Source organism: Gordonia liuliyuniae, assembly GCF_021739025.1.
Lineage (GTDB): Bacteria > Actinomycetota > Actinomycetes > Mycobacteriales > Mycobacteriaceae > Gordonia > Gordonia liuliyuniae.
Genome location: NZ_JAKKOT010000009.1, coordinates 1 through 56,958, shown reverse-complemented (window position 1 = coordinate 56,958; position 56,958 = coordinate 1). Strand labels below are relative to the sequence as shown.

At 66.9% G+C, this 56,958-nt stretch carries 56 protein-coding genes and 1 tRNA gene (1 of these 57 only partly in view); 32 read left to right on the top strand and 25 right to left on the bottom strand.

What is annotated here, in order from left to right:
- A protein-coding gene (locus tag L5G28_RS18715) for a cation:proton antiporter (RefSeq protein WP_237002842.1) crosses the window boundary here: on the top strand, positions 1–744 show its final stretch. It extends 990 nt beyond the left edge of the window; only the last 744 of its 1,734 coding nucleotides appear in the window; its start codon lies off the left edge, out of view; its stop codon occupies positions 742–744.
- A 27-nt stretch (positions 745–771) separates the two neighbouring features.
- Here the strand turns inward: L5G28_RS18715 and L5G28_RS18710 are convergent, their stop codons facing one another.
- The gene (locus L5G28_RS18710) at positions 772–1,068 is read right to left on the bottom strand and encodes a hypothetical protein (protein ID WP_236999097.1); all 297 of its coding nucleotides are present in this window, start codon (positions 1,066–1,068) and stop codon (positions 772–774) included.
- Between the two features lie 165 nt (positions 1,069–1,233).
- On the opposite strand from L5G28_RS18710, the gene L5G28_RS18705 reads away from it, so the two are divergent.
- Both L5G28_RS18705 and L5G28_RS18700 read left to right on the top strand, forming a co-directional pair.
- Positions 1,234–2,100, top strand: coding sequence for a universal stress protein (locus tag L5G28_RS18705; RefSeq protein ID WP_236999098.1), 867 nt, complete (start codon positions 1,234–1,236; stop codon positions 2,098–2,100).
- A gap of 121 nt (positions 2,101–2,221) precedes the next feature.
- A complete protein-coding gene (locus L5G28_RS18700) occupies positions 2,222–3,454 on the top strand; it encodes an MFS transporter (RefSeq protein WP_237002841.1) in 1,233 nt (410 codons plus the stop codon).
- Here the strand turns inward: L5G28_RS18700 and L5G28_RS18695 are convergent.
- Complete coding sequence (locus tag L5G28_RS18695; protein ID WP_372477258.1) at positions 3,402–4,979, bottom strand: dolichyl-phosphate-mannose--protein mannosyltransferase; 1,578 nt, start codon at positions 4,977–4,979, stop codon at positions 3,402–3,404. The two genes, L5G28_RS18700 and L5G28_RS18695, sit on opposite strands and share 53 nt — an antisense overlap.
- 188 nt (positions 4,980–5,167) lie before the next feature.
- Here L5G28_RS18695 and L5G28_RS18690 point away from each other — a divergent pair, with 188 nt between their 5' ends.
- From L5G28_RS18690 to L5G28_RS18680, 3 genes are all read left to right on the top strand, one after another.
- A complete protein-coding gene (locus tag L5G28_RS18690; protein WP_236999100.1) occupies positions 5,168–5,779 on the top strand; it encodes a TetR/AcrR family transcriptional regulator in 612 nt (203 codons plus the stop codon).
- A gap of 153 nt (positions 5,780–5,932) precedes the next feature.
- Positions 5,933–6,736: a 16S rRNA (cytidine(1402)-2'-O)-methyltransferase gene (gene rsmI / locus L5G28_RS18685; protein ID WP_237002890.1), complete on the top strand. Its 804-nt coding sequence runs from the start codon at positions 5,933–5,935 to the stop codon at positions 6,734–6,736.
- 53 nt (positions 6,737–6,789) lie between these two features.
- On the top strand, positions 6,790–7,812 hold the full coding sequence (locus tag L5G28_RS18680; RefSeq protein ID WP_237002840.1) for a tellurite resistance/C4-dicarboxylate transporter family protein: 1,023 nt from the start codon (positions 6,790–6,792) through the stop codon (positions 7,810–7,812).
- Here the strand turns inward: L5G28_RS18680 and L5G28_RS18675 are convergent.
- The 4 genes from L5G28_RS18675 to L5G28_RS18660 form a co-directional block, all read right to left on the bottom strand.
- Positions 7,792–8,967: an aminodeoxychorismate synthase component I gene (locus L5G28_RS18675; protein WP_237002839.1), complete on the bottom strand. Its 1,176-nt coding sequence runs from the start codon at positions 8,965–8,967 to the stop codon at positions 7,792–7,794. The genes L5G28_RS18680 and L5G28_RS18675 overlap by 21 nt on opposite strands.
- A 16-nt stretch (positions 8,968–8,983) precedes the next feature.
- Complete coding sequence (gene metG, locus L5G28_RS18670; protein ID WP_237002838.1) at positions 8,984–10,549, bottom strand: methionine--tRNA ligase; 1,566 nt, start codon at positions 10,547–10,549, stop codon at positions 8,984–8,986.
- 16 nt (positions 10,550–10,565) lie between these two features.
- Complete coding sequence (locus L5G28_RS18665; protein ID WP_237002889.1) at positions 10,566–12,938, bottom strand: glycoside hydrolase family 65 protein; 2,373 nt, start codon at positions 12,936–12,938, stop codon at positions 10,566–10,568.
- Between the two features lie 88 nt (positions 12,939–13,026).
- Positions 13,027–13,731, bottom strand: coding sequence for an HAD family hydrolase (locus L5G28_RS18660; RefSeq protein WP_237002837.1), 705 nt, complete (start codon positions 13,729–13,731; stop codon positions 13,027–13,029).
- A 123-nt stretch (positions 13,732–13,854) separates the two neighbouring features.
- Here L5G28_RS18660 and L5G28_RS18655 point away from each other — a divergent pair, with 123 nt between their 5' ends.
- The 6 genes from L5G28_RS18655 (at position 13,855) to L5G28_RS18630 (ending at position 20,619) form a co-directional block, all read left to right on the top strand.
- The gene (locus L5G28_RS18655; RefSeq protein ID WP_372477257.1) at positions 13,855–14,706 is read left to right on the top strand and encodes a TatD family hydrolase; all 852 of its coding nucleotides are present in this window, start codon (positions 13,855–13,857) and stop codon (positions 14,704–14,706) included.
- 92 nt (positions 14,707–14,798) lie between these two features.
- Positions 14,799–15,875, top strand: coding sequence for a resuscitation-promoting factor (locus tag L5G28_RS18650; RefSeq protein ID WP_237002835.1), 1,077 nt, complete (start codon positions 14,799–14,801; stop codon positions 15,873–15,875).
- Positions 15,876–15,892: 17 nt separating this feature from the next.
- Complete coding sequence (rsmA, locus tag L5G28_RS18645; RefSeq protein ID WP_237002834.1) at positions 15,893–16,759, top strand: 16S rRNA (adenine(1518)-N(6)/adenine(1519)-N(6))-dimethyltransferase RsmA; 867 nt, start codon at positions 15,893–15,895, stop codon at positions 16,757–16,759.
- Entirely contained in the window at positions 16,756–17,679 is a 924-nt protein-coding gene (locus L5G28_RS18640; RefSeq protein WP_237002833.1) for a 4-(cytidine 5'-diphospho)-2-C-methyl-D-erythritol kinase, read from the top strand. The genes rsmA and L5G28_RS18640 overlap by 4 nt, the downstream gene beginning before the upstream one ends.
- A 75-nt stretch (positions 17,680–17,754) precedes the next feature.
- Positions 17,755–19,602 carry an ABC-F family ATP-binding cassette domain-containing protein gene (locus L5G28_RS18635; protein WP_237002832.1) on the top strand — a complete coding sequence of 616 codons (1,848 nt, stop codon included), beginning with the start codon at positions 17,755–17,757 and terminating at the stop codon, positions 19,600–19,602.
- Positions 19,603–19,617: 15 nt separating this feature from the next.
- The gene (locus tag L5G28_RS18630) at positions 19,618–20,619 is read left to right on the top strand and encodes an enoyl-CoA hydratase/isomerase family protein (RefSeq protein WP_237002831.1); all 1,002 of its coding nucleotides are present in this window, start codon (positions 19,618–19,620) and stop codon (positions 20,617–20,619) included.
- A gap of 38 nt (positions 20,620–20,657) precedes the next feature.
- On the opposite strand, the gene L5G28_RS18625 is transcribed toward L5G28_RS18630, so the two are convergent.
- From L5G28_RS18625 to L5G28_RS18615, 3 genes are all read right to left on the bottom strand, one after another.
- Entirely contained in the window at positions 20,658–21,317 is a 660-nt protein-coding gene (locus L5G28_RS18625; RefSeq protein WP_237002830.1) for a hypothetical protein, read from the bottom strand.
- Position 21,318: 1 nt separating this feature from the next.
- Positions 21,319–22,926, bottom strand: coding sequence for a peptide chain release factor 3 (locus L5G28_RS18620; protein WP_237002829.1), 1,608 nt, complete (start codon positions 22,924–22,926; stop codon positions 21,319–21,321).
- 79 nt (positions 22,927–23,005) lie between these two features.
- The gene (locus L5G28_RS18615) at positions 23,006–24,049 is read right to left on the bottom strand and encodes a beta-ketoacyl-ACP synthase III (RefSeq protein ID WP_237002828.1); all 1,044 of its coding nucleotides are present in this window, start codon (positions 24,047–24,049) and stop codon (positions 23,006–23,008) included.
- Between the two features lie 86 nt (positions 24,050–24,135).
- On the opposite strand from L5G28_RS18615, the gene L5G28_RS18610 reads away from it, so the two are divergent.
- The 3 genes from L5G28_RS18610 (at position 24,136) to L5G28_RS18600 (ending at position 26,645) form a co-directional block, all read left to right on the top strand.
- Positions 24,136–24,765, top strand: coding sequence for a PadR family transcriptional regulator (locus tag L5G28_RS18610; protein ID WP_237002827.1), 630 nt, complete (start codon positions 24,136–24,138; stop codon positions 24,763–24,765).
- Between the two features lie 105 nt (positions 24,766–24,870).
- Entirely contained in the window at positions 24,871–25,884 is a 1,014-nt protein-coding gene (locus L5G28_RS18605; RefSeq protein WP_237002826.1) for an ATP-binding cassette domain-containing protein, read from the top strand.
- On the top strand, positions 25,884–26,645 hold the full coding sequence (locus L5G28_RS18600; RefSeq protein WP_237002825.1) for an ABC transporter permease: 762 nt from the start codon (positions 25,884–25,886) through the stop codon (positions 26,643–26,645). Before L5G28_RS18605 ends, L5G28_RS18600 begins: the two co-directional genes overlap by 1 nt.
- Positions 26,646–26,685: 40 nt before the next feature.
- Here the strand turns inward: L5G28_RS18600 and L5G28_RS18595 are convergent, their stop codons facing one another.
- From L5G28_RS18595 to L5G28_RS18575, 5 genes are all read right to left on the bottom strand, one after another.
- Positions 26,686–27,756, bottom strand: a complete 1,071-nt coding sequence (locus L5G28_RS18595) for a beta-ketoacyl-ACP synthase 3 (RefSeq protein WP_237002888.1) — start codon at positions 27,754–27,756, stop codon at positions 26,686–26,688.
- 122 nt (positions 27,757–27,878) lie between these two features.
- Positions 27,879–29,129: an MFS transporter gene (locus L5G28_RS18590; protein ID WP_237002824.1), complete on the bottom strand. Its 1,251-nt coding sequence runs from the start codon at positions 29,127–29,129 to the stop codon at positions 27,879–27,881.
- The gene (locus tag L5G28_RS18585; RefSeq protein ID WP_237002823.1) at positions 29,126–30,463 is read right to left on the bottom strand and encodes a GH1 family beta-glucosidase; all 1,338 of its coding nucleotides are present in this window, start codon (positions 30,461–30,463) and stop codon (positions 29,126–29,128) included. Before L5G28_RS18585 ends, L5G28_RS18590 begins: the two co-directional genes overlap by 4 nt.
- A gap of 109 nt (positions 30,464–30,572) precedes the next feature.
- A complete protein-coding gene (gene pth / locus L5G28_RS18580) occupies positions 30,573–31,139 on the bottom strand; it encodes an aminoacyl-tRNA hydrolase (protein ID WP_237002822.1) in 567 nt (188 codons plus the stop codon).
- The gene (locus L5G28_RS18575; protein ID WP_237002821.1) at positions 31,140–31,751 is read right to left on the bottom strand and encodes a 50S ribosomal protein L25/general stress protein Ctc; all 612 of its coding nucleotides are present in this window, start codon (positions 31,749–31,751) and stop codon (positions 31,140–31,142) included. It abuts the gene before it with no gap.
- Positions 31,752–31,914: 163 nt separating this feature from the next.
- Here L5G28_RS18575 and L5G28_RS18570 point away from each other — a divergent pair, with 163 nt between their 5' ends.
- Positions 31,915–32,352, top strand: coding sequence for a limonene-1,2-epoxide hydrolase family protein (locus L5G28_RS18570; RefSeq protein WP_237002820.1), 438 nt, complete (start codon positions 31,915–31,917; stop codon positions 32,350–32,352).
- Positions 32,353–32,355: 3 nt separating this feature from the next.
- On the opposite strand, the gene arsC is transcribed toward L5G28_RS18570, so the two are convergent.
- Complete coding sequence (gene arsC, locus L5G28_RS18565; RefSeq protein WP_237002819.1) at positions 32,356–32,697, bottom strand: arsenate reductase (glutaredoxin); 342 nt, start codon at positions 32,695–32,697, stop codon at positions 32,356–32,358.
- A gap of 43 nt (positions 32,698–32,740) precedes the next feature.
- On the opposite strand from arsC, the gene L5G28_RS18560 reads away from it, so the two are divergent.
- Positions 32,741–33,358: a hypothetical protein gene (locus L5G28_RS18560; protein ID WP_237002818.1), complete on the top strand. Its 618-nt coding sequence runs from the start codon at positions 32,741–32,743 to the stop codon at positions 33,356–33,358.
- Positions 33,359–33,378: 20 nt separating this feature from the next.
- Here L5G28_RS18560 and L5G28_RS18555 read toward each other — a convergent pair whose 3' ends face one another.
- From L5G28_RS18555 to L5G28_RS18545, 3 genes are all read right to left on the bottom strand, one after another.
- Positions 33,379–34,356, bottom strand: coding sequence for a ribose-phosphate diphosphokinase (locus tag L5G28_RS18555; RefSeq protein ID WP_236999124.1), 978 nt, complete (start codon positions 34,354–34,356; stop codon positions 33,379–33,381).
- A 3-nt stretch (positions 34,357–34,359) separates the two neighbouring features.
- Positions 34,360–35,832 carry a bifunctional UDP-N-acetylglucosamine diphosphorylase/glucosamine-1-phosphate N-acetyltransferase GlmU gene (gene glmU / locus L5G28_RS18550; protein WP_237002817.1) on the bottom strand — a complete coding sequence of 491 codons (1,473 nt, stop codon included), beginning with the start codon at positions 35,830–35,832 and terminating at the stop codon, positions 34,360–34,362.
- A gap of 126 nt (positions 35,833–35,958) precedes the next feature.
- On the bottom strand, positions 35,959–36,630 hold the full coding sequence (locus tag L5G28_RS18545; protein WP_237002816.1) for a GntR family transcriptional regulator: 672 nt from the start codon (positions 36,628–36,630) through the stop codon (positions 35,959–35,961).
- 289 nt (positions 36,631–36,919) lie between these two features.
- Here L5G28_RS18545 and L5G28_RS18540 point away from each other — a divergent pair, with 289 nt between their 5' ends.
- Both L5G28_RS18540 and L5G28_RS18535 read left to right on the top strand, forming a co-directional pair.
- Entirely contained in the window at positions 36,920–37,195 is a 276-nt protein-coding gene (locus tag L5G28_RS18540; RefSeq protein WP_236999127.1) for a hypothetical protein, read from the top strand.
- Between the two features lie 82 nt (positions 37,196–37,277).
- Positions 37,278–37,349 (top strand) — tRNA-Gln (locus tag L5G28_RS18535).
- A 507-nt stretch (positions 37,350–37,856) separates the two neighbouring features.
- Here L5G28_RS18535 and L5G28_RS18530 read toward each other — a convergent pair.
- The 5 genes from L5G28_RS18530 to L5G28_RS18510 all read right to left on the bottom strand — a co-directional run bounded on the left by L5G28_RS18530 (position 37,857) and on the right by L5G28_RS18510 (position 41,537).
- Positions 37,857–38,435, bottom strand: a complete 579-nt coding sequence (locus tag L5G28_RS18530; RefSeq protein WP_237002815.1) for a PIN domain-containing protein — start codon at positions 38,433–38,435, stop codon at positions 37,857–37,859.
- A complete protein-coding gene (locus tag L5G28_RS18525; RefSeq protein ID WP_237002814.1) occupies positions 38,435–38,965 on the bottom strand; it encodes a helix-turn-helix domain-containing protein in 531 nt (176 codons plus the stop codon). Before L5G28_RS18525 ends, L5G28_RS18530 begins: the two co-directional genes overlap by 1 nt.
- Positions 38,966–39,256: 291 nt before the next feature.
- A complete protein-coding gene (locus L5G28_RS18520; RefSeq protein WP_237002813.1) occupies positions 39,257–39,931 on the bottom strand; it encodes a hypothetical protein in 675 nt (224 codons plus the stop codon).
- Between the two features lie 44 nt (positions 39,932–39,975).
- Positions 39,976–40,896 (bottom strand): homoserine O-acetyltransferase MetA, encoded by a 921-nt coding sequence (metA, locus tag L5G28_RS18515; protein WP_237002812.1) that lies wholly within the window; start codon positions 40,894–40,896, stop codon positions 39,976–39,978.
- A 68-nt stretch (positions 40,897–40,964) separates the two neighbouring features.
- Entirely contained in the window at positions 40,965–41,537 is a 573-nt protein-coding gene (locus L5G28_RS18510) for an acetate uptake transporter family protein (RefSeq protein WP_236999137.1), read from the bottom strand.
- A gap of 187 nt (positions 41,538–41,724) precedes the next feature.
- Between L5G28_RS18510 and L5G28_RS18505 the strand changes: the two genes are divergently transcribed.
- From L5G28_RS18505 to L5G28_RS18450, 12 genes are all read left to right on the top strand, one after another.
- Complete coding sequence (locus L5G28_RS18505; protein WP_237002811.1) at positions 41,725–42,642, top strand: PaaX family transcriptional regulator; 918 nt, start codon at positions 41,725–41,727, stop codon at positions 42,640–42,642.
- 244 nt (positions 42,643–42,886) lie between these two features.
- Positions 42,887–44,437 carry a phenylacetic acid degradation bifunctional protein PaaZ gene (gene paaZ / locus L5G28_RS18500; protein ID WP_237002810.1) on the top strand — a complete coding sequence of 517 codons (1,551 nt, stop codon included), beginning with the start codon at positions 42,887–42,889 and terminating at the stop codon, positions 44,435–44,437.
- Positions 44,438–44,495: 58 nt separating this feature from the next.
- On the top strand, positions 44,496–45,989 hold the full coding sequence (boxB, locus tag L5G28_RS18495) for a benzoyl-CoA 2,3-epoxidase subunit BoxB (protein WP_237002809.1): 1,494 nt from the start codon (positions 44,496–44,498) through the stop codon (positions 45,987–45,989).
- 46 nt (positions 45,990–46,035) lie between these two features.
- A complete protein-coding gene (gene boxC / locus L5G28_RS18490) occupies positions 46,036–47,736 on the top strand; it encodes a 2,3-epoxybenzoyl-CoA dihydrolase (protein ID WP_237002808.1) in 1,701 nt (566 codons plus the stop codon).
- Between the two features lie 2 nt (positions 47,737–47,738).
- Positions 47,739–49,328, top strand: coding sequence for a benzoate-CoA ligase family protein (locus L5G28_RS18485; RefSeq protein ID WP_237002807.1), 1,590 nt, complete (start codon positions 47,739–47,741; stop codon positions 49,326–49,328).
- Positions 49,325–50,362: an NAD(P)/FAD-dependent oxidoreductase gene (locus tag L5G28_RS18480; RefSeq protein WP_372477256.1), complete on the top strand. Its 1,038-nt coding sequence runs from the start codon at positions 49,325–49,327 to the stop codon at positions 50,360–50,362. The genes L5G28_RS18485 and L5G28_RS18480 overlap by 4 nt, the downstream gene beginning before the upstream one ends.
- 8 nt (positions 50,363–50,370) lie before the next feature.
- Complete coding sequence (gene fdxA / locus L5G28_RS18475; RefSeq protein ID WP_236999145.1) at positions 50,371–50,700, top strand: ferredoxin; 330 nt, start codon at positions 50,371–50,373, stop codon at positions 50,698–50,700.
- An 11-nt stretch (positions 50,701–50,711) separates the two neighbouring features.
- Positions 50,712–51,593 carry an amidohydrolase family protein gene (locus L5G28_RS18470; RefSeq protein WP_237002806.1) on the top strand — a complete coding sequence of 294 codons (882 nt, stop codon included), beginning with the start codon at positions 50,712–50,714 and terminating at the stop codon, positions 51,591–51,593.
- Positions 51,590–52,150, top strand: coding sequence for a gamma carbonic anhydrase family protein (locus L5G28_RS18465; protein ID WP_237002805.1), 561 nt, complete (start codon positions 51,590–51,592; stop codon positions 52,148–52,150). Before L5G28_RS18470 ends, L5G28_RS18465 begins: the two co-directional genes overlap by 4 nt.
- A 55-nt stretch (positions 52,151–52,205) precedes the next feature.
- Entirely contained in the window at positions 52,206–52,754 is a 549-nt protein-coding gene (locus tag L5G28_RS18460; protein WP_237002804.1) for a DUF6158 family protein, read from the top strand.
- The gene (locus L5G28_RS18455; protein ID WP_308191996.1) at positions 52,751–53,629 is read left to right on the top strand and encodes a 3-hydroxyacyl-CoA dehydrogenase family protein; all 879 of its coding nucleotides are present in this window, start codon (positions 52,751–52,753) and stop codon (positions 53,627–53,629) included. Before L5G28_RS18460 ends, L5G28_RS18455 begins: the two co-directional genes overlap by 4 nt.
- The gene (locus L5G28_RS18450; protein ID WP_237002803.1) at positions 53,629–54,423 is read left to right on the top strand and encodes an enoyl-CoA hydratase/isomerase family protein; all 795 of its coding nucleotides are present in this window, start codon (positions 53,629–53,631) and stop codon (positions 54,421–54,423) included. Before L5G28_RS18455 ends, L5G28_RS18450 begins: the two co-directional genes overlap by 1 nt.
- Positions 54,424–54,475: 52 nt before the next feature.
- Here the strand turns inward: L5G28_RS18450 and L5G28_RS18445 are convergent, their stop codons facing one another.
- Positions 54,476–55,708 (bottom strand): oxygenase MpaB family protein, encoded by a 1,233-nt coding sequence (locus L5G28_RS18445; RefSeq protein ID WP_237002802.1) that lies wholly within the window; start codon positions 55,706–55,708, stop codon positions 54,476–54,478.
- Positions 55,709–55,821: 113 nt separating this feature from the next.
- Between L5G28_RS18445 and L5G28_RS18440 the strand changes: the two genes are divergently transcribed.
- Positions 55,822–56,487, top strand: a complete 666-nt coding sequence (locus tag L5G28_RS18440; protein ID WP_236999151.1) for a TetR/AcrR family transcriptional regulator — start codon at positions 55,822–55,824, stop codon at positions 56,485–56,487.
- Between the two features lie 174 nt (positions 56,488–56,661).
- Here the strand turns inward: L5G28_RS18440 and L5G28_RS18435 are convergent.
- On the bottom strand, positions 56,662–56,958 hold a 297-nt coding region (locus L5G28_RS18435; protein ID WP_237002801.1), incomplete at its 5' end, for a hypothetical protein.

Genomic DNA, 56,958 nt, shown 5'->3' with positions numbered 1-56,958 from the left:
CAGCGGGTGATCGGACGTGAGGAGCGACTCGAGAAGCTGCAGACCGACTTGGCCGACGCCGATCATCTGGACACGGGCCGACTGCGGGTGGTGCAGAGTCGGATCGACCGTCGGCTCGCCGACATCGCCTACTACCGCGCCGAGTCGATCGGTACGCGGGAGGGGTTCGTCGTGGTGTGGGCCGGGATGCGCGGAGTCGTGACGCTCGCGGCGGCGCAGACGCTGCCCGCCGACACGCCGTACCGTTCGATGCTCGTCCTGCTCGCATTCTTCGTCGCTGTCGGATCACTGCTGATCCAGGGCAGTACGCTCGGCGCATTCGTCAAGTGGATGCGGCTGCCCGACCACGACGCGCAGGAGATGGCGCAGCGTCGCGCGATCGGCCGCGAGTTGGCTGCGGTGACCGATCGTGTCATGAGGGCGCCCGACGCGTGCGGAGCCGACTCCGAGCTCGCGAGCACCATCGAGACTGTTCGACGCCTCGAGGCAGTCGACAGGGATGAAGAACTCGGGGATGAAGAACGCGGGGCCGAAGACCGGCTCGACGAGATCATGATCGACAGACGCCTGGAGACCGCGAAACAGATGAGGCGTGTCCGCAGGCTCATCGTCTCCGAACAGCGGCGGCGGCTTCTGGAGCTCCGCGAGACCGGCGCCTACAGTTCCAGCGCGTTGACCGTCTCTCTCGACCGGCTCGACGCGGAGGAACTGAGTCTCGACGCCCAGGCGCCCGTCAAAGACTGACGCGACAACCGAGTGGGGCGTGCGAGTTTAGGTGACGAGGGCGGGGACCGCGCCGAACACCCAGGTGACGGTGAGTGCCATGAGGAACCATGACGCGCCCTGCCACACCTGCCACCCCACGTTGGCGCGCCAGGCGAGAGCGGTGCGGATCATGGCGGAGACGGTGCCCAGTCCGATGGCGACCGGGCCTGCGACGATGAACGCGTCGTGCACCCCGTCGGACGTGTTGAGCGCGACGATCAGCAGCACGATGCCCACTCCGAATGTAATGAGTACGTGCAATGCGGCGTCGCGGGCGGGGCCGGAGCGGAGCGGGGAGGTCATCGAACGTTCCTGGTGATCGAATCGGACAGTGCCGCCAGCCTACCTGGGGACTTTGGACCTACCCGGGTCCATGCATTTCGGGAGTGATTGCGACAGAATGGAAACGAGGCCGAGGGACGCCGAATCCGCGGTAGTCCGGCCCTGCTGAGAAGGAGTGCATTCGCGATGAGCTTGATCCTGGTCGGTGTGGACGGTTCGGATGCGTCGACGGACGCCGTCAAATGGGCTGCAAGTGCTGCAGCGTCCGAACGCCTCCCATTGAAGATCGTTGCCGCTTACACGTCGACGACCAGCGATTACGCGCCTGGCCTCGTGATCCCGCAGGACGTGATCGACGCGATCCGCGCTGAGGCCACCGCAGCAGTGCAGAAGGCGGCCGAAGTGGCTCGCGCCGAGGTCGCCGACATCGAGGTGTCCGGCTCGATCGTCGAAGGCGACGCCGCCCGCGTCATGCTCGAGATCGGTGAGCACGCCCACATGATCGTGCTCGGCACCCGTGGCTTGGGCAGCGTCAAGGGCTTGTTCCTCGGATCGGTCAGCACCAGCGTCGCAGCCCACGCGAAGGGACGCGTCGTGATCGTGCCCGCGGGCTCGCTCGGCGGCGACGGCCCGATCGTCGTCGGCATCGACGACTCGGCGGTCAGCGACCCCGCCGTCGCCGAAGCGTACCGACTGGCAGGCGTCCGCAACCGGACGCTGACCGCCGTCCACACGTGGACGCCGCTCGACGCCGACGCTCTCCACGGCTTCGGGCTCGACCAGGCGGAGATCGACGAGATGTCCCGTCAGGCCGTCGAAGCGGTGTCGGAGCGGATCGCGGGCTACTCCCAGGATTATCCGGACGTCGAAGTCAACCGGGTCGTCATCCCCGAGGAGCCTGCCAAGGCGATCCTCGAGGCGGCGGGCGACGACGCGTCGCTCATCGTCATGGGCAGCCGCGGTCGAGGTGGATTCACCGGTCTGCTCCTGGGTTCGCGCAGTCAGAAGGTGCTCCACCACGCGCACGTTCCGGTGATGATCGTCCGCAAGTGACGCGGTGACAGTGGCGGGCACCGACTCTTCAGCCGGTGCCCGCCGCTACTGTCTACAGCGTGTCTGATGAACTCCGCCGCACCATGCGACGGTCGGTGACGGCGTCGTCCGAAGTCGAGGAATGAAACAACTCCCACGCGGACTATGGGTCCTGCTGGCGGCCAATGTCGTCATCGCGCTCGGCTACGGGCTCATCGCGCCAGCCCTTCCGATCTTCGCCAGCGACTTCGGCGTCGGCATCACCGCCGCGACCCTCGTCGTATCCGCGTTCGCGATGATGCGGTTGGCGTTCGCGCCCGCCACCGGCCGCCTCGTCACCAAGCTGGGGGAGCGGCGGATCTACCTGACCGGCCTCATGGTCGTGGCGCTGAGCACTCTGGCGTGCGCGTTCGCGCAGACCTACTGGCAGCTGCTGGTGTTCCGCGCCGCTGGCGGCATCGGGTCGACGATGTTCTCGGTGTCGGCGATGGCACTGCTCATCCGCCTCGCGCCACAGGCGATTCGCGGCCGGGCCTCGGGCTACTACTCGGCTGGCTTCCTCGTCGGCAACCTCGCCGGACCGCTCGTCGGAGCGGCCCTCGTCGACTTCGGGCTCCGCATGCCGTTCGTCGTCTATGCGATCGCGCTGCTCATCGCGGCAGCGGTCGTCGCGACCGCGATGCCGCCCGCACCCGAACCGCGGACCGAACCGGGCGCGCACGCTCCGCTGCCCGCCGCGGGCTTCGTCGAGGCGCTGCGGTGGGCCGAGTACCGGGCGATCCTCGCATCCAACTTCGCCCAGGGCTGGGCGTCCATGGGTGTTCGAGTGGCAGTGGTCCCGCTGTTCGTCGAACAGGGGCTCGGCGAATCCGCAGGCTGGGCGGGCATCGTCCTGGCCTGTTACGCCGCGGGAAACATCGTCGCGATCATCGTCTCCGGTCGACTGTCGGACCGGTTCGGGCGACGCCCCGTCATGATCCCCGGGCTGATCATCGCCGCCGCGTCCACGATCGTGCTCGGCTGGTCACCCAACATCTGGGTCGTGCTCGCGTTGACCGCCGTGTCCGGAATCGGATCGGGTCTGTTCGCGCCGACACATCAAGCGGCACTCGGCGATCTTCTCGCCAAACGCGAACGGGGCGGATCGGCGTTGGCGGCCTACGGGATGGCATCCGATCTGGGCGCGGTCAGCGGCCCGCTCATCGCCGGTCTGATCGCCGACCGGTGGGGCTACGGTCCGGCGTTCGCGGTGACCGGCGGCATCGTGGTCGTCGCGCTCGTCCTGTGGCTCGTGGCGGGCGACGCCGCTCGCGACCTGCCCGTCAGGACCAACTCGGCAACCACATCTGACGACCCCACTCGACGTTCGAGATAGGCGCGCCGGTCAAGATCGGCCACAGCCACACGAAGTTCGCGATCACCAGAGCGGCGAAGACCGCGACCGACAGGACGGCGATCGTCTTCCGGTCCGACCGTCTGCTCCGCGCGCCCCACGCGAGAACGTCCCCGCAGCACAGAGCCAGCCCCATCACCAGGAACGGGGCCATCACTGTCGCGTAGAAGAAGTACATCTGACGGTCGAGGTCGCCGAACCACGGCACGATCGCGGCCGCGTAGCCGACGAGCACTGCGGCGTACCGCCAGTCCCGACGAGACACGATCCGCCAGATCGCCCACGCGATCATCGGGAACGCCAACCACCACAGGGCGGGCGTGCCGATGAGCATCTGCGCCCGTACGCAGTCGCCGCCGCCGCACTGGTCCGGCCCGTAGTCGATCGCGTACAGCATCGGCCGCAGACTCATCGGCCACGTCCACGGTTTCGATTCCCACGGATGGTGGTTGCCAGCCGAATTCGTCAGCCCCGCATGGAACTCGAGGATGCCCGACTCGTAATACCAGAGTGAACGGAACACCGCGGGCACCCACGCGAAGGTCCCGCCGGTGCCGACCTCGGAGCCGACCACATAGCGGTAGACCGACGTCTCCGACGCGAACCACGTCGCGAAGCTCGCGAGGTAGATGGCGATCGGCATCAGTGCCAGCGAGACGCCCGACGGAATCAGATCGCGACGCAGCACCCCGACCCACGGTCGCTTCACGTGGTAGGCCCGGCGTGCCGCGACGTCGAATCCGAGCGACAGGAGCGTGAAGAAGACGACGAAGTAGAGGCCCGACCATTTGGTGCCGCACGCCAGGCCGAGCATCACTCCCGCCGTGAACCGGTACCAGCGGAAACCCAGACGTGGGCCGAACGGGGAATCGTCGATCCGGCCCTGCGACCACACCCGGTGCATGCGGGCCCGCATCTGGTCGCGGTCGGCGATGATCGCGGCGAACGCGAGCACCACGAACAACGCTTGGAAGATGTCGAGCATGCCCATCCGGGACTGCACGAACAGGACGCCGTCGCAGATCGCGAACACGCCGGCGAGTGCGCCGACCAGTGTGGAACGCGCCAGCCGTCGCACGGTCAGGTACACGGCGAGGACGATGACGATGCCCGACACCGCCGACATGACCCGCCAGCCCATCGGTCCGTACCCGAACATCCACTCGCCGACCGCAAGCATCCACTTGCCGACCGGCGGGTGCACCACCAGACCGTATCCGGGGTTGTCTTCGATCCAGTCGCCGCCGGTCAAGACCTGCCAACCCTGAGGGACGTAGTGCTTCTCGTCGAAGACCGGTGTCCCGCCATCCGTCGGATGGGTGAGATCCCACAATCGGGTGGCGACGGCGATCAGGGTGATGACGACTCCGACGATCGTGCCGCGCAGGCGATCGGACGCGCCGAAGATCGGCGTGGGGACCGCACGACCGGGGCTGGTACCCAGATCCTCGGTGTGCGGCCGGACGTCCGAGCTCTCGGGGTCGGCAGCAGGGGCGGCAGTCGTCACACACACATGCTAGGGCATGTCAGTTCGACCCATTATCGGCTGAATCTCATTGCGACGCAGAGCCGTGCCGTTCGGTATAGAACTCGATTCGGCGTCGGCGGCACACCGTACGCTTAGATGACTTGCACACCGGTCCCGGCCGGTGCGAACGCATCGTGGAGACGACGACGAGATTAGAGGTAGCCCGAATGGCACGGCTCAGCCTGGAAGAGCGACGCGAAGCGGCGATCGCCGCAACACTGCGCGTGATTGCCGCGGACGGCGTCGAAGCGGCGACGACGCGCCGCATCGCAACCGAGGCGAACATGGGGCAGTCGAGCATCTTCTACGCATTCGCCTCGCGGGACGAACTGTTGGCCGCAGTCGTCGAGCACGGGGTCGCCCAGGAACTCGACTCCATGAACGAATGGTTGGAGACGCTGGCCGACGCTCCGGTCGGCGACACACCGATGGAAGACCTCGTGCGTGCAGGCCTGCTCGCGTTCGCCGAGAACGCCATCACCGAGCCCGCCCGCCAACAGGTGCTGATCGGTCTCGCGTTGTACGCCCGGCGCACCCCCGGACTCGAGTATCTCGCCGAGCGGCTCTACGACGGCTACTACGACGTCGCGGCGCGAGTGCTCGACGAGTCGGCGCGGATCGGCGGTCGCTCGTGGAGTCAGCCGACAGCCGAACTCGCGCCGACGGTGATCGCGTTGTCGGACGGCATCACCCTGTGCTGGCTCGGCACCGGATCTCGCGAACGGGTGAACGCAGTCGTCGAGAGCGCAGTGACGTTGATCCTCGGCTATCTGCGATGACCTGCCGCCGGAGGTGACCCCCTGCCGTCGGAGACAAACCCCTGCCGTCGGAGACAAGCCCCTGCCGTCGGAGACAAGCCCCTGCCGTCGAGCCGTAGCCTGGACGTCGTGAGCGACGACGGTGCGGGCGTGTTGATTCTGGCGGGTACTCCGATGGGGCGGCCCGACGATGCGTCGACGCGGCTGCGGGATGCCCTCGCGACCGCCGACATCGTGGCCGCCGAGGACACGCGTCGCACCAAGGCGCTCGCGTCGTCGCTCGGCGTCCAGATCAGCGGCCGCGTCGTCAGCTATTACGACCAGGTCGAAGCGGTGCGCGCACCGAAGCTCGTCGACGAGATCGAGGCCGGGGCCACCGTGTTGCTGGTGACTGACGCGGGCATGCCGTCGGTGAGCGATCCCGGCTACCGCGTCGTGGTGGCGTGCGCCGACGCCGGGCTGCGCATCACCTGCCTCCCGGGGCCGTCCGCGGTGACCACCGCGCTAGCCCTGTCGGCGATGCCATCCGAACGGTTCGCGTTCGACGGTTTCGCCCCGCGCAAGTCCGGCGCCCGACACGCCTGGTTGGCGACCCTGCGCGCCGATCAGCGAACCGTCGTGTTCTTCGAGTCGCCGCACCGGCTGGCGCAGACGCTCGGCGATGCCGCGCACGTGCTGGGCGCGGACCGTCGCGCCGCGGTGTGCCGGGAACTGACCAAGACGTACGAGGAGGTTCGACGCGGCGGACTCGGCGAGCTCGCCGAGTGGGCTGCCGACGGGGTGAAGGGGGAGATCACCGTCGTCGTCGCGGGCGCCGCAGCCGTCGACGAGTCGGCGACGATCGACGACCTCGTCGCGCGGGCGCGTGCCCTTGTCGACGGCGGGGCCCGGTTGAAGAATGCCTGCGCCGACGTGTCGGCGGGAACCGGATTCTCCAAGCGCGACGTGTACGAGGCTGTGGTGGCCGCACGCGAGTGACGAGTAATCCGAATAAACCGTGCATACCGTCGATGACACGGTAATCATTGACCATGCTGGAGAAGATGATCCGCGGGTTGAACCCCGCCTGTTTCGCGATGGTGATGGCGACCGGGATCGTCTCGATCGCGATGAACGTGCAGGGTTGGGACCTGGTGTCGGCCGCGCTCCTGTGGATCGGCGTCGTCGCGTACGCGGTCTTGGTCGTCGCGAGCCTGGTCCGGTTCGCGCGGTACCGGGACGCGGTCGCCACCGATCTGCGGTCGCCGACGCGCACGTTCGGATTCTTCACATTCGTCGCGGGCACCGGAGTGATCGGGACCAGGCTCCTCTTGGATGGTCGCCTCGGCGTCGCCGAGGTCGCGCTCGGTATCACCGCGGTGAGTTGGTTCGTGCTCGGTTACGCGCTCCCGGCCATCGCGTTCGCCGCGCGCGGCGACGAGGCTCCGATGCGCCGTGCCGACGGCAGTTGGTTCGTCTGGGTGGTCGCGACCCAGGCCGTCGCGATCCTCGCGGCCAGCCTGCAGCCGAAGGTCGGCCTCCGGACCGAGTTCGCGCTGCTCGCGGTCTCGTGCTGGTCGATCGGGGTGGTCCTGTACATCGCGGTGGCCGTCCTGGTCGCCGCCCGGCTTCTGATCGCACGCCCGTCTCCCGCGGACGTGTCCGGCGCGTACTGGGTGGCGATGGGGGCGACAGCGATCTCGGTGGTCGCCGGGACACACGTCGAGAAGATGACGAAAGTCCCGCTCGTCGACGTCGTCGGCACCACCGTGAGTGCGTCCACGTTCATCCTCTGGGCGTTCGGCACCTGGCTGGTGCCCGCACTCCTCGTTGCAGGTTACTGGCGACATGTCGTCCACCGCGTCCCCCTGCGCTACGAGGTGAGCCTGTGGACCATCATCTTCCCGCTCGGTATGTACGGGGTGGCCAGCCGCGCCCTCGGCACGGCGCACGACCTGCCGATCGTCAACGGCATCGGTCACGTCGAAATCTGGATCGCGTCCATTGCGTGGGGCGTCACCTTCGTCGCGATGGTCTGGACGCAGGGACGGCTGCTAGTGCGGGGTGACCGGTAGCGCGTCGACGATCGACGCCGCCTTGTCCAGGCACTCCTGCCATTCCGCGTCCGGATCGGAGTCTGCGGTGATGCCGCCGCCGACACCGAGCGTCAGCGCGCCGTCCGGCCCGACGGCGACAGTCCGGATGGCCACCGACAGGTCGAGCAGGCCGTCGGGGCCTGCGACGCCGATGCCGCCGCAGTAGACGCCGCGCTCGTGTTCCTCCCAGTCGGCCAACAGTTCGGCGGCTCGGATCTTCGGCGTCCCGGTCACCGACGCGGGAGGCCACGTCGCCGCCAGCAGTGCGTCGTTGCCGATCGCGGGCGCGAGTGTGGCGCGCACCGTCGACACCAGATGCCAGAGGCCTGGAGCGGGGACCACCGACAGTAGGTCGGGCACCCGCACTGATCCCGTCCTCGCGACGCGGCCCAGGTCGTTGCGGACGAGGTCGACGATCATCACGTTCTCTGCGGTGTCCTTCGCCGACACGGACAGCACCGACGGGTCGACGTGTGCGGGCACCGTCCCTTTGATCGGCGATGACGAGACCTCGCCGTCCCGCCGGTCCAGAAACTGTTCGGGGGAGAAGCTCGCGATCGACCCCCACGCGCCGGATAGCCACGCGGCTTTCGCAGGCCGGCTCGACGCCGCGACGTCGCAGAAGAATGCGAGCGGGTCGCCGTCGAGCACGCCGGTGAACCGGGTACAGACGCATGCCTGATAGACCTCGCCGTCGGCGATCGCGTCGAGACACCGGGCGACGGCATCCACGTGCGGTCTCTTGTCGGGCGGCGACCACGTCGCCGACCACGACCCGGACCGACGGGGAAGCGGGGAGAGGTCCGACAGGGTCTGGAGCACCCACGGCGGGCACGCCGACCCGTCGACTGACTCCCACGCCCACGCGTCGTCGCGCAACACGAGGAGACCGCTGCAGAGCCCGCCGACCACGTCGGGGGTCTGCCCGGGCGGTGCATACGAGATCGCACCCAGCCAGAAGCGGTCGGGCAGATCCGGCGGTGCGACGCCCGGCCGTACATCGATCGACGGTGCGATCACCGCGTCCGCGTCGAGCCACCGGCCGACGAGAGCGGCGGGCGGTGGCAGGTGTTCACGCACGGCGCGTGCGTGCAGGGCCTGCACGAGCTCGACGGGGGTCGGAACGGTCGCCACGATCGCCAAGCGCCGTCTACACCTCGTGGCGGGGGAACACCGGGCTCGGCTTCGGCAGGGCGGTGCCCGGGGTCAACCGATCAGCGACGGCGGCGAAGGTGCGCGCGTCGGCGTCGACGGCGAGGAAGTCGAGCAGGGTCGCGGTGGACGACGGCATGGCGGGCTGCGTCAGCAGCGTCACGATGCGGACTACCTCGGCGCACACGTAGAGGACGGTCCCGGTGCGGTCGAGGTCGGTCTTGGCGAGTTTCCACGGCTCCTGCGCCGAGATGTAGCGGTTCGCGTCAGCCAACACCGACCACAGGGCTTCGAGGCCGAGGTGGATCGCCTGCACGTCGAATTGTGCGCGGACGCGGTCGAGCAGTCCGTCGGCGGCGTCGAGCAGAGCCTGGTCGTCGGCGGTGAGGTCGCCCGGCTGCGGGATCGTCGACTCGAAGTACTTGCCGACCATCGACAGGGTGCGCTGCGCGAGGTTGCCGTACTCGTTCGCGAGGTCGGCGTTCTTGCGCGAGACGATCGCGTCGGCCGAGTACGAGCCGTCCTGCCCGTAGGAGACCTCGCGGAGGAAGAAGTAGCGGACCGGATCGAGCCCGAACTCGTCGATGAGCGTGTGCGGGTCGACGACGTTGCCGATCGACTTGCTCATCTTCTCGCCTTTGTTGTTCAAGAAGCCGTGCGCGAACACCCGCTTGGGCACCGGGATGTCGGCGCTCATCAGGAACGCAGGCCAGTACACGCAGTGGAACCGGATGATGTCCTTGCCGATGATGTGCAGGTCGGCGGGCCAATAGCGCTCCAGCGTCGCCGGATCGTCCGGAAAGCCGACCCCGGTCAAGTAGTTCGTCAACGCGTCAACCCACACGTACATGACGTGGTCGGGATTGCCCGGCACCTTGACGCCCCAGTCGAACGTGGTGCGTGAGATCGACAGATCGTTGAGCCCGCCCTCGACGAATCGGGTGACCTCGTTGCGCCGCGAGTCCGGCCCGATGAAACCGGGGTTGTCGCGGTACAACTCGAGCAGCGGCTCGCTGTACTTGGACAGCCGGAAGAAGTAGGTCTGTTCTTCGGTCCACGTCAGCTTGTGGCCGTTCTCGGTGGCGATCCGATCGCCGTCGGCGTCGACGCTCGTCTCGTCCGCGGTGAAGAACGCCTCGTCGCGTACGTCATACCAGCCGGCGTACGAGTCGAGGTAGATGTCGCCCGCCGCCTCCATCCGCTTCCAGATCTCCTCCGATGCACGATGGTGATCGGTGTCGGTGGTGCGGATGAACCGACTCAGATCGGTGCCGAGCGCGGCGTGCAGCGACTCGAAGCGGTCGGAGTTGCGGCGCGCGAGGTCCGCTGTCGACACGCCTTCGGCCTGCGCTGTCTGCTGCATCTTCTGGCCGTGCTCGTCGGTGCCCGACTGGAACCGCACGTCGTAGCCGTCGAGGGCCTTGAACCGGGCGAGCACGTCCGCCGAGATGAACTCGTAGGCGTGTCCGATGTGCGGGGCGCCGTTCGGGTACGCGATCGCGGTGGTGATGTAGAACGGCGGGGCGTCAGCAGGGGATGTCGCTGCGGCGGAAGCGTTGACCATAGTGGTCCCAGGATAGTCAGAGCGACCGGCGGTACGGTTCGCACCCTGGGGGAGCGGCGGGCGGATGCTGCGCCGCCGGCGGCGAGATCGGTTTGCGGACCGGTGTGTCGCCGAGCACGAAACGTTCCCCGTGGTGCGCCAGTTCGATCGTCGGCCCTGACATCAAGCGGTACGTCGCCGACGAGCGGTCGACGGCGACGACGATCCGCGATTCGCGGATCATCATGCGAAAGCTCATGTACGTGAGCTGGCGGGGCAGGCGCGGAGCGAACGTGATGGTCCCGCCGAAGTCGCGCATACCGCCGAAACCGGCGACGCAGTCGGTCCACGCGCCAGCCAGCGCCGCGATGTGAAGTCCCGACGAGACGTTCGAGTGGAGGTCGTGGAGATCGGTGAAGACCGATTCGCTCATCAGGTCGTACGCGAGGTCGAGGTAGCCGACCTCGGCGGCCGTGACGGCCTCACAGCACGCCGACAGCGACGAGTCGCGGACGGTGATCGGATAGTAGTAGTCGAAGTTCGCGAGTTTCTGCGCGGGCGTGAACCGGTCGCCGAACAGGTACATCGCGAACACGAGGTCGGCCTGTTTCACGACCTGCTTGCGATACAGGTCGTAGTACGGGTAATTCAACAGCAGCGGATACCTGCCGCGAGAGCGTTCGAAGTCCCAGAGGGCCAGGAGCGTGAACGCCTCCGACTGCTGGTGGACGCCGAGCGACTCGTCGTACGGGATCACCATGTCGTCGGCGCACGAGGTCCACAGCGCTCGCTCGGCGCTGGTGACGTCGAGTTCACGGGCGACGCTGGGATGTCTGCCGACGGAGGTCACCGCGTCGCGCAACGCCTGCTGTGCGGCGAGATTGGTGAACAGGTTGTTGTTGACGATCGCCGTGTACTCGTCGGGTCCGGTGATCCCGTCGATGCGGAAACGGCCGTTGGCGTCGTGGTGGCCCAGTCCGGTGAAGAACCGTGCGATCTCGACGAGCAGTTCGACGCCGCACTCGACCTCGAACGCCTCGTCACCGGTCGCGCGGATGTAGCGGGCGGTCGCGTTCGCGATGTCGGCCGACACATGGACTCCCGCGGTGCCGGCAGGCCAATAGCCCGAACACTCGTCGCCGTTGATGGAACGCCACGGGAACATCGCACCCGTCTCACCGAGTTCGGCGGCGCGCGCCTTCGCCTTGTACATGGTGCCGTGACGCCACCGGAGTTCCTCGCCGGCTGCCGCGGGAACCGTGTACGTCAGCATCGGCAGGATGAACGTCTCGGTGTCCCAGAAGGTGTGGCCGTCGTACCCCGGGCCGGTCAGGCCCTTGGCGGGGATCGCACGCGACTGGCCGCGGGCACCGGCCTGCAAGACGTGGAACAGCGAGAACCGGATCGCCTGCTGCATCTCGGAGTCGCCGTCGATCTCGATGTCGGCGTCTGCCCAGAAGTCGTCGAGGTACGCGATCTGCTCGGCTTTGAGAGCCTCCCAGCCGGTCTCGCGACCCATCGCGATGGCGGCGTCCACCTGGGCGCGGAGCGCGGGGACGCTGCGGCGCGCGGACCAGCCGTAGCCGAGGAACTTGGTGACGACGATCTTCGAGCCCTGCGGGACGGTCGCTGCGACGGTGAGTCGGGCGAGGTCGCCGTCGGCGCGGACCGAGGTGTCGCCGGAGGAGGGCAGTTCGATCTCGTGGTCCATCGCGGCCGCGACAGACAGCCCCGATCGCTTCGTGTGGTGCACCAGGACCGCCGAGTAGTCCTCGCAGTCGGCGAGGTCGGCGACCAGCGGATTGTCGAGCGCGGCGGCCAGGCGCGGGTCGTCGGCGGCCGACTTGCCGCCGGGGCCGCCGATCGGCTCGTTCGCGAGGAGGTCGGACTGAAGCACCAGCTTCATGTCCTCGCCGATCGGCTCGACCTCGTAGCGGATCGCGGCGACGGTGCGTTTGGTGAACGACACGAGACGTTCGGAACGGATCCGGACCGTGCGTCCGGTCGGCGACGTCCACAACGTCTCCCGTTTGAGGGTGCCGGTCCGGAAGTCCAGCACCCGCTCGTGTTGCACGGTGCTGCCGTACCGCAGGTCCATCGGCTCGTCTTCGACGAGGAGTCGGAGGATCTTGCCGTCGGTGACGTTGACGACGGTCTGGCCCGACTCCGGGTACCCGTAACCGCTCTCCGCGTACGGCAGATCGCGCAACTCGTAGAAGCCGTTCAGATAGGTCCCCGGAACATCGACCGGTTCGCCCTCCTCGAACGTTCCGCGCAAGCCGATGTGGCCGTTCGAGAGAGCGAAGAGGGCTTCGGTGCGTCCGATGGTGTCGATGTCGAAGCCGCGCCACCGCAGTTCCCACGGGTGCACGTCGAACCCGTGGTCGGGACGCGTCCCGTGGGTCGGCACGTGCAGTGTGTCGGGGTGGCTCGAGGTGTCGCCGTGCGTGGTGTGCGCGAGGTCGGCGGTAATCGGGTCCGTCACTGGCGAGAATCCTTCAGCTCTGCAGGAGGTCGTCGAGGTCTGTCACGACGATAGATGCACCGGCGGCGCGCATCGACTGGGCCTGGTCGCCGCCCACCCGGTCGATGCCGACCACGTAACCGAACGAACCGGCCGCACCGGCGGCGACACCGGAGATCGCGTCTTCGAAGACAGCGGCGCGGTCGGGGTGCACCTCCATCAGCTGCGCGCCGCGCAGGTATGAGTCGGGGGCGGGTTTGCCCGCCAGCTTCTCGGCGACGATCGTGTTCCCGTCCACTCGGTGTTCGACGAACTCGGCCAGCCCCGCCGCGGCGAGGACCTTCTCGCCGTTGCGCGAGGACGTGACCACCGCGATCCGCAGCCCGGCCGCGCGCGCCGCGGTCAGATAGCGCACCGAACCCGGGTAGGCGGTGACGCCGTCGCGGTCCAGGACCGCCGTGAACTCGGCGTTCTTGGCCTCAGCGATCGCGCCCGCGGTCGCGTCGTCGACGGTGATACCGCGCGAGCGCAGGAAACTGCGGACCCCGTCCAGGCGCGGCCGGCCGTCGACGAAGTCGAGGTAGTCGCGGTCGGTGAACGGCCCCGACTGGTCGCCGCGCTCGGCGAGGAATGCGTCGAAGGCGTTCCTCCACGCGGCCTTGTGAAGGACGGCGGTCGTCGTCAGAACGCCGTCCAGGTCGAAGAGTGCGACGGTGATGTCGTCAGGTAGGCCCAGCACCGCTACGACGCTACCGCTCTGCCGTGCGTGATGCGCGCGGGCGCGGCTGGTTCATCGATATGTAATCGGCCCGAAACCGGACGTCGCGGACGAGTGCGTGGACCGATGCGGCACAGTGGGCGTGTGAGTTCCAGCAAGAAGGATCGCCGCAAGACGCCCCCGCCCGACCCGGCGCCGCTGCCCTCCCTGATCGACGCGCACACGCATCTTGCGGCGTGCGGCGGTCGCACCGCCGAGGACGTCCGCGCGATCCTCGACCACGCGGAAGCGGTCGGCGTCTCGCACGTGGTGACCGTCGCCGACGACATGGTCGACGCGCGGTGGGCGGTCGCGGCCGCGCACTGGGACCCGCGGGCGTTCGCCGCCGTCGGCCTGCATCCGACGCATGCGGCCGACCTCGACGACGCGGCCCGCGCCGAACTCGAGGAGATGGTCGTCGACGAGCGGGTGGTCGCGGTCGGCGAGACGGGGCTCGACTACTACTGGACGACGCGGTCGGACGACTGTGCCGATCCGGCGACGCAACGGGATGCGTTCGCCTGGCACATCGACCTCGCCAAACGCACCGGCAAGGCGCTGATGATCCACAACCGCGACGCCGACCGGGATCTGTTGGACGTGCTGGCCGCGGAGGGCAGCCCGGACACCGTCGTCATGCACTGCTTCTCCGGAGACCGCCGCATCGCCGCCGAATGCGTCGATCGCAACTACTACTTGAGCTTTTCCGGGACTGTGACATTCAACAACTCCGACGAATTGCGTGCCGCAGCCGACATCACCCCGGCAGAGCGGATGTTGGTGGAGACCGACGCCCCCTTCCTGACCCCGCATCCCTACCGTGGCCAGCCAAATCAGTCGTATTGCCTCCCGTACACGGCGCGTGCTCTGGCGTCGGTGAAGGGGCTCGACGACGAGGAGATGGCTGCCGTCCTGACGGCGAACACGAGACGCGCTTACGCGGTTACGTTGCGGTAACCACACCCGGTTCGTTACCGTATCGTGATCCCGGAACCCGTCAGGATGAATGAGCCTTGTCTGTTTTCACACGTATCAACGCGTCTACTTCCATGCGTGCCCGCCTCGCGGTGGCCGCAGTCGCCTCCACTGTGGCGGCCGGTGCCATCACCGGCGCCGTCATGCACCGCGAGGTGACCCTCGCCGTCGACGGCGAGAAGACCACGGTGCAGACCATGGCGTTCTCCGTCGAAGACGTCCTGAGCGACAACGGCGTTGAGCCGGTGAGCGGTGACCTGATCAGCGCACCGCTTTCGAGTTCGCTGAGTGACGGGCAGACGATCCAGGTCGATCGCCTCAAGCAGGTCACCCTGCTCATCGACGGCAAGCCGGAGACCGTGACGACCAACGCGTCGGATGTTCGCGAGGTGCTCGCCGAACAGGGCCTGAGCGCCAGCGCCGTCGACGGCAGCCTCGACTCCCCGCTTCCGGTCGAAGGCGGCGACCTCGACGTGATCCTTCCCAAGCGTGTCGTCCTACGCGACGGCACCGACGTCTCGCGGCCGACGATCGCCGCGAAGACCGTCGCCGACCTGTTGGACGCGTCGGGTAATCCGCTCTCACCCACGGACAAGGTGGTTCCTGCCGCGGGCACCCCGGTCAGCAAGGACATGGTCATCAAGGTGACCCGTATCCGCACCGAGGACGTCACGGTCGACGAGGACGTCAAGTCCCCGGAGATCGAGCAGAAGGACCCCGAACTGACCACCGGCAAGCGCGAGGTCGTCAAGAAGGGCAAGCCCGGTAAAGCGAAGGTGACATACCAGGTCACCACGCGAAACGGCAAGGTCACCAAGAAGGTCAAGCTTTCCGAGCAGGTCTTGGAGAAGCCGACGCCCAGCACGGTTCGAGTCGGGACCAAGCCGGGTGCACCGCACGTCCCGTACGGCGTCTGGGATCGTCTCGCCCAGTGCGAGTCGACCGGCAACTGGGCGATCAACAGTGGAAACGGCTTCTACGGAGGCATCCAGTTCGACCAGAACACCTGGGACCGCTGGGGCGGGCAGGAGTACGCGCCGCGTGCCGACCTGGCGACCCGCGAAGAGCAGATCGCGATCGCCAAGAAGACCCAGGCCGCACAGGGCTGGGGAGCGTGGCCGTCGTGCACGTCGCAGCTGGGGATGCGCTGACGCCTATCCTGGGGGCTATGCCTCCCCGACTCCTCGGTCCGGCCGAGATCCGCGCATTGGCCGCGGACCTGGACGTCCGACCCACGAAGACTCTCGGACAGAACTTCGTCCATGACGCGAACACGGTGCGCCGCATCGCGTCGTCGTCCGGTGTCGGCGCCGACGACGTCGTCCTCGAGGTCGGGCCGGGTCTGGGTTCGCTGACTCTCGCGCTACTCGGTGCAGCGGGCCGCGTGGTGGCCGTGGAGATCGATCCGAAGCTGGCGGCACGTCTGCCTCAGACCATCGGCGAGTACGCGCCCGACCAGGCGGACGCGTTCGATGTCGTGACCGCCGACGCGCTCACCGTCGAACCAGCAGACCTGCCGGTCGCGCCGACAGCGCTGGTGGCGAACCTGCCGTACAACGTCGCCGTTCCCGTCCTGCTGAATCTGATGGCGAAGTTCCCGACTCTGCGGACCGCGCTCGTCATGGTGCAGGCCGAGGTTGCCGACCGGTTGGCGGCCACCCCGGGCGGCCGCATCTACGGGGTGCCGAGCGTCAAAGCCAGGTATTACGGCGACGTCTCGCGCGCGGGTTCGATCGGCAAGCATGTGTTCTGGCCGGAGCCGAAGATCGAGTCGGGCCTCGTCCGGATCGAACGGACCGACCGGTTCGGACTCGACCCGGAGCACCGCCGTCTCACCTTCGCAGCGATCGACGCGGCGTTCGCCCAACGACGCAAGACCATGCGGTCGGCGTTGGCGACCTGGGCCGGCAGCCCGGCGCGCGCCGAAGAGCTCCTCCGCGCCGCCGACATCGACCCGCAGATCCGCGGAGAACGGCTCGCCGTCGACGACTTCGTCCGGCTCGCCGAATCCGCAGCGCGCTGCGAACCGTCATGATCGGCGGCGCAACCGCACGGGTCCCCGCGAAGATCAACCTGCACCTGGGCGTGGGCCCGCTCCGAGACGACGGATTCCACGAACTTGCGACACTGTTCTGCGCGCTCGGCATGTACGACGATGTGACTGTGCGCCCGGCGGACGCCTTGAGTGTCACCGTGACCGGCGACAACCGCCGAGCGGTCCCGGCGGACGCCTCGAACCTCGCGGCGAAGGCCGTGATCGCTCTGGGCGAGCGGATCGGCCGCGCGCCGAACGTCACGATCGCCATCGACAAGCACATTCCCGTAGCGGGCGGCATGGCTGGCGGTTCGGCCGATGCGGCCGGCGCCCTGGTCGCCGCGGCTCGGCTGTGGCGGGTCGATCTACCGCGCACCGAACTGCTCGACATCGCGGCGACGCTCGGCTCGGACGTTCCGTTCTCGCTGACCGGCGGGACGGCGCTCGGCACCGGGCGCGGGGAACAGTTGCTGCCGGTACTGCACCGCGGCGAGTTCCACTGGGTGCTCGCGGTGTCGGGGACCGGGCTCGCGACGCCCGACGTCTACCGAGAACTCGACCGGCTGCGAGCCGACGGCGACCGCCCGACGGACGCGTTGACGACTCGGCCCGACGATCTGATGGTCGCCATCGCATCCGGTGATGTGCACGAGGTGGCCCCGTTGCTCCACAATGATCTGCAGCCGGCCGCACTGTCGCTGCAGCCGCTGCTGCGCAGGACGCTGCGGGCCGGCCGTGAGGCCGGAGCCTTGGCGGGCATCGTCTCAGGTTCGGGACCCACCTGCGCGTTCCTGTGCGCGGACCTCGACGCCGCGGTCCGCGTCGCCGCGGAACTGTCCGGCTCGGGCGTGGCCAAAGCGGTCCGGACCGCATCGGGACCGGTGGCCGGAGCGCGGTTGGTGCCGGTCGACGGGCACTGACCTCACACAGGACACACAGGACACAGGGGATACCGGACACACAGGGCGGTTCTGGCGCACACGGATCCGACACACATGAAACGGGAGTACATGGCCTCGGTCAACAACGGCACCAACACCTCGCTGGTCACTGCGGAGAAGATCAGTAAGAGCTTCGGCATCAAACCGTTGCTCGACGAGGTGAGCGTCGGCGTCCACGAGGGCGAACGGATCGGCGTCGTCGGACTCAACGGCGGCGGTAAGACAACGCTGCTGGAAATCCTCGCCGGGATCACCGAACCCGACGACGGACGGGTGTCCCGCGTCGGTGGGGCCGTCGTCGCCACGGTCACCCAGCGCGGCGAGATGCCCGCCGACCGCACCGTCGCCGACGTCGTCGTCGGCGTGGGAGTGGCCGAACACGAGTGGGCATCGGACGCCCGGATCCGCGGGATCATCGAAGGCATCGGCGTCGACGGCCTGCTCGACCGCAGGGTGAGCGAACTGTCCGGCGGACAGCGGCGTCGCACCGCGTTGGCGGCAGCCCTGGTGACCGAAGCCGACCTGCTGATCCTCGACGAACCGACCAACCACCTCGACATCGAAGGGGTCTACTGGCTGGCCGAGCACCTGACGAAACGGAGCAGTGCGCTGATCGTCGTGACGCACGACCGCTGGTTCCTCGACACCGTCGCGACCCGCACCTGGGAGGTCCACTCCGGCCGCGTCGACGAGTACGAGGGCGGCTACAACGACTGGGTCTTCGCCCGTGCCGAACGCGTCCGCCAGGCCGACGCGGCCGAGGAACGCCGCCGCAACCTGGCGCGCAAGGAGCTCGCCTGGCTGCGTCGTGGCGCACCCGCCCGCACCTCGAAGCCCAAGTATCGGGTGGAGGCCGCCGAGAAGCTGATCTCGGACGTCCCGCCGCCGCGTGACAGCGTCGCGTTGTCGGCGTTCGCGAAACGACGCCTCGGACGGGTCGCGATCGAGTTGGAGCATGCGCAGCTGCGGGCGCCGTCCTCGGACGGTGAGCCAGGCCGCGTGCTGCTGGCGGACACGACGTGGCGGTTGGCGCCGGGGGAGCGGATCGGGCTGGTCGGTGTCAACGGCTCCGGCAAGACGACGCTGCTGCGTGCCCTCGCGGGCGACGTCCCCGTCGATCCGGGCAAACGCATCGAAGGCAAGACGGTCTCCATCGGCTGGCTCCGGCAGGAACTCGACGATCTCGACGAGTCGCTGCGCGTGCTCGACGTCGTCGAGAACGTGGCAGGCCACATCATGTTGGGCGACAAGGAGCTGTCGGCGAGTCAGCTCGCCGAGCGTCTCGGGTTCTCGCCTGCTCGACAGCGCACGCCCGTCGGCGACCTGTCCGGCGGCGAGCGACGTCGACTCCAACTCACCGTCGTCCTGATGGGCGAGCCGAACGTGCTGCTGCTCGACGAGCCGACCAATGACCTCGACATCGACACCCTCCAGCAAGTCGAGGACCTCCTCGACTCATGGGCGGGCACGCTCGTGGTGATCAGCCACGACCGGTACCTGGTGGAGCGGATCTGCGACTCGACGTGGGCGCTGTTCGGCGACGGCGAGCTGACGAACCTGCCGCGCGGAATCGACCAGTACCTCGAGCGGCGGGCAGTGGACGCGCAGAAGTCGACGAAGTCCACGGCGAAAGCGCACAAGACGACCTCGGCTGATCAGTCGTCGTCCGACGTCACCATGTCGGCGGCCGAGCACCAGGCGGCACGCAAGGAGTTCAACGCCGTCGAACGCAAGATGACGAAGCTGTCGGCGCAGGTCGCCACGCTGCATGATCAGATGGCCGCACACGATCAGGGCGACTACACCGGGCTCGGTGAACTCACCGAGAAGCTGCGGGCCGCGCAGGCCGAGACCGAGGAACTCGAAGAGCGCTGGCTGGAACTCTCGGAGATCGTCGGCTGACGTAGCGTTGTGGCCATGTCTTACATCCGTACCTCGGTGAGCAACGGCGTCGGCGAGATCGTCCTCGACCGCCCGAAAGCGCTCAACGCGCTCGACCAGACGATGATCGACGACCTGCACGAGACTCTCGTCGGGTGGGGGGACGACGATGCCGTCGAGACGGTTCTCGTCACGTCGGCGAGTGACCGCGCGTTCTGTGCGGGCGGCGACATCCGCGCGATCCGTGACAGCGCGCTCGCGGGCGATGCCGCCGCCGTCACCAAGTATTTCGCGAGCGAGTACCGCGTCAACCAGTTGATCGCCGAATACCCGAAGCCGTACGTCGCGCTCATCGACGGCGCCGCGATGGGCGGCGGCCTCGGTATCAGTGTGCACGGCGAGATCCGCATCGTCACCGAGAAGGCGATGATCGCCATGCCGGAGACAGCCATCGGCTTCTTTCCGGACGTGGGCGCCACCTACTTCTTGTCGCGGCTACCCGCAGGCGTGGGCATGTGGCTCGGCCTGACCGGTGCGCGGCTGCGTGGCGCGGACGCCGTCGCAGTTGGCCTCGCCACGCACTATGTGCCGTCTGACGATCTAGGCGTCGTCGCGGACACCATCCGGTCGGGCGCAGGACTCGCGGAGGCTCTCGCCGAGCACCGGGATCCGGTCGAGTCGACGTTGCCGCTCCGGAAGATCGCCGACTACTTCGGCGACGTCAGCGTCGACGGTGTGGTCGGCGGCTTGCGCGGCGCGGTTGGCGACGAGTGGGCCGAGGAGATGTTGATCCTCCTGGGGTCGGCGTCGCCGACGAGCCTGTTCGTCACCGCACGACTCCTCGAACTCGGCGAGGCGTCGTCGCTCGCCGAATGCCTGGAGCGCGAACTGTCGACCGCGGAGAAGATCACCGCCCACCCCGACTTCGCCGAAGGCGTCCGCGCGGTCCTCGTCGACAAGGACCGGGACCCGTCCTTCGTCCCCCCGACCATCGAAGAGGTGTCCGCCGAGTCCATCGTGGCCCTCGTCAACGAGTAGAGGTCCGCTCCTCCTGCTGGTCGAACTGGTCGAGGTCCCTACCGCACCACGTCGAATCGTCCGGAGAGGTCGGCGGTACGCGGTGACGACGTGGGTGCGGGTTCGTCGTCGTACGGGACGTCGTCGGACGGCGAGAACGGATTCGCGCTCTGTTCGATCGCCTCGGGGCAGTCGAAGCGTCCGGTGGCACGCTGTTCGGTCACTTGCGTGAGAGTCAGCGAACAGGTCGACGCCGCATAGTAGGCGCCGTCGACGGAGACTCCGACCTTCGCGCTGATCGGGTCCGTCAGCTTGCCTGCGGGCGGGGAACCGGGGATGCGGCCGCCGGTGAGGGCGGACGACAGGAACTCGAACTGGCCGCCCTCACCTCCGCCTCCCGAGAAAGTGAACAGCAGGGTGTCGGGTGGGACTCCGACGGCGGCGTTGCCCCATTTCACGAACTCGATGCACTGATCGTCGCCGCGGGACGGTTCGACCCTGACCTGCATCACGCCGTGCGCGTACCGCAGGCCGTGCACCCTGCGGTCGACTGTTCCGGTCCGGGTGGCGGCGTCGCAGTCGTCGAGGGAGAGCCGCTGCGCCTCGGACGGCTGCGGCGGGCGCGACGGTTCGTCAGGGTCGGACGATCCGCACGCCGCGAGCGCGACGGCGCAGGCGACGGCGTACACGACCGGGGTCGCCGCCCGCCGCGCGCGCATGTCAGTCGGCCGCGGCGACGAGCGGTTCCAGGACGAGGTCGGAGTGTTCCTTCTCGATGTACTGGAGACGCCATTTGTCGCTGAACAAGGCAAGGATCGCGCCGTCGCTGCGGGTGAACACTTCCACGCCGCGCTGCTTGGTGAGCTCAGGTGCGCTCGCCTCATCGGTGCGGCGGGCCAGTGAATAGCCGAGCGGTTCGATGATGGTGTCGACGTTGAACTCGGCCTTCATCCGAGCGGTCACGACCTCGAACTGCATGGGGCCGACGGCGGCGAGGACCGGGGACGCGTCGCCGCGCAGATCGTTGCGCAGCACCTGGACGACGCCCTCGGCGTCGAGTTGGTCGATGGCCTTGCGGAACTGCTTGTACTTGTCGGCCGTCGTCACGCGCAGTGACGAGAAGTGTTCGGGCGCGAACGACGGGATCGGCGGAAACTGGACCTTCGGATCCAGGTAGAGGGTGTCGCCTGGGGCGAGCGCCATCGCGTTGACGAGACCGACGACGTCGCCGGGGAACGCGGTGTCGACGGTCGCTCGGTCGCGGCCGAAGACGGCTTGCGCGTACTTGGTGGCGAACGGTTTCCCGGTCTGCGCGTGGTTGACCACCATGCCGCGCTCGAACTCGCCGGAGACGATGCGCATGTAGGCGAGACGGTCGCGGTGCGAGCTGTCCATGCCGGCCTGCACCTTGAAGACGACGGCGCTGAACGGGTCGGTGACCTCGCGGGTGCTCTCGTCGATCGCGACGCGCCCGCGAGGCGGGGGAGCGAACTCGACGAGCGCCTCCAATAGTTGGCGGACACCGAAGTTGAGCATCGCCGACGTGAAGATCATCGGCGACGTCTGGCCTGCCAGGAACATCTCCTGGTCGTGATCCTGGCCGAGTTCGCCGAGCAGTTCGCTCTCCTCGGCTGCCGCGATCCACGCGGCGCCCTCGGTGGCACGAGCGGTCTCGGCGTCGAGGACGTCCTCGGGCGCGATCTTCGCGCCGCCTGCGGTGCGCGTGAACTTGATGTACTCGCCGGTGCGGCGGTCGAGCAGGCCGCGGTAGTCGCCCGCGATGCCGACCGGGACGTACAGCGGGGTCGGGATGAGGCCGATGCGATCGCTGATCTCGTCGATCAGTTCCAGCGGCGTCTGGCCGGGGCGGTCCCACTTGTTGACGACGGTGATCACCGGGATGCCGCGGTGGCGGCACACTTGGAACAGTTTCAGTGTCTGCGGCTCGAGGCCCTTCGCGGCGTCGATCAGCATGACGGCGGCGTCGACCGCGGTCAGCACGCGGTAGGTGTCCTCGGAGAAGTCGGAGTGGCCGGGCGTGTCGACGAGGTTGATGACGTGCGGAAAATCGTCGTCGTCGCCGGACGCCGAGTATTTGAACTGGAGGGCGGTGGAACTGACGGAGATGCCGCGCGCCTTCTCCATCTCCATCCAGTCCGACACCGTCGAGCGTCGACCGCCCTTGCCGTGCACGGCGCCGGCCTCGCTGATCATGCGGGCGTGCAACGCCAACGCCTCGGTCATCGTCGACTTACCGGCGTCGGGGTGGGAGATGATGGCGAACGTGCGACGGCGCTTGACTTCACGCCCGATGACCTCGGAACTCACTCGTCTACGCTATCGGTCCGCAGGTCGTTGCGGCAAAAGAGGGGGCAGATCGTTCTACCGCCCCCGAATTCGATTCTCGCTACTCGAACGGGATCGGCGGCATGGTGACGACCTGAGCCGCGTAGCTCAGACCCGCGCCGTAGCCGAGCAGTAGGGCGGTGTCGCCGGGCTTGGCCTGACCGGTCGAGAGCATGGTCTCCATGGCGAGGGGGATCGACGCCGCAGACGTGTTGCCGGTGGTCTCGATGTCGTTGGCGACGACGGTCGACTCCGGGAACTTGAGGCTCTTGGCGAGCAACTCGTTGATGCGCGTGTTCGCCTGGTGGGGGACGAACACGTCGATCTCGGAGGCGTCGACCTTCGCGACGTCGAGCGCGCGCTGAGCCGCTTTGCCCATCTCGAACGCGGCCCACCGGAAGACGGCGGTGCCCTGAAGGCGGATGTACGGTCGTTGCGCGTGGTCGTCGCCGTCGAGGTAGCTCAGCCAGTCGATGTCCTGACGGATCGCGTCGAACTGGGTGCCGTCACTGCCCCAGATCACCGGGCCGAGTTCTTGCTGGTCGGTCGGGCCGACCACGACGGCGCCTGCGCCGTCGCCGAAGATGAAGCAGTTGCCGCGATCGGTCATGTCGAGCGTCACCGACAACTGCTCGGCGCCGATGACGAGCACGTTGGTCGCGCTGCCGCCGCGCACCATGTCGCCTGCCAACGCCATCGCGTAGCCGAATCCAGCGCAGCCGACGGTCACGTCGAACGCCGGGACACCGTTGGCGCCGAGTTCGGTCGCGATCTTCACCGCGCCGGCGGGCGTCTGCAGCAGGTGTGTGTTCGTGGCGAGGATGACGGCGTCGATGTCGGCCCCGGACAGCAGTGCGTTCGCGATCGCGGTGCGGCCGGCGTTGACGCCCATCTCGACGACTGTCTCGTCGCGACGTGCGAACCGACGCGACTTGATCCCGGTGCGCGTGTAGATCCATTCGTCGGACGAGTCGATGTTCTCGCAGATCTCATCGTTGGTGACGACACGTTCGGGCCGGTACGCGCCGATCCCGAGCATCCCGATCTTGCTGATACCGGTCGCTTCATGCAGTTGGACCCCGGTCGCTTCATGTAGTTGGACCATGGACGATCTCCTTTGAGTTCCCGTCTGTGACTACTCACGGTCTCACGTAAACCGGGCTACCGGGAAGTACCGGCTACCGTAAAGGTATGTCTGCAGGTACGACGCGGCTGTTACTGCTCGGCGCGGTGAGCCTGTTCGAGCCGGTGAACGGCTACCAGATCCGGCGCGAGCTCCTGTCGTGGCGGGTGGACGAGTGGGCGAGCACGCGGCCGGGCTCGATTTATCACGGATTGCGCAGGCTGGCGGAGGACGGACTGCTGCGTGCGACGGCTGTCGACGACGACGGGCGTGACGTCGTCGTCTACGAGATCACGCCGGAAGGACGGACGCGGCTGGAGACGTTGATCGTCGAATCGATCGAGTCGGTCAACGTATTCGACCGTCGGGCGTTCCTCGCCGCGTTCAGCTTGTTGCCGACGCTCGGCGAGCAGCGTGCGCGCGCAGCGCTGACCAACCGGCGCACCGCGCTCATCGACGCCCTCGACGAACTGGTCGCGGGTCGGTCCGACGAGTACTCCCCGCCGCACGCCAAACGCACCCTTGATCTGTGGACCCGGCTGGCGTGCACCGAACGCGAATGGATCGACGCCGTGTTCGACGAGTGGGACGACATGCGGTCGACGTTCGACCAGGCGTGGGCGCCGCCCTCGGACGACCCGGGCACCGAGATGCTCGTCGAGCGCGACCGATATCTGCGTGCGCTGCGCACACGATGATTGTCGGAGGCTGCTGCTAAACCTGTTGACACGTTCGAACGACGCGAACATCATTGAGTTAATCAAATTTGAGCACGGGGTTAATCCGGAGGAAGTGACTCGCGAATGATCCACGCCAGGGGACTCGTCCAGACGTTCACAACAGGAAGAGGCAAACAGGCCAAAAAGGTCCGCGCGGTCGACGGCGTCGACCTCGACATCGCCGAAGGAGAAGTCGTCGGCTTCCTCGGCCCGAACGGTGCGGGAAAGACCACCACGCTCCGGATGCTGACCACGCTTCTGCGACCGACGGAGGGGACCGCGACCGTCAACGGCTATGACGTCCTCACTCAGCCGGTTCACGTCCGACGCAGCATCGGATACGTGTCGCAGGCCGGATCGACGTTCTCGCAGGCATTGGCGGGCGACGAGGTCAGCGACCACGGACAGCTGTACGGGATGTCGCGACGCGACGCCGTCGCCCGAGGCAAAGAGCTGTTCGACGAACTCCAGCTCGACGGGCTGTGGGATCGCATGCCCAAGAATATGTCGGGCGGCCAGAAGCGTCGGCTCGACATCGTCATGGGGTTGATCCACGATCCGACCCTCGTGTTCCTCGACGAGCCGACCACCGGACTCGATCCGCAGGCGCGCGCCAATCTGTGGGAGCACATCGCCAAGCTGCGGTCGGCCCGGGGAGCCACCGTGTTCCTGACGACTCACTATCTCGACGAGGCCGATGCGCTGTCGGACCGCATTCTCATCATCGACAACGGTCGCATCGTCGCCGCCGACACCCCGGAGAACCTGAAGTCGCAGGTGTCCGGAGACCTCGTTCGGCTCGAGTTCGGCGACGCGGCGCACGTGGCCGGGGCCGCGACGTCGCTCGCAACGATCGGCACCGACGTCCAGATCGACGGCACTGCGGTGAGCGCTCGCGTCCGCGGGTCGGGCCGGGTGGTGCCCGGTCTTCTCCGCGACCTGGACTCGCACGGCACCATCCTGGAAGGCATCGAGATCGTCAAACCCACGCTCGACGACGTCTTCCTCACCCTGACCGGTCGTTCGCTGCGCGACGACACCCCGGCCGAGGACTCGTCGACCGACGCGATCGCCGGCACCGAGAAGGAGGCCGTGTGATGGCGTTCGCCACCGAGTCGTACGTCGTGTTCCGTCGCCAGCTGCGGATGAATCTACGTAACCCGGCCTGGGTGCTGATCGGCATCATGCAGCCGGTGATGTACCTGCTGCTGTTCGGCCCGTTGCTCACACCGCTGGTCGCGCAGTTCCCCGGCGCGGGAGACAACGCCTACACCTTCTTCGTCCCCGGACTGCTCGTCCAGCTGGGCATCTTCGGTGCGATGTTCGCGGGCTTCAGCCTCATCGGGGAATGGCGCGAGGGCGTCATCGAGGCCGAACGGGTGACTCCGGCCAGCCGCACGGCACTGTTGTTCGGACGCATCCTGCGCGATCTATTGCAACTGCTGGTCCAGGCGCTCATCCTCGTCGGCCTCGGGTACGCGATGGGCATGCGCGGGTCGCTCGGCGGGGTGTTCGTCGGCCTCGTCATCACCTTGCTCGTCGGCGGAGCCTGTGCTGCCGCGTCGAACGCGTTGGCGTTGACCACTAAGAGCGAGGACGTCATGGCACCGGTCATCAACATGGTGATGATGCCGATCCTGCTGCTCTCGGGCATCCTGCTGCCGATGACGATCGGCCCCGACTGGCTGCAGCGGATCAGCGACTTCATCCCGTTCCGGTGGATCACCGACGGTGTCCGCAGTTCGTTCCTCGGCGACGTCATATCGAGCCAAGTCGGCTGGGGTCTTCTCGCCGCGCTGATCTTGAGCGCCCTCGGCACGTGGTGGGGGACCGCCGTGTTCCGGAAGGAGAACGCGTAGGGCTCCCCTCCTGCCTCGGGCGCGACCCCGGTGCGGGCTCCTATGGGAGACGAAGGTGCGTGGCGAGGGGGCCGGGCTTCGCGTCGGCGAGGCCGTCGAAGCTCGTGATCTTCGGCGCAGGAGGCATGGTGACGACGGCGCCCGCGTAGCTCAGTCCGGCGCCGAAACCCAGCATGAGGGCGGTCTCGCCGCCCGTGGCCTTGCCCGTCGCCAGCATCTCCTCCATGGCGAGCGGGATGGACGCGGCAGATGTGTTGCCGGTGTTCTCGATGTCATTGGCCATCGGCATGTCGTCGGCGAACCCGAGGTTCTTCTTCATCAGGTCGTTGATGCGTGCGTTGGCCTGATGGGGGATGAAAACCTCGATGTCGTCGACCCCGGCGCCGGACGTCGTCAACAACGTCGTCAGCGCCTTCGGCAGGGTGATCGCGGCCCATCGGAAGACGCGCGGGCCCTCCATGCTGATCACCATGCGGCCGACCGGATCGGTCACCGGATCCTTGCCCTGGTACTCCACCGCGCGCGCCATGTACGAGACGGTGTCGAAGTTCTGAATGATGGCTTCGGCGCTGTTGCCGTCGCTGCCGGACTCGATCGGCGAGATGCCGTTGGTGTCGCTCGGACCGACGACGACCGCGCCTGCGCCGTCGCCGAAGATGAAGCCGGTCGACCGGTCGGTGACGTCCAGGCCGACGGACATGGTCTCGGCGCCGATGACGACGGCGTACGTGGCGCCGCCCGCGCGGATCGCGTCGGCCGCAACCCCGAGGGCGTACCCGAAACCGCCGCACCCGGCGGAGACGTCGAACGCGGCGACGCCGTTGAGACCGATGTCGGCCGCGACGAGCGGTGCGCCGTGCGGGACGTTGTACGGCCAGCTGCTGGTGGCCATGATGACGAGGTCGACCTGGTCGCGGTCGATGCCCGAGTTCTCGATCGCGCGGTCGGCGGCGGTGGCCGACATGCTGCGCATCGACTCGTCACCGCTGATCCAGCGACGGTTGTGAATGCCGCTGCGTTCAAAGATCCACTGGTCGGACGAGTCGAGAACGGTGCAGAGTTCGTCGTTCGTCACGAGCCGCGCAGGCCGGTACGCGCCGATGCCGAGCATCGCCACGTCGGGCTTCCAGGGCGGGGTTACCAGTGTCGCCAAGAGGTCATTCCTTCATGCTCGAACCGGTACCACGTCGGACCGGAGTCTCCGGGAATTCTACGTCTGCGGCATTAGACCGATCAGACCAGGTTCGGGTCCCGGGCGCGCAGAGTGATCAGTCCGCCGAGGATCGAGAGTACGCAGGCTCCGGCGAAGACGAGCCAGAATCCGCCGACCAACGCGACCAGTCCGGCGCCGAGTACCGGGCCGAGGAGTTGGCCGAGTGCGGCGGCCACGTTGACGATGCCGAGGTCGCGGCCGTGGTCCTGTGCGTACGGCAGGAGATCGGTGGCGAAGGCCAGGCCTGCCGTCGAGAATGCGCCGTAACCGACACCCATGATCGCCGCCGCGACCATCGTCGCGGTGAACGTCGGACTGGCGACTACGACGATGCCCGCGACCGACTGGACGAGGGCCGCTGCCACCGTCAATGCCCGACGGTGTCCGCGACGATCGGCGACCAGACCGGACACGATCGATGCGCCGACGACGAAGACGGTGTACACGACGACGAGGACCAGCAGGTTGTCCTCGGCATCGGACTCTCGCTGGCCGAGCCCGTACATCAGGAAGAACAGGAACAGGCTCGTGCCGAGCGCATTTCCGACGTTGGTGACGAGTCGTCCGGTCAGCATCCACACGAAGTCCCGGTCGCGGAACGACGCCCACCGGTCCCGGTGCACGCCGACCGCGAGCTGTGCGCGGGGGACGACGGGGTCGGGTAGCCCGAACGCAGCCCACGTGCCGACCCCGGCCATCAGTACTGCGAGCAGCAGGTACCCGGGCAGCACGTCGAGCCCGAGGAGGACGACGGCGCCGATGCCGAGCACGACGCCGAGCGCCTGGGACGAGCCGATGGCGGCAGACGCGCCGCCGCGCTTGTCCGGCGGCAACTGGTCGGCGATGAGGGCCGCGAATGCGGCCGATGCGATACCGATGCCGATGCACACCCCGACCCAGGCGACACCGACGAGCCACGGCCGGTGTGCGAGACCGGTCAGGATCAACGAGACCGCGATCAGCCACGTGCCGCCGACCGCCCAGATGCGGCGGCGACCGCCGAGGCCGTGCGGCATCCGGGCGCCGTCCGTGCGATCGGATGCGGCGCCGGCCAACGGACCGGCGACGACGCCCGCGAGTCCGCCGATCCCGAGGATCAGTCCGGAGACGACGACGCCACGGATCCACTCGTCGCCGCCGTCGGACACCTGGTCGTCCAACTGCAACGGAAGCAGTAGTTGCAGAGGCGTCAGTTGGACCATCCAGATGACGAGCCACGCCAGCGTGAACAACGTCATCCAGCGGCGACCGCCGGGGACCGCGGCGCTCACGCGCGATTCTGCGCGATCACTCGGCGATACCAGTCGTACGACGACTTCGGTGTTCGGCGGGCGGACGCGAAGTCGACATGTGCGAGGCCGAACCGTTGGGTGTAGCCGTCGGCCCACTCGAAGTTGTCGAGCAGCGACCAGACCGTGTACTCGTCCACCCGGACTCCGGCCGACATCGCTTCGCCGATCGCACGGAGATGGCCGTCGAGGTAGGCGATGCGATCGGCGTCGTCGATCGGGCCGTCGCAGGTGTCGGGTTCGGGGAACGACGCACCGTTCTCGCTGATGACGACGGGCGGCAGGTTCGGGTACCGCTCGGCGAACCCGACGAGGAGATCGCGCAGCGCGCTCGGCACGATCGGCCACTCGTCGCCGAAACCGGTGACCGGCGCGCCGGGTGTCGGGACGATCTCGAACGGGATCGGGTTGTCGGGGCCGGGTGCGGTGACGGTCGTCGGATTGTAGAAATTGATCGCATAGAAGTCCGGCGGCGTCGAGATGACCTCCATGTCGCCGTCGACGATCGGCATCGAGACGTCGATCCCGGGCAGGTCAGGGTATGCGCCAGTGAGGATCGGGTCGGCGAACACGCCGTTGTGAATCGCGTCGTAGGCGGCGACTGCGGCCGCGTCGGCGGCGGTGTCGCGGAGCCCGAGCACACGGGTGTGGTTGTTGGCGACGCCGACAGCCTGGGCGCCGTGCTCGCGGAGGACGCGTGCCGCGTGACCGTGCGCCAGCAGTTGATGGTGGGCCGTCGGAAGAGCATCGAAGAGGAGGGACTCGCCGGGCGCGAGCGAACCGATCGCATAGCCTTCGAGCGTGGTCATCGCGGGCTCGTTGACCGTGTACCAGTTCTCGACTCGGTCGCCCAGCCGCTGTGCGACCGTGTCAGCGTAGTCGGTGAAGCGGCCGACGATGTCGCGGACTGTCCAACCGCCCGCCTCGTGGAGCGGGATCGGCAGGTCCCAGTGGTAGAGGGTCGGGAACGGTGTCACGCCCGCAGCGAGGAGGTCGTCGACCAGGCGTGAGTAGTAGTCGAGCCCGGCGGCGCAGGGGGCGCCGCTTCCGTCGGGTTGCACGCGAGTCCACGAGATGGAGAAGCGGTAGCGGTCCAGGCCGAGGCCTGCGGCGAGCGCGATGTCGTCGGTCCAGCGGTGGTAGCTGTCCGGCCCCGGTTCCGCGGTGGCGCCGTCGACTACCTTGCCCGGGGTGTCGACCCAGGCGTCCCACACGGAGCGGCCGCGGCCGCCTTCCGCGCGTGCGCCTTCGACCTGGAATGCCGCCGTCGCGGCGGACCATCGGATGCGGTGTGGGAGAACGGGAACGGCCTGCATGCGGCTCCTTGACGAACAGCGATGTGGATCGATCGATCAATTAATGGTCGAGATCATCATCGCCGATCGGCGACGCCGACGGGGAAGAGTCGGCGAAACTGCTGTACCGCTACCAGGTGTGGACGACGTTCTGTGCGGCTTCGAGTCCATGCTTCACCAGTGTCTCGGCGGCGTCGACGCCGTTCGCGATCAGCAGTTCCACGTCGGCTTTCGCCGCAGACGGGAACGCCTTCAGGACGTAGTCGGCGGGATCCTGTCGCCCGGGCGGACGGCCGATACCGAGCCGGACGCGCAGATAGTCGCGGGTCCCGACGGCCGAAGTGATCGAGCGCAGTCCGTTGTGGCCGCCCTCGCCACCGCCCAGCTTGAGCCGGACCTGGCCGAAATCGATGTCGAGCTCGTCGTGCAACACGATCAGATCGGCGGGTGCGACGGAGTAGTACGCGGCGAGCGGACCGATCTGGCGTCCGGTCACGTTCATGTAGGCACGGGCCTTCGCGACCATCACGGGTTCGTCGCCGATCCGTACGGTCGCGGTCTCGGCGCCGGAACGCTTGTGCACCGAGTACTTCTCGCCGTACGAGAAGACCAGGCTGTCGGCGACCACGGCGCCGATGTTGTGCCTGGTCTTCTCGTAGGTTGGACCGGGATTGCCCAGTCCGACGATGAGTTTCACTTACTCGGCTGCGGCCTCGTCGGCCTCGGCTTCGCCCTCCGCGTCGTCCTCGGCAGTGGCAGCCGACTTGGCCTCGTTGATGGCGACGATCGCGTACTCGGCGTTGGTCACCAGGTCCGCACCGGCCGGCAGGTTCAGATCGCCTGCGGTGATGATGGTGCCTGCCGCGGCGTTCTCGACGTCGACGACGATGTTCTCCGGGATGGCCAGCGCATCGACCTCGACCTCGACCGAACCGGCTTCCTGCACGGTGAGCGTGCCGCCCATCGGGATGCCTTCGACGATGACGGGGATGTCGACGATGACCTTCTCGCCGCGGCGGACGAGCAGGAAGTCGACGTGCTCGACGTAGTCGCGCAGCGGGTGGACGTCCACCTGACGGGCCAGGGCGAGCTGCTTGGTGCCCTCGATGTCGAGGTCGATGACCGCGTTGAGGCCGTAGTTGCGCAGGATGGTGTTCAGCTCGAGCTTCGGGAGCAGCAGGTGCTGGGGGTCGGCACCGTGGCCGTAGATGACCGCGGGGACCTGGCCGTCGCGGCGGGCGCGGCGCGCGGCGCCCTTGCCCTTACCGGTGCGAACGGCGACGGTGAGCGACGGAGTGGAATCCGACATGTGATGTCCTCCAATAGATTTCGGTTCGGTGGCGCCGCGACGATGCGGCATCGACACGCAGAAACCGTGCGCCCCGAGGGGCGTGGAGGAGTCCGCAGTCGCGCCGATAACGGTGAACGAATCACCCTCGCCGAGACAACGGCAGGTAGCTTACCATGTGGTCATGACGTCACAGAATCCGGTTGACCTGGTCCGACAATTTCTGACGGGCCTCGCGTCCGGTGATCTGGACACGGCTCTCGCCGACGTCGACGAGAACATCGTCTACACGAACGTGTCGCTGCCGACGGTGCGTGGGATGGCGAAGTTCGCGCCGGTCATGCGCGGATTGAATCGGCCGGGATTCGGCTTCGACGTCGAGATCCTCGCGATCAGCGCCGACGCCGACGGCGTCGTCCTCACCGAACGCATCGACGAATTGAAGCTCGGGCCGGTCCGCATGCGGTTCTGGGTGTGCGGACGCTTCGAGGTCCGCGAAGGACGGATCACAGTCTGGCGCGACTACTTCGACTTCTTCGACTTCACCAAGGGAATCGTCCGCGCCCTCGTCGGCGTCGTCGTCCCGTCCCTGAACCGGAGGATCAACGGCGTCGGGAAGTAGGCGCTACAGGATCTCGTCGACGTTCTCGACGGGGCGGGCGAGCCGGGTGCCCTTGTCGGTGACGACGAACGGGCGCTCAACGAGGACCGGGTGTTCGACCATCGCGTCGAGGATCTTCTCGTCGGATGCGTCGGCGAGTCCGAGGTCGGTGTAGGCCGCTTCACGTTTGCGGACGGCCTGGCTCGCGGTGAGCCCGGCGTCGGCGAACAGCTTCGACAACTGGTCGCGAGTCCACCCGTCGGTCAGGTATTTGACGACCGTGACGTCGGCTCCGGCGTCCTCGAGTTTCGCGAGGGTCTTGCGCGACGTCGAACAGCGGGGGTTGTGATAGATCGTTGCGTCCACCGTTCAACCGTACCGTGTGCCGTCTGCGGGTTACGGTGCTCAGATGAGAACCGCGGTTCGGCTGATCCTGGCGGTGCTGATGGTCGTCGTCGCGGTCGGCGCGACGAGTACGTCGCCGGGCTCGGCGTGTGCGTGCAGTTGCCTGCCATTGACGGCGGACGAGGTGTCCGCCGACGCGGGCGCGATCGTGCAGGGCCGGGCGGTCGGCGTGTCTGAGCGGGGCCTCGACCGCGTCTACGAGTTCGAGGTCGACGCCTCCTACAAGACGCGCGTGCACGAGCGGATCGAGATCGCCACCTCGTCGAGCAGTGCGTCGTGCGGCGTCGAATTGGAGATCGGGCAGCCCAGAACTCTGGCTCTCGCACGCGGCACACCCATCGGCGGTGATCCGGCCGCGGTACAGACGGAGTGGGCGGCGTCGTTGTGCAGCAACATTTCCCGGCTGGGCGCCACCGCGATGCCTGCGTCGGCCGGGCCGCGACTGGAGCCGTTGGCCGGTACGGCGCAGGCCAGTGGCCTTCCGGACGCGTCGGGGGCGGAGACGGCGAACGACGCCGGGAGCGGGTCGCGATCGTGGTGGATCGTGACGCTTGTGGTGCTCGCCGGCGTCGTCGTCGTGGGTGGTGGAGTAGTGATCGCGGCGCGGCAGTCGCGCCGCTGATCGGGACTACACGTTCGGGGTCAGGCGATCCCGTTGAACAGGCTGGTGACCGAACCGTTCTCGAAGACCTCGCGGATGGTCCGAGCGAGCAGGGGAGCGATCGAGAGGACGGTGAGGTTCTCGAACTGCTTGTCGTCCGGGATGGGGAGGGTGTCGGTGGCGACCACTTCGCAGGCGCCGCAGTTGGCGAGACGCTCGGCGGCCGGATGCGAGAACACACCGTGCGTGGTCGCGATGACGACGTCGCCCGCGCCCGCCTGCTTGAGGACGTCGACGGCGCCTGCGATGGTGCCGCCGGTGTCGATCATGTCGTCGATCAGCACGCAGGTCTTGCCTGCGACGTCGCCGACCACTCGGTTCGACTTGATCTGGTTCGGCACATCGGGGTCGCGGGTCTTGTGGACGAACGCCAGCGGTGCGCCGTCGAGGGCGTCGGCCCACTTCTCGCCGACCTTGACGCGGCCGGCGTCCGGCGACACGACGCAGATGTTGGAGGTGCCGTACTTGTTGCGTACGTACTCGGCGAGCTGTCCCTGGGCGTGCATGTGGTCCACGGGGCCGTCGAAGAAGCCCTGGATCTGGTCAGTGTGCAGATCGACCGTGATGATGCGGTCTGCGCCCGCGGTCTTGAAGAGGTCGGCGATGAGTCGGGCCGAGATCGGCTCACGGCCGCGGTGCTTCTTGTCCTGGCGCGCGTACGGATAGAACGGCAGAACCGCGGTGATGCGTTTGGCCGACCCGCGCTTGAGCGCGTCGATCATGATGAGCGTTTCCATGATCCACTGGTTCATCGGGTACGGGCAGCTCTGCAGGACGAACGCGTCGCTGCCACGGACCGATTCCTCGAAGCGCACGAAGGTCTCGCCGTTCGCGAAGTCGCGGGCCGTCTGCGGGGTGACGGGGATGCCGAGGGAGTCGGAGACTGCTTGGGCCAACTCGGGGTGCGCGCGGCCCGCGAACAGCATGAGGTTCTTTTGATTGTCGGTAGTCCAACTCATCAGCTAGCTCTTATTCTCCTGGTCTCGACCGTTCTTGGCTCGGACCGCAGCCTCGGCGGCAGCCGTCCCGGGGCGCTTGGTGGGCACCCAGTCTTCAATGATGCGCTGTGATCCAGCGCTCACGGCCAGTGCACCCGATGGAACGTCCCCTCGGAGCACGGTACCCGCACCCGTGTACACACCGTCGCCGATCGTGAGCGGTGCCACGAACATGTTGTCCGAGCCGGTCCGGCAGTGCGATCCGATGACCGTTCTGTGCTTGTCCACGCCGTCGTAGTTGACGAAGACGCTCGACGCGCCGATGTTCGTGTAGTCGCCGATCTCGGCGTCGCCGACATACGTGAGGTGCGGGACCTTGGTACCGGTGCCGATGTGTGCGTTCTTGGTCTCGACGAAGGCGCCGATCTTGCCTGCCTCGCCGAGGTCGGTGCCGGGCCGCAGGTAGGCGAAGGGGCCGACGGTGGCGCCCGCCTTGATGTCCGCACCTGAACCGTGGGTGCGGATCACCGATGCGCCCTCGCCGACGACGACGTCGGTGAGGGTGGTGTCGGGGCCGATGACGGCGTCGTCGGCGATCACGCAGTGTCCGCGCAACTGGGTGCCCGGTTCGATGTGCACGTCTTGGCCGAGGACGACGTCGACGTCGATCCAGGTGGTCGCCGGGTCGACGACGGTGACGCCGGCCAACATGTGGCGGCGGACGGTGCGACGGTTGAGTTCGGCTCCGAGGTCGGCGAGTTGCGCGCGGTCGTTGCAGCCTGCGACGACGGCGGGATCGTCGACGACGTGGGCGCGCACGGTGCGTCCTGCGGTCCGTGCGATCTCGACGACGTCGGTCAGGTAGTACTCGCCCTGGGTGTTGTCGGTGGACAGGCCGGCCAGCGCGTCGCGCAGGACGGCGGCGTCGAAGGCGTAGATGCCCGCGTTCACCTCGTCGATGGCGCGCTGCGCGTCGGTGGCGTCCTTGTGTTCGACGATGGCGGTGACCGACCGGTCGGCACCGCGGACGATGCGGCCGTATCCGGTGGGGTCGGCGACGACGAAGCTGGTGAGGGTGACGGCGGCGCCGTCGCCCTCGGTGTGTGCCGCCACGAGTTCGGAGAGCGTCTGCGCGTCGAGCAGGGGAGCATCGGCGACGGTGACGAGGACAGTCCCGTCGAAGTCGGGGATCGCGGTCATTCCCGCGCGAGCGGCGTCGCCCGTGCCGAGCGGCGACTCCTGTTCGGCGATCACGATGTTGCGACCGAGAACTGTTGCGACGGAGTCGATCTCGGCACTGACCTTCTCACGCTCGTGACTAACCACGCCGATGAGGGAGTTCGGGGAGATACCGTCCGCGCCGTGCATGGCGTGTCCGACCAGCGACCGGCCACCGATGCGGTGCAGGATCTTCGGCGTCTTCGACTTCATGCGCGTACCTGCTCCGGCTGCCAGCACGATGACCGCGATTCCGGTCTGGCCGGGCTGTCTGCTCATGGATGGGTCCTTCACTCGACACTGTTGACGGCTGCCGAGGAAATCCTACGCACCGGGGTCCGGTTGTTCGTCGAGCCCCGCCCGGCCGGTCGAGAGCTCGCGCCGACCGGGTCAACGACGCCCCGGTCAGTCCTGCCAGAAGCCGCTTGCGTCGAGACGAGCGATGAGCCGGTCGCGTGCATCGGTGTACGCAGCCCGCACCTCGGCGTGGATCCCCGGCTTGTCGTCGTCGCCGATCATGGCGATGAGCCTGCGGTGGCCGGCCACCGTGAGTCGGCCCCACTCCGGGTCATCTGCGTACAGCTCGAACGGGCTGTAGCGGGCCATCGAACCCAACAGCCAGGCGGCTTTCGGGCTGTCGGCCAACCGGTAGATCGCACGGTGGAATTCGCGTTCGGTCGCCGAGATCGCCCGCGCGTTGCCGGCGTCGACGGCGACCTCGAGTCGGTCGACGATCTCGTTCAGGCGGGGCAGGGCTGTGGTCAGAGTCGAGTTCTCCGGCACGCGCATGGCCATTCGGGCACTCAACTCGGCCTGCATCCAGAAGATGTCGACGATGTCTCGTCGGCTGAGTGCCGCGACGGCGAAACCCCGGTGTGCGTAGCTTCGCACCAGACCTTCGCTGCGCAGGGCGACGAGGGCTTCGCGCACCGGGGTCACGCTGCACCCGAACTCGACCGCGGCTTCGTCGAGCCGGATGAAGCCGCCCGGGGCCAGCTCGCCAGTCATGATCTTCCACCGCAGCCGATCGGCGACCTCGTCCGTCAACTGCTGCCGCGCGGGACCCGATGTAGACACGGATGGATGATATATGAAACATGACTTGTCGCGGATGCTTGCGCTGGCCCCGCGGTAGGGCCGCAACGTCCGCGCTCGAACGATCTGACGTGCGGCCGGATCCGCAGAATGGACGTCGTTTCGTATATGGGGCGGGGCGCGACTCGCGGCCGAAGGTCTGGCCCCACGGTGCGCCGGAGATCAGGGCGTATGACCGATACGGCATAATCACCGTCGGTGAGTCGCGAAACGATGCGACGCGCAGGGGACGCATCCGGAGATGCCGGGGCGTGTACGAGGGGGAGTCCATATGAACCGACGTGTCCGAACGATGATCGCCGGAGCCGGCCTGTTCGCCGGGGTTGGCGCAGCCGCGATGTTCGGTGGTGTCGGCGCGGCCGACGCAGCGCCGAACATCGTGTGCACAGGCTCGATCTGCCACAACCACGGAGACACCGTGGGCATCGGCTACGGCAATTACACCTGCCCGAATGGGATCGTCTACCCGTCGATCGCAGTGGTCATGCCGCATTCCACGGCGGCCGTCTTCCCGGCTAACTGCTCGCCGGCGCCGAGCCTGTACTGAGCCGTCGGGACCGGGCCGACCCACCGCGGTCGGCTCGGTGCGTGGCTCTGAAGTCACTGTGGCAGAATCAAGGCCGCAGCAATCCGCCGTGGTGTAATCGGCAACACTCCTGATTTTGGTTCAGGCATTTCAGGTTCGAGTCCTGGCGGCGGAGCAACACGAATGCGCTGGTGACAGCGTTGTTCGTATTCGCTCAAGTGGGTCACGTGTACTAAATGTGTACCTGCGTCCTCCGTGGAGCATGAGCACCTTAGAGCCGTTCCTCGCCAACACTCGGCGACCTCCGGCTGTTCGGCATCAAGGTCACCCGCGATCACCGTGAACCGATGTTTGATCGCTCTCTCGGCACTTGGTGTAAGAGCGCGGCGTGGGAGTGTGGGTCGCGAGGTCGACCAAGCTTCATAGCTCCGTCCGCCATCGTGCCAGGAGGCCACGACAGCAGGGTCCGCACAGTGGCGCCATGACTCGACGCACACTGTCTTAGCGGGCACTACTCGTCGTGGCCTGACGGGATAATCAGGCTGGAGTACTCACTGAGCGAATGCCCTCCTCCGTCGTGGTGCCGCTGCGATTGAAGACGCCCCGCGAACACCCTCCGTTGAGCGTTCTGTCCAGTCGCGACCGCGTTTCGAAGTCCCGCCATGTATTGGGTCTTCGTGTGTCAGCTCCCTGATTCGAAGTAGGGTGTGATCTCTCGGACGAAACCCTTTGCGCCAGAGGCGGCGAGAGCTTCGAGGAACGCCTCGGTGGTCACCGGTGGGTTGCGACGTTTGTTGGCGGTTTGGGCCACGCAGGCGACGGCGCGTGCCGGGTCGCGATGAACGAGGTCGAGGAGGAATCGGTCGGAGCTGCGTGTCTGGAGCCCCAACGGCTCCAAGACTGCGTTCGGAAAGTCACTGATGTTATCGGTGACGATAGCGGACGCGTGGCCTCTCACGGCGGCTGCGACAACATGCCGGTCATCGGGGTCGGGCATTCCCGCGATCGCCGCTTCGAGGGGCTCCCAACCTTCCACGCAGGCGTCCTCGAATGCGTCGTTCATGGTTTTGACGCGGGCGCGTGCCCTTTCCTCGGAGACACGGCCCTTCGTCGCCCGGTGCATACCGCGCACAGTCTCATCCATGATGCGGTCGCTCCACAGCGGGAAGTACGCCTGTTGCTCGGCGAAAGTGAGGAGTAGATCTACTTTGTAGATCGGCACCAGAACGCACGCGTCGAGCACCACGCGAAACCCCGCCACTATTTCTTGAGCTCCTCGGCGACCTGGTGGCGAGCGGCGCGAATGGCGTCGTGGTAGTCCTCTGCGGGCACGTCGTACAGGCCGCTCTCCTCCGCGTCGTCCACGAGAGCTTGCAGCGCCTTGCGCCGGTTGACAGTGCGCTGCGACCGATAGTCGAGTAGGTCGCCCAGCTCTACGCGCCGGTGACGGCTGCCCTCGACGGTCTCGTGGGGGATTTTGCCGCTCTCTAGGAGTTTGATGAGCGTAGGGCGGCTGATACCGAGGTAATCGGCGGCTTCCTGCGTCGAGAGCTTCTGATCGACTGGAGCGACAACGACCGCGCGGTGAGTACGCATTGCTTCTACGATCTGAGTCAGCGTGCTGTAGACCTCTAGCGGTAGGGGGATTTGCTCCCCGTCGGGACCGAGGAGCGCGGCGGGCTCGTCGTGGTGGTCGAGGAACTTCGACAGGTCCATGAGGGCGTCGAGGTTGGTGGCGTCTGTCGGAGGGAAGAACGTTCCTTTTCTGCGGGGTGCGGCGGCTGCGCTCATGTATCCAGTTTGCCGATTAATCGAAATAAACGCAATACCTGGTGTGGGTGCGCTAGGCCGATGATGCTTTCCGCTCCACGTCGTCCAAGTGGCGACCGGCCAGCGCGGTCAACATCAGTCCGATGGGCGGCGTGGTGAGGGTCTCGCTATGGGCGGACGCCTGATCCGTCCGCCCATTCTTCGGCGACGGGACCAGGGGGTGTCTTCTACCGGTTAGGCGCGGGCCACGATCAGAAGTGTGGCGGTCCGCTCCCGTCGGCCCAACGGCGGACGCGCTCTCGTTCCGTGTCGCTAGACGCGTCCACCTCGCGGTCGTCTGGATCGCGACTCGAACTTCCACTTCGAGTCGTCTCGCAGGAACGGCGATCCAGGGCCGGGCTTGACCGGTCCGCTTTCACCGCCGATGCGGACACCGTCGAGCTTCCACCCGTTGCGCCACACGGCGTTGTGCGCTTCGGTGAGGAATACGACGGTGTCGCCGAGCGCGGGGTCGCGGAAGGCGTAGACCTGCCACTGTGAACCAGGAACGAACCGATCCTCCCAGGAATCGTGGATCACGTCGGCGAGTTGCGCGTCGCGTCCCTGGCCGTCCTTGTCGCGGTATTCGACGAGGAGGATCTGCCCGCCGTCGCCGTCGTCGGCGTGCAGCGTGACTCTGGCCGTGCGGGGCGTCCGATCGAGTGCCGGGAGCGGCCCGCGCGTTGCCCTGAACATCTGCACAAAGGTAGGGAGCATCAAGAGGGTGCTGACCACGCCGATCCCGATGACGATCCACATGAGTACCGGTGCCCAGCCTTGGAGGACTGCGATCACCACGAGGATCAGGAAGGCGCCGCAGCCGCCGAAGATGCTGGCCGGGAGGGCCCAGTCGTGTCGGATGAGAAACGGCACGTCCGATCCCGAGCCGACGAACAGTTTCTCCACGGCCCGATCGAGCAATGACTCCTTGCGATCTTTTGCCGCCATGATCGCGCCGCCTTTCCGCCGTCCAGCCGTCGAAACCCGCCGATTCAGTCCTCGGCCGGATCGAACGGCGTCTCCTGGTAGATGCAGTAGTTCAGCCAGTTCGCGTACAGCAGGTGTCCGTGTCCGCGCCAGCGGTTGAGCGGGACTGCGGTGGGATCGTCGTCCGGAAAGTAGTGCGCGGGCACCGGCACCGGCACCGGCAGTCCATGCTCGCTGTCGCGGCGATACTCGCGGTACAGCGTGTCCGCGTCGTACTCCGGGTGGCCGGTCACGAAGATCTGACGGCCGTCCGCGGTCGCCGCCAGGAACACTCCGGCCTCCTCGCTCACGGCCAACACGTCGACCTCACCGGTCGCCTCGATCTCGGATGCGTGGACGTCCGTGTGGCGCGAGTGCGGCGCCAGGAACTCGTCGTCGAACCCGGTGATGATCGGCGACTTCGCGCCGGTGAGCCGGTGGTTGAAGACGCCGGAGATCTTCTGCGGCACTTCGTATTTGCCCACACCGTAGTGGTGGTAGAGGGCGGCCTGCGCGCCCCAGCAGACGTGGAGGGTCGACTGCACGTTGGTGCGGGTCCAGTCGAGAATCCTCGTCATCTCCGGCCAGTAGTCGACTTCTTCGAAGTCGAGCTTCTCGATCGGTGCGCCAGTGATGATGAGGCCGTCGAAATGCTGGTGTGCCACATCGTCGAACGTCGAATAGAACGAATCGAGGTGCTCCGCCGACGTGGTCCGCGAGACATGGCTGGCCGTATGCAGCAACGTGATCTCGATCTGCAGCGGGGTGTTACTGAGGAGCCGCAGCAACTGGGTCTCGGTGGTGACCTTCATCGGCATCAGGTTCAAGATGGCTATCCGCATGGGCCGGATGTCCTGATGTCCGGCGCGCTCGTCGGACATGACGAAGATGTTCTCCGCCTCAAGGATCGCCCTGGCGGGAAGCTCGTGCGGCATTGTGACAGGCATCGTCGACCAGTGTAGTTCTGCGGCCAGGGGAGACTTCGGCAGTTCCTCCCCTGTTCACCTTCGATGCGTCAGCCGGCGACAGCGGCGGGCGACTTCGGTGCGACGGCGCCCATCAGCCGCTCATAGCCCAGGTAGTAGATCGGCAGCGCCGACGCGAGTGCGGACCAGCCGACGGCCTTGCCCAGCCACGTGACGTCACCGTGCAGGAGGGAGAAACCGAGGAAAAGTTCGAGCGCGATGAGGAAGACGAACGCGACGATGATCGCGGTCGCTCCACTGCGGATCGCCGGAACCGCGAGGAATACCGACGGGATGACGAGTGCGAACGACCAGAACGCCCGGGCGTCGGCGTTGCCGAGCTCGTGGATCGACAGAAGGAAGAAGCCGATCAGCCAGATGCCGTAAGTGATCAGCAGGTTTCCGAGGTAGTTGTCTCGGCGGATGATCGCGAGGACACCACCGATCGTCTGGCCGATCCCTCCGACGAGGAGTCCGAAGACGAGTGCGCCGATCGCGTCGTGATTGACCACCTCGGCGAAGAAGACCCAGGTGAGGGCGAGTCCGAACGTGAACAGGGCTGCTCCGCCGGGGTCTCCGATGGTGTTCGTGGGGCCGACGGGGATATGCGATGACGTGCTCATGGGGGTCCTTTACGAAGGGCGAGAGAGGGGAGCGGTGAGGCTCGCGCAGACGACGCGAGTGTGGTGAATGATACATAAACGTGGAGATACGTTATGGAAATGTAGAAAGAAATCGGAGGGCCCCGCGCTGGACGGTGATCGAATGGGCGGCGCGCGTTCGCTTTTCGCTGTATGCACGGGCGTTATAGTGCTTGACCAGGTGGTGTTGTCGCCGCAGATCGTCGAGGAGGGGTATGTGACAGCGGAGCATGTGGCCGGGGGGTCAAACCCCCTGAGCCGACGACGCGAGGTCGGGTCGGCCAGCGCTCGCTCGCTGCTGCTGACGATCCTGGGTGAGTTCGCGTTGCCGCGACAGGAGCCGGTCTGGACAGCGACGATCCTGGATGCGTTGGCACTCCACGACGTCGAAGAGCGGGCGGCACGCCAAGCGCTGTCCCGCACCTCGTCGGAGGGGCTGCTCGCGTCGAGTCGTCACGGGCGACGCAGTGCGTGGGAGCTGACGGATTCGGGTGTCGAACTCCTCACTGAAGGCGCCGAACGGATCTACGGCTTCATGCGCAGCGCACCGGCGTGGGACGGAAGATGGCTGACACTCGCCGTCTCGATCCCCGAGACGCAACGCAAACTGCGGCATCGGCTGCGGACCCGGTTCACATGGCTCGGCTTGGGATCCCCGCAGTCGGGACTGTGGATCACTCCGGACACCTCGAAGGTCGAGGGCGTCCGACGGGTGGTTGACGAGCTCGGTCTGACGGGTCAGGCCTTCTCGTGGGTCGGGGAGGCCTCGGGTATCGGCGACGAGAAGTCGCTTGTCTCCTCCGCGTGGGATCTCGCCGACGTGGAGTCCCGCTACCTCGACTTCCTCGGGTTGTTCTCGGAGCGTCGTGCGGAGTCGGCAGTCGACGCATTCGCGGCTCAGGTCGCGTTGGTCCAGGAATGGCGACGATTCCCGTTCCTCGACCCCGATCTGCCGCGCGAACTGCTCGACCACGAATGGCCCGGTCCGCGCGCTGCCGCCGTCTTCCATGACCGCCATTCGCAGTGGCATCGTCGCGCGCAGGCTCGCTGGGACGAACTCCAAGCGGACGCCGCACAGCGCATCTAGGCGCGACGCGCCCGCTTCGTAGCGCTTAACCCTGCCGTTGGTGTCACCCACTGACACCAACGGCAGGGTTAAGCGCTTGTTGTCGCTCTGTGCCTCGAATTTGTGCAGTCAGGCAGGGCACTTCGCACTGGTCAAGTGGGTTAGGTCACCCTAAAGATGTGACAATATCTTGACGAAGTACAAAACAGTTGTAGAGTGTTTTTGAGATGGAAGACCCCGATAGCAGCCCATGAACGGAGCCGATGTGGTCGACACACTCCCCAGCTACCTCGCCGGTGAATGGCGTACCGGTGCAGGCGACGCTCGCGTCGTGCGCGACGCGGTCACCGGTGCGCCGGTCACCGAAGTCGCCGCCGCGGACGTCGACTTCGCCGACGTCCTCGCCTACGCTCGCGACGCCGGCGGAAACGCCCTCCGCGCAATGACTTTCACCGAACGATCCGCGTCGCTAAAAGCCGCCGCAGCCGCGCTCAGTGAACGCAAGGACGAACTGTACGAACTGTCCGTGAAGGCCGGGTCCACGCGCGCTGACGCGAAGGTCGACGTCGACGGCGGTTTCGGCACCGCACTCGTCTACGCCGGACTCGGACGCAAAGGACTCCCCGACGGAACTGTCATCGTCGACGACCCCGAGCCGACGGCGTTCGGCAAGCACGGGCTGTTCCTCGGACAGCACATCCTCACCTCCCGCCTGGGTGTCGCGGTCCAGATCAACGCCTTCAACTTCCCCGTCTGGGGGATGCTAGAGAAGCTGGCTCCCGCAGTTCTCGCGGGCGTGCCCACCCTCGCGAAAGCCGCGACACCGACCGCGTACGTCGCCGAGCACGCGGTGCGGATCATCGTCGAATCGGGAGCCCTCCCCGACGGTGCGCTCCAGTTCGTCGCCGGACCGGTCAACGGACTCCTCGACCTGCTCGACGGCCAGGACAGCGTCGGATTCACCGGCTCGGCCTCGACCGCTGCCGGCCTGAGATCGCATCCGAGCGTCGTCGGACGCTCCGTCCGCTTCACCGCCGAGGCCGACTCGCTCAACGCGTCGGTTCTCGGCCCGGACGCTGCGCCCGGGACCCCGGAGTTCGACCTCTACGTCGACCAGGTCGTCACCGAGATGACCACCAAGGCCGGCCAGAAGTGCACGGCCATCCGCCGCGCGTTCGTACCGTCCGCCCACCTCGACGCCGTCCAGGATGCGCTCGCCGCCCGGCTTGCCGACGTGGTCGTCGGAGCCCCCGGCGCCGACGGCGTCACGATGGGAGCCCTCGTCGGCACCGACCAGCGTGACGACGTGCGCGCAAAGATCACCGAACTCGCCGCGGACGCGCGGATCGTCGCAGGCGACCCGACCACTGTCGACGTCGTCGGCGCAGACCCCGAGATCGGGGCGTTCCTCGCCCCGATCCTGCTGCGCGGCGACGAGACGTCGCAGGCAGCGCACGACATCGAAGCATTCGGCCCCGTCTCCACGCTTCTGCCGTACGACGGGTCGGCCGCCGACGTGATCGCGGAGGTCGCGCGCGGTCAGGGATCACTGGCCGCCTCGGTGGTCAGCGGCGACGCAGACTTCGCCCGTGCGACCGTCCTGGGCATCGCCGCCCACCACGGGCGCGTCCTCGTCGTCGACCGCGACAGTGCACCTGAATCGACCGGACACGGGATCCCGATGCCGCAACTCGTTCATGGCGGACCGGGGCGCGCGGGCGGCGGTGAAGAAGAAGGCGGACTGCGCGCCGTCCAGCACCACATGCAACGTACCGCCGTCCAAGCAGGGCCCGACCTGCTGCGTTCCCTCGGATGACCTGCCCCAACCCATCCTCCCGCACGACCCGACTCCACTCGACACAGGAGAAGACACCATGACCAGTTCCACCACTGACCGCACCGGCGAAGCACCCAAGCCCACCGGCCCCCTCAGCAAGATCGATTACAGCGAGAAGATTCCGAACAACGTCGACCTCGCCGGTGACCGGCGCCTGCAACGCGCGCTCGAAGGCTGGCAGCCCAAGTTCCTCGACTGGTGGCGCAACCTCGGTCCGGCGATCCCGACCAAGGACGTCTACCTGCGCACCGCGGTCGCGGTGGGCCGTGACGGCTGGGCGCACTTCGATCACGTGCCGATGGAGGAGTACCGCTGGGGCATCTTCCTCGCCGAAGCCGACCCCGACAAGAAGATCAACTTCGGCAAGCACAAGGGCGAACCGGTTTGGAACGAGGTGCCGGGCGAGTACCGCGCCGACCTGATGCGGCTGATCGTCGTGCAGGGCGACACCGAGCCGGCGTCCGTCGAACAGCAACGGGTCCTTGGCCGCACGGCACCGAGCATCTACGACATGCGGAACCTGTTCCAGGTCAACGTCGAAGAAGGCCGCCACCTGTGGGCGATGGTCTACCTGCTCCAGGCGTACTTCGGTCGCGAGGGCCGCGAGGAGGCCGAGAAGCTCCTGCAGCGAAACTCCGGCGACTTCGACAACCCGCGCATCCTCGGAGCCTTCAACGAAGAGACCACCGACTGGCTGCAGTTCTTCATGTTCACCTACTTCACCGACCGCGACGGCAAATACCAGCTTGGCACCCTCAAAGAGTCGGCCTTCGACCCGCTGGCGCGCACCTGCGAGTTCATGCTCAAAGAAGAGGCGCACCATATGTTCGTCGGTACCACCGGCGTCCAGCGCACCGTCGAGAAGACCGCGCAGAAGATGAAGGAACTCGGCACCGACGACGAGAAGAGCCTCTTTGAGGCGGGTGTCATTCCGCTGTCGATCATCCAGAAGTACCTGAACTTCCAGTTCTCGGTGTCGATGGACCTGTTCGGGTCCGAACAGTCGACCAATGCGGGCAACTACTACTCCGAAGGTCTCAAAGGTCGCTGGCAGGAGACGCGTCGCAAGGACGATCACACGCTCCTCGACGACGAGCGCACCATGGCGTATGTCGACGGTGGCGAGATCCGTGAGAAGACGGTGCCTGCGCTCGGATCGTTGAACCTCGATCTGCGCAACGAGTACGTCGCCGACTGCGCCAACGGCGTAACCCGATGGAATCAGGAACTCGAGGACGCCGAACTCGAGCAGCGTCTGACGCTCCCTCATGAAGGCTTCCACCGCAAGGTCGGCGTGTACGCCGACGTCCACGTCAGCCCGGACGGCGACGTCCTCGACGCGGCCGCCTGGGAAGCTCACAAGGACGGCTGGCTGCCGTCGGATGCCGACCGCCAGGCCGTCGCCGCGCTCATGGTGCCCGAGTACGAGTACGGCGAGTTCGCCAGCTGGATCGCACCGCCGAAGACCGGAATCAACTCGCAGCCCGTCGAGTTCGACTACGTCCACCTCGCCGAAGAGGGCCTGGCCTGAGCGCCGCGCCCCGACAGCCCACCCGACCCATCCGAAGGACTCCGCCATGACCGTTCTCGACGAGCCCACCGCACCCGAACAGACCGCGCCGCCAGTCGTCGACTTCGCCACCGACCCGAGCAAGTACAAGCACTGGACTCTCGCCACCGACGGCGAGATCGCCACCGTCACCCTCAAAGTCGACGAGGACGGCGGCCTGGTGCCCGGCTACCAGCTCAAGATGAACTCGTACGACCTCGGCGTCGACATCGAGCTGTACGACATCGTCCAACGACTCCGATTCGAACATCCCGAGGTCAAATCGGTGATCCTGACCGGTGGACTCGAGCGCATGTTCTGTGCAGGCGCCAACATCCGGATGCTCGCGCAGTCGCCGCACTCGTGGAAGGTCAACTTCTGCAAGTTCACCAACGAGACCCGCAACGGCATCGAGGACGCGACCGAGAACTCCGGCCAGACGTGGATCGCGGCGCTCAACGGCACCGCGGCCGGCGGCGGCTACGAGGTGGCGTTGGCGTGCGATGAGATCATTCTCGTCGACGACAACTCGTCGACCGTCTCGCTGCCCGAGGTCCCGCTGCTCGGCGTCCTCCCCGGCACCGGCGGGCTGACCCGCGTCGTCGACAAGCGGCACGTTCGTAAAGATCGTGCCGACATGTTCGCTACGAAATCGGAAGGCTACCGCGGCGACACCGCCGTCCAATGGGGCCTCATCGACTCGACGGTTCCGCGCAACGCGTTCGACGAAGCCGTCACCGCGCGGGCTCACGAACGGGCAGCGTCGTCGCACCGCCCAGGCGGTCCGGGCGTCGCGTTGACGCCGCTCGACCGGCAGATCACCGATACCGAGATCACCTATCCTCACCTGTCTGCGACCCTGGATCGTGCGGGCCGCAAAGTGGAGTTCACCGTCCACGCGCCGACCGACGCACCGCCCGCCGACGCTGCGGCGGCGCTCGCGCAGGGCGTCGACTACTGGCCGTTGGCAGTGTCTCGTGAACTCGACGATCTGATCCTGCATCTGCGTACCAACGAGAACCTGTTGGGCACATGGGTGCTCCGGGTGGTCGGCGACGCAGGCAACGCGCTCGCCTACGACGCTCAACTCTTGGAGAACGGCGACCACTGGTTCGTCGGCGAGGTCCGCCACTACTACAAGCGAGTCATGAAGCGGCTGGACGTGACCAGCCGCAGCCTGATCGCCGTGATCGAACCGGGCAGCGCCTTCGTCGGGTTGCTCGCCGAGATCGCGCTGGCCGCCGACCGGCAGTACATGCTCGACGGCGTCTACGAGGATATCGATCCCGATGCCGCCCCCGCGACGATCCGGCTGACTGCGTCCAACGACGGCGTCTACCCGATGGGCAACTGTCTCTCGCGCATCGAGTCCCGCTTCTGGGGGTGTGAGCACGACCTGGCCGCCGCCCGCGCCGCTATCGGCTCCGACCTCGACGCGGCGGCAGCCGACACCGCGGGCCTGGTGACGATGGCCCTCGACGACATCGACTTCGACGACGAACTGCGCATCGTCCTGCAGGAGCGGGCCGCGCTCTCACCGGACTCGCTGACCGGCATGGAGGCCAACCACCGCTTCGTCGGACCGGAGACGATGGAGACCAAGATCTTCGGTCGCCTCACCGCGTGGCAGAACTGGATCTTTATCCGCCCCAACGCTTCCGGACCAGACGGTGCACTCCGCAGGTACGGCAGCGGTCAGCGCGGCGAGTACGACTTCGGCCGGGTGTGATCATGACCGACTACTTCAACGCCGCCGAGTACCTCGTCACTCGGCGCGTCGACGCTGGCGACGGGGACCGGACGTGCGCGGTCGGATCCCGCACCGTCAGCTACGCCGAGCTCGATCGGCTGATCGGCGATGTCGCCGCCGCCTATCGGGCGAGCGGCCTGCACCGTGACGACCGCGTGCTCATCGTGATGGCCGACGACGTCCCGATGCTTGCGGCAATACTCGGCGCGTTCCGCGCGGGCGTCGTCGCGGTGCCGATCTCGACGATGTTCACTGGCGCCGAGCTCGGCAAGATCATGGCCGATGCGGGGGCGCATCTGGTGGTGTGCAGCGCAGAGTTCGTCGATGCCGTCAACGAGGGGCTGGCCGCGGCGCCGGACGTCGGCACCGTCGTCCTCGACGGCGCGGGCGACCTGCGCGTGCCGGACGGCGTGACCGGATGGTCGTGGCCCGCATTCGTCGCCAGCGGGGGCGCCGCAGCGCCTGACCTGCGCGAGAACGTGCACACCGCCGACGACTCGTGGGCGCTGTGGCTATACACGTCGGGCACGACAGGCTCTCCGAAGGCAGCGATGCACCGGCACGCCAACATCCGCCACGTCTGCGAGACGTACGGCAGCCGGGTCCTCGGCATCACCCGCGACGACCGTTGTCTGTCGGTCGCCAAGATGTTCTTCGCGTACGGCATCGGCAATTCGGTCTTCTTCCCGCTGTCGGTGGGCGCGACCACGATCTTGGAGCGCCGTCGCCCGACGCCCGCGATCGTCGCAGAACGGGTCGCCGCAGAGAAGCCGACCCTGTTCTGCGGGGTGCCCACCTTCTACGCCGGGCTCCTCAACAGCGACCTCGCCGATGACGCGTTCGCGTCGGTGCGGCTCGCGACGTCGGCGGGCGAACCGCTGCCGGCGCCGCTACTGCGCCGTTTCAAAGAACGGTTCGGCGTCGACATCATCGACGGCATCGGATCGACCGAGGCACTGCATATCTTTTTGTCGAACCGGCCCGACCACATCGTCCCTGGCACGACGGGCACCGCAGTCCCCGGTTACGAGCTGCGGATATGCGACGACGACGGCGAACCCGTCGCCGACGGGACGCCCGGCGCGCTGCAGGTGCGCGGCGAATCGATCGCCCTGGGCTACTGGCGGCGCACCGACGCCACCCGTCAGGTGTTCCGCGGGGAATGGCTGATCACCGGCGACACGTATGTGCGCGACGAGAACGGCGATTACACGTGTCTGGGACGCAACTCCGACATGGTGAAGGCTGGCGGCATCTGGGTGTCGCCGTCGGAGGTCGAGTCCCGACTGCTGGAACATCCGGCGGTCGTTGAGGTGGCCGTCGTCGGTGTCGCCGACGCAAACGGACTCGACAAGCCGGTCGCAGCCGTCGTCCTGTCCGAATCTGCGGGCGGCGTCGACGAAACCGAACTGATCACTTGGTGTCGCGACGGGCTGGCGCACTTCAAGGCGCCGCGGCGCATCGTCTTCGCGGCATCGCTGCCGAAGACGGCAACGGGGAAACTTCAACGATTCCGTGTCCGCGAGCAACTCGCGGACGGTGCGGGCGAGCTGACGGGAGCGGTGTTGTGACCGGGGCGAGCGAAGCGACGGGGGATGTGACCGGGGCGAGCGAAGCGACGGGGGACACTACTGTTGACATCCTCATCATCGGCGCTGGTCCGGTCGGCTTGTTCGGCGCCTACTATGCGGGTGCTCGCGGTCTGAGCGTCGCCGTCGTCGACTCGTTGAGTCAGCTCGGCGGTCAGATCACCGCGATGTATCCGGAGAAGGAGATCTACGACATCGCCGGGTTCCCGGCGGTCACCGGCCGCCGGCTCGTCGCCGACCTCGTCGAACAGGCGGGGCAGTACCACCCGACATATCTGCTCGGGCGGGAGGCGCAGACGCACGAGACGTCCGCCGACGGCAGGCATCTCGTCGGACTGTCGGACGGCTCGATAGTCGATGCCGGGGCGGTGGTCATCACCGGCGGGATCGGCACGTTCACGCCGCGTCCGCTGCCGGCGGGCGAAGAGTTCCTCGGTCGCGGGTTGGACTATTTCGTGCCCGACTCGACACCGTTCCACGACGCGAACGTCGTCGTGGTCGGCGGCGGCGACTCGGCCGTCGACTGGTGTCTCATGTTGACGCCGATCGCCCGCAGCGTCACCTTGGTGCACCGACGCGACAAGTTCCGTGCGCATCAGGCGAGCGTCGACAAGGTGCTCACGCACCCAGAGATCTCGGTGATGATCAACGCGCAGGTCGCTGGCCTCGAAGGCGGGGGCGGTATCGAAAAGGCGGTCGTCGAGACGAAAGGCGGAGGCACCACGGTGCTCGAATGCGAGCGTGTCGTCGCCGCTCTCGGATTCACCGCGAACCTCGGCCCGTTGCGCGATTGGGGTCTGGCGTTGCACGACAACCGGCACCTCGTCGTCGATTCGGCGATGCGCACCAATGTCCCGGGTGTGTTCTCGGCGGGCGACATCACCGATTACGACGGCAAGGTCCGGCTGATCGCCGTCGGTTTCGGGGAGGTCGCAACTGCGGTGAACAACGCCGCCGTCCACCTCGATCCGGACGCGATGCTGTTTCCGGGTCATTCCACGGACAACCCTCACTAGGAGAAGTCATGCCTTATGTCATCGCCAGTCCTTGTGTCGACACCATGGACCGCAGTTGCACGGAGGAGTGCCCCGTCGACTGCATCTACGAGGGCGACCGCAAGCTGTACATCAATCCGAAGGAGTGCATCGACTGCGGCGCGTGCGAGCCGGTGTGTCCGGTGGAGGCGATCAGCCAGGACCGCCGGGTGCCCGACGACGACGAGGAGTTCATCGCCGACAACCGCGCGTTCTTCGAACTCGCGCTGCCCGGACGCGATGAGCCGCTCGGTGCTCCGGGTGGCGCGCACAAAGTGGGACCGCTCGGCGTCGACACGCCGATGGTCGCGGACCGGTGAGGTGACGGGCCGTGCTTGACCGACACCTGCTCGTCGACGCGCACGTCCACGTCCCGATGCTCGACACGCTTGCTCCGGCATGGGTGGATTGGGCGCGCGAGTTCGGCCCGGACGGGCTGTTGGAGACGGTGTGGGACGCCGGTGGGGCGCCGATCCCGGCGCAGCTCGACGCAGTCTTCGCGGCGCAGGGCGTCGACGCCGCACTCCTGCTGTGCGAGTACAGTCCGAAGGCGACGGGCATGCAGCTCTTCGACGACCTGTTGCCGCTCGTCGAGCACAACCCGGTGCGGTTCCGTCCGGTGGCCAACGTCAACCCGCACCTGCACTTCCCGATCGCGAGAGAGCTGTCCCGCCAACTCGATCATGGCGCGGCCGCGCTCAAGCTGCACCCTGTCCACGGCGGGTTTCGGTGTGACGACCGGGCGCTGTACCCCGCCTACCAGGTGCTGGCAGAACGCGATGTGCCGCTGATCGTGCACTGCGGTACGAGTACCTTCCCCGGATCGATGAACGAGTTGGCCGACCCGGAGATCCTGCTCCCGGTGGTCCGCGACTTCCCGAGTTTGAACGTCGTGCTCGCGCACGGCGGCCGCGGATGGTGGTACGACGCAGCGGCTTTCATGGCGCTGTCGTACGAGACCGTGTGGATCGAGCTGTCGGGTCTGCCGCCGAAACGACTGCCTGATTACTACTCGAAGTTCAGCTTGAAACGCCTGTCGCAGAAGTGGATCTTCGCCACCGACTGGCCGGGGGTGCCCGGCGTCGCAGCGAACGCGCGGGCCGTCGTTGACGTCGGACTCGACGAAAAGACGGCCGACCTCGTCCTCGGAGGCAACGCGATGCGCGTGTACGCCGGGCTCGACCATCTCGCTGCCGTGAAGGAGACGCCATGACCTTCTATGCTCTCGGCAATTCGACTCCGCTCGTCCATCCGACCGCGTACGTCCACCCGATGGCCGTCGTCATCGGCCGCGTCACGATCGGCGCGGAGGCGTCGGTGTGGCCCGGAGCAGTCCTCCGCGGCGACCTGGGCACGATCCTGATCGGTGAACGCACCTCGATTCAGGACAACACAGTGCTGCACACCACGCAGGAGTGGCCGACGATCATCGGCGACGACTGCGTCGTCGGGCACATCGTCCACCTGGAAGGCTGCGCTGTCGGCGACCGCTGCCTGATCGGCTCGGGTTCGGTAGTTCTCAACCGCGCGCAGATCGGCGACGACAGTGTGGTCGGCGCACAGGCACTCGTCGCGGAGGACACCGTCGCGCCGCCGCGAACGATGCTGCTCGGTGTTCCCGCCCGGCCCCGCGGTGTCGTCGGCGACGACCATTCGGCGTGGATCGCGTATGGCGTCGAAGAGTACCGCGAGAACGCGAGCCGTTTCCGCGCTCACCTCCGTCCCTGCGAACCCGAACTGCTCCCCGAGAAGAGTCGAGAACCTCGCTAGTCGAGCGAAGTCGAGACCTCACCCCACGACCATCAACCCACGCACAGGAGACGCCATGACCCCCACGACCGGCCTCACCGGCCGCCCGGCGCGCGAATTGAGCGACGCCGACCTCGAACAGCAGGGCACGACCGCGCATGAGACGCGCAACTGGGTCTTTCTCAACGGCACCGCCGAACAGTTCGCGACGCACACGGCGCGAATGCTGGAGTTGGAGCAGGAGTATCTGCGTAGGCATCCGATGCGCACCTGGCAGGGGTCGGGCGGTGCGGCCGGCGAGCGGTCTGAGCTGGACGTCCTCAAGCAGGCGTTGCGCGGCATCCTGGTGCAGATCACGGCTTTGCTCGACCACGAGCCCGCCGCGTCCGGCGGGCCGTCGGACCATGGAGCCGACCCGGCCGTCGCGCTGCTGTCGCGGATCGCGGCGGCCGACGGCGGCCACATGCACAAGCTCGAGGTGCATCAGGCGGCGCGTGAGGTCGGCTTGGAGCGGTCCGCGTTGGCGAAGCTGTACCAGTCCGATCCGCCGCTGTTGATCACGGAGCAGTCCGACCGGGTGCTGACTGATGCGGGTCGCGCTCGGTTGGCGGAGGCGGGCGAGTGACCGGCTCGGTTGCGCTCCCCGAAGTCCCCGCGCTTCCGGAAGTCTCCGCGGTGGTGGGCGGTGGACGCATGGGCGCGGGGATTGTCCACGCGCTTCTCCTAGCGGGCAGTTCGGTGACGGTGCTCGAACGCGACGACGACGCGGCTGCCGGAGCACGCGAGCGGGTGGAACGCGCCGTGAACGCGAGTGTGAAGCGTGGCGTTCTCGACGATGCGGCGCGCGTACTCGCGAGCTTCAAGCACACGACGGAGGCCGGTGATCTCGCATCAGCGAGTCTGGTCGTCGAAGCCGTTCCCGAGGACATCGCGCTCAAGACCGAGACCCTCGGCCGCGTGGAAGGCGTCGTCGCCGACGACGCGGTGATCGCGACCAACACGAGCAGCATCTCGCTCGACGTGCTCGGCGCGGCGATGCGCGACGCGACACGCCTCGTCGGACTGCACTTCTTCAATCCGGTACCGGCCAGCAAGCTCATCGAGGTCGTCTACGCAGACGCCACCGACGCCGCGCTCACCGAGCGTGCCGCCGGCTGGGTGCGTGCTCTGGGCAAGACGCCTGTCGTGGTGCGCAACGCTCCCGGCTTCGCGAGCAGCAGACTCGGTGTCGCGGTCGGTCTGGAAGCGATCCGGATGGTCGAAGACGGTGTCGCGGCGGCCGCCGACATTGATGCCGCGATGGAGCTCGGTTACGGATATCCGATGGGGCCGTTGAAGTTGACGGATGTCGTCGGCGTCGATGTGCGTCTCGGAGTCGCGCGGTATCTCGAGCAGGAGTTGGGATCGCGGTTCGCACCGCCGCAGTTGATGGTCGACATGGTCGAACGCGGTGACCTCGGCCGTAAGGCTGGCCGCGGGTTCTACGAGTGGGACGACTGATGAGCGACGAACGTCTCACGGTCGAGACCCTCGACGACCGGGTCGTCATCACCTTGGACCGGCCCGCGACGCGGAACGCGATCGACGCGGAGATGGTCGCCGAACTCCACGCTGTCTGCGACCAGGTGGAGAAGAACCCGAAACCGCTGCTCGTAACGGGCGGGGCGGAGATCTTCGCGGGCGGCGCCGACATTGGCCAGTTACGCGAGCGACGGAACGTCGATGCGTTGGCCGGGGTGAACTCGGGGGTCTTCGACCGGATCGCGGCTCTGCCGATGCCGACGGTCGCCGCTGTCGCAGGGTTCGCGCTCGGCGGGGGAGCGGAGTTGGCGTACGCGTGCGACTTCCGGATCGGCACACCGAGCGTCAGGCTCGGCAATCCGGAGGCCGGTCTCGGGATCCTCGCCGCCGCCGGGGCCTCGTGGCGGCTCACCGAACTCGTCGGCGAGCCGCTCGCCAAGGAGATTCTGCTCGCCGGACGCACCTTGAATGCCAGCGAGGCGCTCGACGTGCGGCTGCTCAACGAGGTCGTCGAACCCGACGACCTTCTACCGACCGCCAACCGTTGGATCGACCGGATGCTTCAGAACGCGCCGCTCGCACTCCGAATGACCAAGCTCGCTCTGCGGATGCCCAGGTCCGCGCACCCTGCCTTCGACAACGTCGCGCAGGCCGTCCTCTTCGAGACCGACGAGAAGCATCGGCGGATGACCGCCTTCCTGGACCGGAAGAGTTCAGAGGCCCTGGGCTCGCTGCTGGTCGTGAGTGACGGCGGACCGTCCGACAGCCAGTGATGTCGGACGGTCCGCCCCTCCTTCCAAGGCCCCCGGGGCGAGTACGGGTGAACTACCTGTAGTTCGGATTGTTCGTGTACGGCAGTTCGATGGTGATGGGCATGCGCAGCTCGGAGATGTACAGGAGGACGAACTGGCGCAGCATCTCGTCGAACGTCCAGTACGCCTCCTTCGGCATGCCGGCCTGCAGGATGCCTTCGCGGACGAGGATGAACGGGCCCCACGCGGTCTCGAGCAGTGGATCCCAGACCGGCTCACGGGGGATGCGCAGTTCGCGCGCGATCCTGTCGCCGAGCATGAAACGGGTCAGGGCGCCGAGGACGCCGCGCGACAGCAGGCTGAGATCCAGGTTGAAGCCGAGATCGAGCAGCATGTCGGCGAGCTTGCGGCCTTCCGGGGTGCCCTTGAGGACAGGGTCGAGCGCGATCTTCGCTTGCGCTTCGGCGTCCGACCAAGTGGCGGGGATGAGGCCGTCCTGGATGCCGAGCATGTGTCCTGCGACCTGCCACGAATGCAGGAATCCGGCCGACTCCGCCGGATCGATCGGAACCTGCCAGCGCTTGAGCATCCGCATGACGGTGGTCGGCAGACTGTGCCAGGTCACCATTTGATCGGCCTGGGTGATCGGCTTCTCCTGGTACGGCATGCGTGAGGACCATTGGTGCTGCTCGGGTAGCAGGTGCCGGACCGCCGAATGGATGAGCCGCGTCTTCACACAGGTCACTGCCATCTCGCCGCTGTCTTGGTACGCGTTGAGCGAACCGATGTCGTACCCGAGTTTGGCGGTCTTGGAGATCCGGTCCTTCAGGGCGGCGCCGCCGCGCGAGTAGTAGACGACCATCGCCTCGTGGGGGATGACGGCGCTCATCATCCCGCTCGCGAACCCGTAGAGAGCTCCGAGATAGGTGCCGCGCTTCTGATTGAAAGTGACCGCATCGGCGAGCTTGCCCCGGTCTGCCCACTCGGGGAGCTCGCGTGCGTTCTCGATGAAGGCCCGCAGATCCGAGGGCAGTGACTTCGGCAGAGCCTGACCGTTCTTGGTCCATCCGCGCAGAGCGTTGTTCACCTTGGTGACGTCGCGATGTCGGTAGATGTCGGCGATGAGTTCGTCGGGCTCGTCATCCCAAGTGTGTTTCGCGTCAGTGTGTTTCGCACCGACCCCGGGCCTAGAACCGGGCGAGCCTTCCGCTGGCCCGGAGGTCCACGGAAATGCGGGTGCGGCGAGGAGCGCGGCCCCCGCGCCAGCTCCCGCTTGCAGTACGCGTCGACGTGTGAGGTCTTCCATTTCTTCCCGTCCCGATCCGGCCGATATGAAACAACGAAACTGACTGTGTAACATTCCTAGCATTCAGTGGTCTCCGTCACAAGCCCGCGACATCGGGAGGTAGGGTCGAACCGATGACGATCGAGAAGGCGACCGTGCCGCCCACGCTGTTCGAGCGTGCGACGCAACGTGCGATCAGTGCGCCACCGGGCCGATCGGCCGACGCGACCAGGGAGAAGCTACTGGTCGCCGCCTATGAGCAGTTCTGTATCGACGGGGTCTCCGGAGCCTCGATGGAAGACGTCGCGAAGCGTGCGGGCACGTCCCGAATCACCATCTACCGAAAGTTCGATAGCAAAGATGCACTCGTCGACGAGGTCATCGCGCACGAACTGTCGGAATACTTCGCCTACTTTCAGAAGGCTATGGCCGAAGCTGACACCTTCGCTGAACGACTGGTCACCGGATTCGTCACCTCGATTCAACAGATCTGGTCCAACCCGCTTATCAAGCGATTGATCGCAGACGACCCGGCGCTCGTTCCCGGACTGGTCGGAGGCGGTGGCGGACGGAACATGTATGCGGTCAGCCAGTTCGTAGCGACCGCACTTGGTAGGGAGCAGCAGGCCGGCAACCTCGATCCCTCGGTGGATCCGGACATGGCCGCAGAACTGATCGCTCGCCTCACCGGCTCGTTCGTGACCACGCCGGGCGGACAGGTACGGCTCGACGACACTGCTCAGCTGGAACAGCTCGCTCGCTCATACCTGCTCCCGATGCTCAAGGTTCCGACTGACTGACATTCGCACCCGTCTGACCAGCGGATTTGACGCTCCGTTTGGATGTGCGTAACTTATGTCCAGTCAGAGCGGCACGGCCGCGAAGACAAACCCCCAAACTTCTCCGCCAGATGATCTCGCGATCGGATGGCGGACGTCGTGCGGGACCGGAGCGGTCAGAATCCACCGGTTTGCTCAGCAAATCAGGGTGCTGCTACTCTGGAAAGGTCGGCCTGAAACGGTTGATATAACAATATGTGTTCGCTGGAGTTCGGCCTGATTGTGTTGGGTTGGTGCTGGTGGGTGTGTGTTCTTTGAGAACTCGATAGTGTGTGATGGATTTTTCTTGTGCCACATTTTTTGTATTTTTGTGGCAGGGATGAATTTTTGACGGACATTTTTGTTTGTTAGTTTTTTGTTTTTGTCAGTTTTTTTGGATTGGTCAGGTTTTGCTTTCTGGCTTGTGTTGAAATTGCTGGCCCTTTTTTGGGG

Coding starts and splice junctions, on each gene's coding strand:
- L5G28_RS18485 (WP_237002807.1), top strand. CDS start 47,739: ATGACCGACTACTTCAACGCCGCCGAGTACCTCGTCACTCGGCGCGTC.
- boxC (WP_237002808.1), top strand. CDS start 46,036: ATGACCGTTCTCGACGAGCCCACCGCACCCGAACAGACCGCGCCGCCA.
- L5G28_RS18690 (WP_236999100.1), top strand. CDS start 5,168: ATGGCACGGCTCAGCCTGGAAGAGCGACGCGAAGCGGCGATCGCCGCA.
- L5G28_RS18540 (WP_236999127.1), top strand. CDS start 36,920: ATGAACCGACGTGTCCGAACGATGATCGCCGGAGCCGGCCTGTTCGCC.
- L5G28_RS18440 (WP_236999151.1), top strand. CDS start 55,822: ATGACGATCGAGAAGGCGACCGTGCCGCCCACGCTGTTCGAGCGTGCG.
- L5G28_RS18705 (WP_236999098.1), top strand. CDS start 1,234: ATGAGCTTGATCCTGGTCGGTGTGGACGGTTCGGATGCGTCGACGGAC.
- metG (WP_237002838.1), bottom strand. CDS start 10,549: ATGGTCAACGCTTCCGCCGCAGCGACATCCCCTGCTGACGCCCCGCCG.
- L5G28_RS18560 (WP_237002818.1), top strand. CDS start 32,741: ATGAGAACCGCGGTTCGGCTGATCCTGGCGGTGCTGATGGTCGTCGTC.
- L5G28_RS18625 (WP_237002830.1), bottom strand. CDS start 21,317: ATGCGCGCGCGGCGGGCGGCGACCCCGGTCGTGTACGCCGTCGCCTGC.
- L5G28_RS18460 (WP_237002804.1), top strand. CDS start 52,206: ATGACCCCCACGACCGGCCTCACCGGCCGCCCGGCGCGCGAATTGAGC.
- L5G28_RS18525 (WP_237002814.1), bottom strand. CDS start 38,965: ATGAGCGCAGCCGCCGCACCCCGCAGAAAAGGAACGTTCTTCCCTCCG.
- fdxA (WP_236999145.1), top strand. CDS start 50,371: ATGCCTTATGTCATCGCCAGTCCTTGTGTCGACACCATGGACCGCAGT.
- L5G28_RS18615 (WP_237002828.1), bottom strand. CDS start 24,049: ATGGTCCAACTACATGAAGCGACCGGGGTCCAACTGCATGAAGCGACC.
- boxB (WP_237002809.1), top strand. CDS start 44,496: ATGACCAGTTCCACCACTGACCGCACCGGCGAAGCACCCAAGCCCACC.
- L5G28_RS18445 (WP_237002802.1), bottom strand. CDS start 55,708: ATGGAAGACCTCACACGTCGACGCGTACTGCAAGCGGGAGCTGGCGCG.
- L5G28_RS18605 (WP_237002826.1), top strand. CDS start 24,871: ATGATCCACGCCAGGGGACTCGTCCAGACGTTCACAACAGGAAGAGGC.
- glmU (WP_237002817.1), bottom strand. CDS start 35,832: ATGAGCAGACAGCCCGGCCAGACCGGAATCGCGGTCATCGTGCTGGCA.
- rsmA (WP_237002834.1), top strand. CDS start 15,893: ATGCCTCCCCGACTCCTCGGTCCGGCCGAGATCCGCGCATTGGCCGCG.
- rsmI (WP_237002890.1), top strand. CDS start 5,933: ATGGGGCGGCCCGACGATGCGTCGACGCGGCTGCGGGATGCCCTCGCG.
- L5G28_RS18465 (WP_237002805.1), top strand. CDS start 51,590: ATGACCTTCTATGCTCTCGGCAATTCGACTCCGCTCGTCCATCCGACC.
- L5G28_RS18585 (WP_237002823.1), bottom strand. CDS start 30,463: ATGCAGGCCGTTCCCGTTCTCCCACACCGCATCCGATGGTCCGCCGCG.
- L5G28_RS18510 (WP_236999137.1), bottom strand. CDS start 41,537: ATGAGCACGTCATCGCATATCCCCGTCGGCCCCACGAACACCATCGGA.
- L5G28_RS18680 (WP_237002840.1), top strand. CDS start 6,790: ATGCTGGAGAAGATGATCCGCGGGTTGAACCCCGCCTGTTTCGCGATG.
- L5G28_RS18700 (WP_237002841.1), top strand. CDS start 2,222: ATGAAACAACTCCCACGCGGACTATGGGTCCTGCTGGCGGCCAATGTC.
- L5G28_RS18575 (WP_237002821.1), bottom strand. CDS start 31,751: ATGTCGGATTCCACTCCGTCGCTCACCGTCGCCGTTCGCACCGGTAAG.
- L5G28_RS18640 (WP_237002833.1), top strand. CDS start 16,756: ATGATCGGCGGCGCAACCGCACGGGTCCCCGCGAAGATCAACCTGCAC.
- L5G28_RS18710 (WP_236999097.1), bottom strand. CDS start 1,068: ATGACCTCCCCGCTCCGCTCCGGCCCCGCCCGCGACGCCGCATTGCAC.
- L5G28_RS18630 (WP_237002831.1), top strand. CDS start 19,618: ATGTCTTACATCCGTACCTCGGTGAGCAACGGCGTCGGCGAGATCGTC.
- L5G28_RS18555 (WP_236999124.1), bottom strand. CDS start 34,356: ATGAGTTGGACTACCGACAATCAAAAGAACCTCATGCTGTTCGCGGGC.
- L5G28_RS18570 (WP_237002820.1), top strand. CDS start 31,915: ATGACGTCACAGAATCCGGTTGACCTGGTCCGACAATTTCTGACGGGC.
- L5G28_RS18450 (WP_237002803.1), top strand. CDS start 53,629: ATGAGCGACGAACGTCTCACGGTCGAGACCCTCGACGACCGGGTCGTC.
- L5G28_RS18610 (WP_237002827.1), top strand. CDS start 24,136: ATGTCTGCAGGTACGACGCGGCTGTTACTGCTCGGCGCGGTGAGCCTG.
- L5G28_RS18635 (WP_237002832.1), top strand. CDS start 17,755: ATGAAACGGGAGTACATGGCCTCGGTCAACAACGGCACCAACACCTCG.
- metA (WP_237002812.1), bottom strand. CDS start 40,896: ATGCCTGTCACAATGCCGCACGAGCTTCCCGCCAGGGCGATCCTTGAG.
- L5G28_RS18600 (WP_237002825.1), top strand. CDS start 25,884: ATGGCGTTCGCCACCGAGTCGTACGTCGTGTTCCGTCGCCAGCTGCGG.
- L5G28_RS18520 (WP_237002813.1), bottom strand. CDS start 39,931: ATGGCGGCAAAAGATCGCAAGGAGTCATTGCTCGATCGGGCCGTGGAG.
- L5G28_RS18650 (WP_237002835.1), top strand. CDS start 14,799: ATGCGTGCCCGCCTCGCGGTGGCCGCAGTCGCCTCCACTGTGGCGGCC.
- L5G28_RS18595 (WP_237002888.1), bottom strand. CDS start 27,756: ATGCTCGGCATCGGCGCGTACCGGCCTGCGCGGCTCGTGACGAACGAC.